This window comes from Pseudomonas oryzagri, from assembly GCF_020831405.1.
Taxonomy (GTDB): Bacteria; Pseudomonadota; Gammaproteobacteria; order Pseudomonadales; family Pseudomonadaceae; genus Geopseudomonas; species Geopseudomonas oryzagri.
Map to the genome: position 1 here is coordinate 1 of NZ_JAJHPU010000015.1, position 57,671 is coordinate 57,671.

Annotated in this window: 49 protein-coding genes, 2 tRNA genes and 1 pseudogene; 21 read left to right on the top strand and 31 right to left on the bottom strand. The window is 66.4% G+C overall.

From position 1 onward, the window contains the following. Positions 1-79 precede the first annotated feature (79 nt). The 4 genes from pssA to LMJ29_RS03360 form a co-directional block, all read right to left on the bottom strand. The gene (gene pssA, locus LMJ29_RS03345; protein WP_229604030.1) at positions 80-907 is read right to left on the bottom strand and encodes a CDP-diacylglycerol--serine O-phosphatidyltransferase; all 828 of its coding nucleotides are present in this window, start codon (positions 905-907) and stop codon (positions 80-82) included. A gap of 142 nt (positions 908-1,049) precedes the next feature. Continuing rightward, complete coding sequence (gene ilvC, locus LMJ29_RS03350; RefSeq protein WP_229604032.1) at positions 1,050-2,066, bottom strand: ketol-acid reductoisomerase; 1,017 nt, start codon at positions 2,064-2,066, stop codon at positions 1,050-1,052. A gap of 44 nt (positions 2,067-2,110) precedes the next feature. Continuing rightward, positions 2,111-2,602: an acetolactate synthase small subunit gene (gene ilvN, locus LMJ29_RS03355; protein WP_090351701.1), complete on the bottom strand. Its 492-nt coding sequence runs from the start codon at positions 2,600-2,602 to the stop codon at positions 2,111-2,113. Between the two features lie 2 nt (positions 2,603-2,604). Next, positions 2,605-4,329 carry an acetolactate synthase 3 large subunit gene (locus LMJ29_RS03360; protein WP_229604034.1) on the bottom strand — a complete coding sequence of 575 codons (1,725 nt, stop codon included), beginning with the start codon at positions 4,327-4,329 and terminating at the stop codon, positions 2,605-2,607. Positions 4,330-4,722: 393 nt separating this feature from the next. On the opposite strand from LMJ29_RS03360, the gene LMJ29_RS03365 reads away from it, so the two are divergent. Continuing rightward, entirely contained in the window at positions 4,723-5,163 is a 441-nt protein-coding gene (locus LMJ29_RS03365; protein ID WP_229604036.1) for a DUF4124 domain-containing protein, read from the top strand. 21 nt (positions 5,164-5,184) lie between these two features. On the opposite strand, the gene LMJ29_RS03370 is transcribed toward LMJ29_RS03365, so the two are convergent. From LMJ29_RS03370 to mrcB, 3 genes are all read right to left on the bottom strand, one after another. After that, a complete protein-coding gene (locus LMJ29_RS03370; protein ID WP_229604038.1) occupies positions 5,185-5,511 on the bottom strand; it encodes a YqcC family protein in 327 nt (108 codons plus the stop codon). Continuing rightward, positions 5,511-6,206 carry a tetratricopeptide repeat protein gene (locus tag LMJ29_RS03375; RefSeq protein WP_229604040.1) on the bottom strand — a complete coding sequence of 232 codons (696 nt, stop codon included), beginning with the start codon at positions 6,204-6,206 and terminating at the stop codon, positions 5,511-5,513. The genes LMJ29_RS03370 and LMJ29_RS03375 overlap by 1 nt, the downstream gene beginning before the upstream one ends. A gap of 252 nt (positions 6,207-6,458) precedes the next feature. Continuing rightward, entirely contained in the window at positions 6,459-8,804 is a 2,346-nt protein-coding gene (mrcB, locus tag LMJ29_RS03380) for a penicillin-binding protein 1B (RefSeq protein WP_229604042.1), read from the bottom strand. 116 nt (positions 8,805-8,920) lie between these two features. Here mrcB and LMJ29_RS03385 point away from each other — a divergent pair, with 116 nt between their 5' ends. The 3 genes from LMJ29_RS03385 (at position 8,921) to LMJ29_RS03395 (ending at position 11,728) form a co-directional block, all read left to right on the top strand. Beyond that, positions 8,921-10,462, top strand: a complete 1,542-nt coding sequence (locus LMJ29_RS03385) for a bifunctional aminoglycoside phosphotransferase/ATP-binding protein (RefSeq protein ID WP_229604044.1) — start codon at positions 8,921-8,923, stop codon at positions 10,460-10,462. 92 nt (positions 10,463-10,554) lie between these two features. Continuing rightward, a complete protein-coding gene (locus tag LMJ29_RS03390) occupies positions 10,555-10,827 on the top strand; it encodes a TfoX/Sxy family protein (protein WP_229604046.1) in 273 nt (90 codons plus the stop codon). Positions 10,828-10,930: 103 nt separating this feature from the next. Beyond that, a complete protein-coding gene (locus LMJ29_RS03395; protein WP_229604047.1) occupies positions 10,931-11,728 on the top strand; it encodes a Crp/Fnr family transcriptional regulator in 798 nt (265 codons plus the stop codon). A gap of 232 nt (positions 11,729-11,960) precedes the next feature. On the opposite strand, the gene LMJ29_RS03400 is transcribed toward LMJ29_RS03395, so the two are convergent. From LMJ29_RS03400 to LMJ29_RS03410, 3 genes are read right to left on the bottom strand one after another with little or no spacing between them, the layout of a single operon-like run. Next, positions 11,961-12,851 carry a ChaN family lipoprotein gene (locus tag LMJ29_RS03400; protein WP_229604049.1) on the bottom strand — a complete coding sequence of 297 codons (891 nt, stop codon included), beginning with the start codon at positions 12,849-12,851 and terminating at the stop codon, positions 11,961-11,963. Between the two features lie 12 nt (positions 12,852-12,863). Beyond that, a complete protein-coding gene (locus tag LMJ29_RS03405; RefSeq protein WP_229604051.1) occupies positions 12,864-13,631 on the bottom strand; it encodes a heme ABC transporter ATP-binding protein in 768 nt (255 codons plus the stop codon). Continuing rightward, entirely contained in the window at positions 13,631-14,668 is a 1,038-nt protein-coding gene (locus LMJ29_RS03410; protein WP_229604053.1) for a FecCD family ABC transporter permease, read from the bottom strand. Before LMJ29_RS03410 ends, LMJ29_RS03405 begins: the two co-directional genes overlap by 1 nt. Before the next feature lie 122 nt (positions 14,669-14,790). Here LMJ29_RS03410 and LMJ29_RS03415 point away from each other — a divergent pair, with 122 nt between their 5' ends. After that, positions 14,791-15,108 (top strand): Rieske (2Fe-2S) protein, encoded by a 318-nt coding sequence (locus LMJ29_RS03415; RefSeq protein WP_229604055.1) that lies wholly within the window; start codon positions 14,791-14,793, stop codon positions 15,106-15,108. Positions 15,109-15,130: 22 nt separating this feature from the next. Here LMJ29_RS03415 and sfsA read toward each other — a convergent pair whose 3' ends face one another. Further along, positions 15,131-15,838, bottom strand: coding sequence for a DNA/RNA nuclease SfsA (gene sfsA / locus LMJ29_RS03420; protein WP_229604057.1), 708 nt, complete (start codon positions 15,836-15,838; stop codon positions 15,131-15,133). Then, positions 15,828-17,009: a pyridoxal phosphate-dependent aminotransferase gene (locus LMJ29_RS03425; protein WP_229604059.1), complete on the bottom strand. Its 1,182-nt coding sequence runs from the start codon at positions 17,007-17,009 to the stop codon at positions 15,828-15,830. The genes sfsA and LMJ29_RS03425 overlap by 11 nt, the downstream gene beginning before the upstream one ends. Before the next feature lie 194 nt (positions 17,010-17,203). On the opposite strand from LMJ29_RS03425, the gene dksA reads away from it, so the two are divergent. The 15 genes from dksA (at position 17,204) to LMJ29_RS03500 (ending at position 36,678) form a co-directional block, all read left to right on the top strand. After that, on the top strand, positions 17,204-17,644 hold the full coding sequence (dksA, locus tag LMJ29_RS03430) for an RNA polymerase-binding protein DksA (RefSeq protein WP_229604061.1): 441 nt from the start codon (positions 17,204-17,206) through the stop codon (positions 17,642-17,644). 97 nt (positions 17,645-17,741) lie between these two features. Beyond that, positions 17,742-18,629, top strand: a complete 888-nt coding sequence (gene gluQRS, locus LMJ29_RS03435; protein ID WP_229604063.1) for a tRNA glutamyl-Q(34) synthetase GluQRS — start codon at positions 17,742-17,744, stop codon at positions 18,627-18,629. Positions 18,630-18,714: 85 nt separating this feature from the next. Then, positions 18,715-18,891: a hypothetical protein gene (locus tag LMJ29_RS03440; RefSeq protein ID WP_043244475.1), complete on the top strand. Its 177-nt coding sequence runs from the start codon at positions 18,715-18,717 to the stop codon at positions 18,889-18,891. Further along, positions 18,875-21,829 (top strand): sensor histidine kinase, encoded by a 2,955-nt coding sequence (locus tag LMJ29_RS03445; RefSeq protein WP_229604065.1) that lies wholly within the window; start codon positions 18,875-18,877, stop codon positions 21,827-21,829. Before LMJ29_RS03440 ends, LMJ29_RS03445 begins: the two co-directional genes overlap by 17 nt. Positions 21,830-21,984: 155 nt before the next feature. Continuing rightward, positions 21,985-23,388 carry a sigma-54-dependent transcriptional regulator gene (locus tag LMJ29_RS03450; RefSeq protein WP_229604067.1) on the top strand — a complete coding sequence of 468 codons (1,404 nt, stop codon included), beginning with the start codon at positions 21,985-21,987 and terminating at the stop codon, positions 23,386-23,388. 717 nt (positions 23,389-24,105) lie between these two features. Continuing rightward, positions 24,106-25,506: a polynucleotide adenylyltransferase PcnB gene (locus LMJ29_RS03455; RefSeq protein WP_229604069.1), complete on the top strand. Its 1,401-nt coding sequence runs from the start codon at positions 24,106-24,108 to the stop codon at positions 25,504-25,506. 6 nt (positions 25,507-25,512) lie between these two features. Then, positions 25,513-26,010: a 2-amino-4-hydroxy-6-hydroxymethyldihydropteridine diphosphokinase gene (gene folK / locus LMJ29_RS03460; RefSeq protein ID WP_229604071.1), complete on the top strand. Its 498-nt coding sequence runs from the start codon at positions 25,513-25,515 to the stop codon at positions 26,008-26,010. Between the two features lie 97 nt (positions 26,011-26,107). Next, positions 26,108-26,902, top strand: coding sequence for a 3-methyl-2-oxobutanoate hydroxymethyltransferase (panB, locus tag LMJ29_RS03465; protein ID WP_229604073.1), 795 nt, complete (start codon positions 26,108-26,110; stop codon positions 26,900-26,902). Beyond that, positions 26,899-27,759, top strand: a complete 861-nt coding sequence (gene panC / locus LMJ29_RS03470; RefSeq protein WP_229604075.1) for a pantoate--beta-alanine ligase — start codon at positions 26,899-26,901, stop codon at positions 27,757-27,759. The genes panB and panC overlap by 4 nt, the downstream gene beginning before the upstream one ends. Positions 27,760-27,772: 13 nt before the next feature. Then, positions 27,773-28,153 (top strand): aspartate 1-decarboxylase, encoded by a 381-nt coding sequence (gene panD, locus LMJ29_RS03475; RefSeq protein WP_229604077.1) that lies wholly within the window; start codon positions 27,773-27,775, stop codon positions 28,151-28,153. Positions 28,154-28,242: 89 nt separating this feature from the next. Next, positions 28,243-29,907, top strand: a complete 1,665-nt coding sequence (gene pgi / locus LMJ29_RS03480) for a glucose-6-phosphate isomerase (protein WP_229604079.1) — start codon at positions 28,243-28,245, stop codon at positions 29,905-29,907. A 98-nt stretch (positions 29,908-30,005) separates the two neighbouring features. Then, positions 30,006-31,943 carry an acetate--CoA ligase gene (gene acs, locus LMJ29_RS03485; protein WP_229604081.1) on the top strand — a complete coding sequence of 646 codons (1,938 nt, stop codon included), beginning with the start codon at positions 30,006-30,008 and terminating at the stop codon, positions 31,941-31,943. Positions 31,944-32,014: 71 nt separating this feature from the next. Beyond that, on the top strand, positions 32,015-33,031 hold the full coding sequence (locus tag LMJ29_RS03490; protein ID WP_229604083.1) for a class I SAM-dependent rRNA methyltransferase: 1,017 nt from the start codon (positions 32,015-32,017) through the stop codon (positions 33,029-33,031). Positions 33,032-33,155: 124 nt separating this feature from the next. Beyond that, positions 33,156-36,311, top strand: coding sequence for a DUF748 domain-containing protein (locus LMJ29_RS03495; RefSeq protein ID WP_229604085.1), 3,156 nt, complete (start codon positions 33,156-33,158; stop codon positions 36,309-36,311). A 70-nt stretch (positions 36,312-36,381) separates the two neighbouring features. Next, positions 36,382-36,678 (top strand): DUF2845 domain-containing protein, encoded by a 297-nt coding sequence (locus tag LMJ29_RS03500; protein ID WP_229604087.1) that lies wholly within the window; start codon positions 36,382-36,384, stop codon positions 36,676-36,678. A 74-nt stretch (positions 36,679-36,752) separates the two neighbouring features. Here LMJ29_RS03500 and pnp read toward each other — a convergent pair whose 3' ends face one another. From pnp to LMJ29_RS03575, 15 genes and pseudogenes are all read right to left on the bottom strand, one after another. Next, complete coding sequence (gene pnp / locus LMJ29_RS03505; RefSeq protein ID WP_229604089.1) at positions 36,753-38,858, bottom strand: polyribonucleotide nucleotidyltransferase; 2,106 nt, start codon at positions 38,856-38,858, stop codon at positions 36,753-36,755. A 187-nt stretch (positions 38,859-39,045) separates the two neighbouring features. Continuing rightward, entirely contained in the window at positions 39,046-39,315 is a 270-nt protein-coding gene (rpsO, locus tag LMJ29_RS03510; RefSeq protein ID WP_229604091.1) for a 30S ribosomal protein S15, read from the bottom strand. A gap of 96 nt (positions 39,316-39,411) precedes the next feature. Then, entirely contained in the window at positions 39,412-40,326 is a 915-nt protein-coding gene (truB, locus tag LMJ29_RS03515; protein WP_229604093.1) for a tRNA pseudouridine(55) synthase TruB, read from the bottom strand. Between the two features lie 3 nt (positions 40,327-40,329). Continuing rightward, positions 40,330-40,719 (bottom strand): 30S ribosome-binding factor RbfA, encoded by a 390-nt coding sequence (rbfA, locus tag LMJ29_RS03520; RefSeq protein ID WP_229604095.1) that lies wholly within the window; start codon positions 40,717-40,719, stop codon positions 40,330-40,332. 94 nt (positions 40,720-40,813) lie between these two features. Beyond that, a complete protein-coding gene (infB, locus tag LMJ29_RS03525; RefSeq protein WP_229604097.1) occupies positions 40,814-43,360 on the bottom strand; it encodes a translation initiation factor IF-2 in 2,547 nt (848 codons plus the stop codon). Between the two features lie 26 nt (positions 43,361-43,386). After that, the gene (gene nusA, locus LMJ29_RS03530) at positions 43,387-44,868 is read right to left on the bottom strand and encodes a transcription termination factor NusA (protein WP_229604099.1); all 1,482 of its coding nucleotides are present in this window, start codon (positions 44,866-44,868) and stop codon (positions 43,387-43,389) included. 48 nt (positions 44,869-44,916) lie between these two features. Further along, a complete protein-coding gene (gene rimP, locus LMJ29_RS03535; protein WP_229604101.1) occupies positions 44,917-45,375 on the bottom strand; it encodes a ribosome maturation factor RimP in 459 nt (152 codons plus the stop codon). Positions 45,376-45,505: 130 nt separating this feature from the next. Beyond that, a tRNA-Met gene (locus LMJ29_RS03540) sits at positions 45,506-45,582 on the bottom strand. Positions 45,583-45,671: 89 nt separating this feature from the next. Further along, a tRNA-Leu gene (locus LMJ29_RS03545) sits at positions 45,672-45,757 on the bottom strand. 21 nt (positions 45,758-45,778) lie between these two features. Continuing rightward, positions 45,779-46,162 carry a preprotein translocase subunit SecG gene (gene secG, locus LMJ29_RS03550; RefSeq protein WP_229604103.1) on the bottom strand — a complete coding sequence of 128 codons (384 nt, stop codon included), beginning with the start codon at positions 46,160-46,162 and terminating at the stop codon, positions 45,779-45,781. Between the two features lie 3 nt (positions 46,163-46,165). Next, a complete protein-coding gene (gene tpiA, locus LMJ29_RS03555; protein WP_229604105.1) occupies positions 46,166-46,921 on the bottom strand; it encodes a triose-phosphate isomerase in 756 nt (251 codons plus the stop codon). Between the two features lie 64 nt (positions 46,922-46,985). Continuing rightward, complete coding sequence (gene glmM, locus LMJ29_RS03560) at positions 46,986-48,323, bottom strand: phosphoglucosamine mutase (protein ID WP_229604107.1); 1,338 nt, start codon at positions 48,321-48,323, stop codon at positions 46,986-46,988. Positions 48,324-48,347: 24 nt separating this feature from the next. Then, a complete protein-coding gene (folP, locus tag LMJ29_RS03565) occupies positions 48,348-49,199 on the bottom strand; it encodes a dihydropteroate synthase (protein ID WP_229604109.1) in 852 nt (283 codons plus the stop codon). 7 nt (positions 49,200-49,206) lie between these two features. Beyond that, positions 49,207-51,120: an ATP-dependent zinc metalloprotease FtsH gene (ftsH, locus tag LMJ29_RS03570; protein ID WP_229604111.1), complete on the bottom strand. Its 1,914-nt coding sequence runs from the start codon at positions 51,118-51,120 to the stop codon at positions 49,207-49,209. Positions 51,121-51,275: 155 nt separating this feature from the next. Then, positions 51,276-51,914, bottom strand: a pseudogene (locus LMJ29_RS03575) (SAM-dependent methyltransferase). Positions 51,915-51,984: 70 nt separating this feature from the next. Between LMJ29_RS03575 and LMJ29_RS03580 the strand changes: the two are divergent. Next, positions 51,985-52,296 carry a YhbY family RNA-binding protein gene (locus tag LMJ29_RS03580; protein ID WP_229604113.1) on the top strand — a complete coding sequence of 104 codons (312 nt, stop codon included), beginning with the start codon at positions 51,985-51,987 and terminating at the stop codon, positions 52,294-52,296. A gap of 40 nt (positions 52,297-52,336) precedes the next feature. Here LMJ29_RS03580 and LMJ29_RS03585 read toward each other — a convergent pair whose 3' ends face one another. From LMJ29_RS03585 to carA, 4 genes are read right to left on the bottom strand one after another with little or no spacing between them, the layout of a single operon-like run. Next, a complete protein-coding gene (locus LMJ29_RS03585; RefSeq protein WP_229604371.1) occupies positions 52,337-52,732 on the bottom strand; it encodes a DUF4149 domain-containing protein in 396 nt (131 codons plus the stop codon). Positions 52,733-52,754: 22 nt separating this feature from the next. Next, positions 52,755-53,228: a transcription elongation factor GreA gene (gene greA / locus LMJ29_RS03590; RefSeq protein ID WP_229604115.1), complete on the bottom strand. Its 474-nt coding sequence runs from the start codon at positions 53,226-53,228 to the stop codon at positions 52,755-52,757. Next, positions 53,225-56,446 (bottom strand): carbamoyl-phosphate synthase large subunit, encoded by a 3,222-nt coding sequence (carB, locus tag LMJ29_RS03595; protein WP_229604117.1) that lies wholly within the window; start codon positions 56,444-56,446, stop codon positions 53,225-53,227. Before carB ends, greA begins: the two co-directional genes overlap by 4 nt. 36 nt (positions 56,447-56,482) lie before the next feature. Next, positions 56,483-57,619 (bottom strand): glutamine-hydrolyzing carbamoyl-phosphate synthase small subunit, encoded by a 1,137-nt coding sequence (gene carA, locus LMJ29_RS03600; protein ID WP_229604119.1) that lies wholly within the window; start codon positions 57,617-57,619, stop codon positions 56,483-56,485. Between the last annotated feature and the right edge of the window lie 52 nt (positions 57,620-57,671).

Sequence of the window (57,671 nt, forward strand, 5' to 3'; positions counted from 1 at the left end):
AAGGGCTTTTCAGCTCGTCGCCGGGAGTGGCGCGCATTATAGGGACTTGAATCGGCAGGTCAACACTTTTTTGCGAAATCTATTCCACCCGAGCCCGGCGCCGCACCTGCAGCAGCCGCTGTACCGGCCCGGAGGCCGCGTAGGCCAGGAAGATCAACAGCAAGATGCGCGGCGGGTCACTGAAGATAACGGCAAAGACCAGCACCACCACCAGGATCGCCACGAACGGAACCCGCCCCTTGAGATCGAGATCCTTGAAGCTGTGATATTTGATGTTGCTGACCATGAGGGCGCCTGCCGCCGCTACCAGCAGCGCAAACAGCAACACCACCAGCACCGGCATATCCACACCATCAACGCCAAAATCCTTGAGTGCCCATACCGTGCCCGCCACCACACCCGCCGCCGCCGGACTGGCCAGACCAATGAAGTAGCGCTTGTCCACCTTGCCAATCTGGGTATTGAAGCGAGCCAGACGCAATGCCGCGCAGGCCGCATAGATGAAGGCGACGGTGAGACCGACGTTACCCAACCCGGACAGTGCCCACTTGTAGGCCAACAGCGCCGGCGCCAGACCGAAGGCCACCATATCCGACAGCGAATCGTACTCAGCCCCGAAGGCGCTCTGCGTGTTGGTCAGGCGCGCCACCCGCCCATCCAGGCCATCCAGCAGCATGGCGACAAACACGGTGATGGCCGCCACCTCGAACTTGCCGTTCATGGAGCTGACGATCGAGAAGAAGCCGGCAAACAGATTGGCGGTAGTGAACAGATTGGGCAGCAGATAGACGCCGCGATGCCTGACCCGGCGCCCCTCGGCGTCCTGCCCCTCTTCGACATGCTCGTCGATCGGCAGCAGACTGTCGCCCTCGGGCGTCTTGTTCGGTTCCCCAGGTTGTTCGCTCATGGTACGCACCTTGATCGCTATGATATTTCGACTGACCGGAACCCTAACAGTTCGCACCGCAGACCGGCCACCCGCGGCTTTATACCAAAACGACGGACAGAAAAAACGCGGCCGTAGCCGCGTCTTTTCCTCATCGCAGACCTTAGTTCTTGGTCTTGTCGACGATCTTGTTGGCAGCGATCCACGGCATCATGGCGCGCAGCTTCTCACCGACCACTTCGATGCCATGGGCGGCATTGTTGCGGCGATAGGCAGTCATCGACGGATAGTTGGTCGCGCCTTCGCTGATGAACATCTTGGCGTATTCGCCGTTCTGGATGCGCTTCAGAGCATTGCGCATGGCAGCACGGGACTCGGCGTTGATCACTTCCGGACCGGTGACGTATTCGCCGTACTCGGCGTTGTTGGAGATCGAGTAGTTCATGTTGGCGATGCCGCCTTCGAACATGAGGTCGACGATCAGCTTCAGCTCGTGCAGGCACTCGAAGTAGGCCATTTCCGGCGCGTAACCGGCTTCGACCAGGGTTTCGAAACCGGCCTTGACCAGCTCAACGCAACCACCGCACAGCACGGCCTGCTCGCCGAACAGGTCGGTTTCGGTCTCGTCCTTGAAGGTGGTCTCGATGATGCCGGTACGGCCGCCGCCCACGCCGCTGGCGTAGGACAGGGCGACGTTCTTGGCATTGCCGGAGGCGTCCTGGTAGATGGCGACCAGATCCGGGATACCGCCGCCGCGCACGAACTCGGAGCGCACAGTGTGACCCGGAGCCTTCGGCGCGATCATGATCACGTCGAGATCGGCACGCGGCACGACTTGGTTGTAGTGGATGGAGAAGCCGTGAGCGAAGGCCAGGGTAGCGCCTTTCTTCAGGTTCGGCTCGATCTCGTCCTTGTACAGGCGGCCCTGGAATTCGTCCGGGGTCAGGATCATCACCAGGTCGGCGGCGGCAACGGCTTCGGCCACTTCGGAAACCTTCAGGCCGTGGGCCTGGGCCTTGGCGACGCTGGAGGAGCCGGCGCGCAGACCGACGGTCACATCGACGCCGGAGTCCTTCAGGTTGCAGGCATGGGCGTGGCCTTGGGAGCCGTAGCCGATGATGGCAACCTTCTTGCCCTGGATGATCGACAGATCGCAGTCTTTGTCGTAGTAAACGTGCATGGAAAACCCTCGGTTCAGTGCGGCCTGTCAGGCCTTGTTCAAAATCAGATGCTCAGCGTCTTGTCGCCGCGGGCGATGCCGGTGACGCCGCTACGGACCACCTCCAGGATCGACGCGGTGCCAATGGCCTGAATGAAGCTGTCGAGCTTGTCGCTGGTACCTGCCAGCTGCACGGTGTAGACGCTGCTGGTGACATCCACGATCTGGCCGCGGAAGATGTCGGCGGTGCGCTTGATCTCGGCGCGCTGGGCGCCGGTGGCCTTGACCTTGACCAGCATCAGCTCGCGCTCGATGTGCGCGCTTTCCGACAGGTTCACCAGCTTGACCACTTCGATCAGCTTGTTCAGGTTCTTGGTGATCTGCTCGATCACCTCGTCCTGACCGATGGTGGTCAGCGTCAGACGCGACAGGGTCGGGTCCTCGGTCGGCGCGACGGTCAGGCTCTCGATGTTGTAGTTGCGCTGGGAGAACAGGCCGACCACACGCGACAGCGCGCCAGGCTCGTTCTCCAGGAGCAGGGAAATGATGTGTCGCATGATCAGGTGCGCTCCGTCTTGCTCAGCCACATGTCGCGCATGGAGCCGTCACGAATCTGCATCGGGTATACGTGCTCAGCGGCATCCACCTGGATATCCAGGAACACCAGGCGATCCTTGAGCGCGAAGGCCTCCTCCATCTTCGGCTTGAGATCCTCGAGCCGAGTGATGCGCATGCCTACGTGACCGTAGGCCTCGACCAGCTTGACGAAGTCCGGCAGCGACTCCATGTAGGAGTGCGAGTGGCGGCCGCTGTAGACCATGTCCTGCCACTGCTTGACCATGCCCAGGGCCTGGTTGTTGAGGGTGACGATCTTCACCGGCAAGTCGTACTGCAGGCAGGTCGACAGCTCCTGAATGTTCATCTGGATACTGCCCTCGCCAGTCACGCAGGCGACGTCGACGTCCGGGAAGTTCAGCTTGGCGCCCATGGCCGCCGGCAGGCCGAAGCCCATGGTGCCGAGACCGCCGGAGTTGAGCCAGCGATTGGGCTTGTCGAACTTGTAGTACTGCGCCGCGAACATCTGGTGCTGACCGACGTCGGAGCTGACGAAGGCATCGCCACGCGTCACCTCGTAGAGCGTCTCGATCACGGTCTGCGGCTTGATGATGCTGCCGTCGCCCTTGTCGTAGGGGAAAAGACCGCGACTGCCACGCCACTCCTCGATCTGCTTCCACCAACTGGCCAGCGCCTCCTGGTTCGGCTTCTGGCCGATTTCCTTGAGAATCGCCACCATCTCGCTCAGCACGCTCTCCACCGGGCCGACGATCGGCACATCGGCCTTGATGGTCTTGGAGATCGAGGCCGGGTCGATGTCGATGTGGATGACCTTGGCATTCGGGCAGAATTTGGCCGGACCGTTGGTCACGCGATCATCGAAGCGCGCGCCCACAGCGAGAATCACGTCGGCGTGGTGCATGGTCAGGTTGGCGGTGTAGCTGCCGTGCATGCCGAGCATACCGATGAACTGGCGATCGCTACCCGGATAGCCGCCGAGGCCCATCAGAGTGTTGGTCACCGGCAGATTGAGCATGCGTGCGAGTTCGGTCAGTGGCGCAGCGGCGTCGCCCATGATCACGCCGCCACCGGAGTAGACCACCGGACGCTTGGCCGCGAGGAGCATCTCGGCCGCCTTGCGGATCTGCCCGGAATGACCGCGCACGGCCGGGCCGTAGGAGCGCAGCTTGACCTTTTTCGGGTAGACGTACTCGTACTTCTCGCCCGGATTGGTCATGTCCTTGGGAATATCCACCACGACAGGACCGGGACGCCCGGATTCGGCGATGTAGAAGGCCTTCTTCAGCACCTCGGGGATCTCCGAGGGATGCTTGATCATGAAGCTGTGCTTCACGATCGGCCGGGAGATACCGACCATGTCGGTTTCCTGGAAGGCATCGGTGCCGACCATGTTGCTCGGCACCTGGCCGGACAGCACGACCATGGGGATCGAGTCCATGTAGGCGGTGGCGATGCCGGTGATGGCATTGGTCGCGCCCGGGCCGGAGGTCACCAGGACCACGCCGGCCTTGCCGGTGGCACGGGCATAACCGTCGGCCATGTGCGTCGCCGCCTGCTCATGGCGGACAAGGATGTGCTCGATGGCCTTTTCCTTGAACAACGCATCGTAGACATGCAGAAGGGCACCACCCGGGTACCCGTAAATGTATTTCACGCCTTCGTCACGCAGGAAGCGGACGACCATTTCAGCGCCTGATAAAAGCTCCACGTTTCACCTCTAGAACGCCTGAGATACACCCTTGCAAGGGCGACCGAAATTCGGTTGTCTGCCAGGCAGAGCATGGGCGACGGTAGTCGCCGGCGACGTCAGCTGCTGACTTAGCAAGTATCGGGAGCTTCCCTGGTGTTACGGAAAACTCCCACCCCGGCGCGAGGTAACGCGTGACAGGGCCTGGCTTGGGCGGCGCGGGTGTGCACCTCATGGTCTGCCGAGCGGACCGCAGATGGGCGGACTCGCTACAGCGAATCGCAGATTGTTCGGGTAAGGCGCAGGCAAGTCAAGCCGAAGTTCACGGCCTCGCCTGTGACCCAGCGCAGACTGCCGGGGCCGTCCTTTTCGGTATAGTTGCCCGAGCCTTTCCTCTCACGACAAGGATCTCGCATGCGTCGCACACTTCTTCTTGCCAGTCTGCTGTTCGGCTGCGCGGGCGCAGCCTGCGCCGGCCAGATCTACAAGTGGGTCGATGCCCAAGGGATCACCCACTTCACCGCCCAGCCACCGCAGGCCACCACGGCCAGCGTCGTTCCACCGGCCAAGCAGCCGCCGGCAAGCAAGCCCGCGGAAACGCCGCCGAGTGTCGGCAGCACCGTCGACGACCCCAAACAGCAGGAAATCGACGCGCGCGTGCGCCAGGAAGTGGCAGAAAAGGAAAAGGAACTCGAAACCTACTGCACCACCCTGCGCACCAACCTGGCCCAGTTGCGCAACAACCGTCGCGTCCAGGTGAAGGAAGGTGACGGGGAAGCGCGCCGGCTGACTCAGGATGAACGCCAGGCCAAGATTGCCGAGACGGAAAAGGCTATCACCGAGAACTGCAAATAACCCGCAGGCTCTGCAGCCGCCTCAGGCGGCTGCGGTCAGCAGACGATCAACCTCGCCCAACAAGCCCAGCAGTCCATTTACGCGGGTATCACCTCCCCACGACATCTCGCCCATCGGTCGCAAGGCGCAGGCCGTAGGCAACGGCCCCGCCTGCTCGATGAGCACCTTCATGCGCGGCAACAGGATCCACTGCAACCATTCCTCGAACGCCAGGGTATCGACGCAGAAGGGTTCACGACTGGTCAGGCGCTCCGGTGCGGGCGCGCCGCTTGCCCACCAGCCGAGCAGACGCAGCTCGCGCTCGATCAGCAGCAGTTGCTCGGCCAGCTGCGGCAGGCGACCGTCCATCAGAGCGGCACCTTGGCGCGCTGGCGTGCCTGGGCGGCACCTGCCGCGTCGCCCTGGCGCTCGCGTGCCTGCGCGATCAGCTCCCACAGGCTGGCCTGCAGCGCCGGCCGGCCGCCGGCATAGGAAAGTCCGCGACGCGCCAACTGTTCGGCCTGCGCCGGATCACCCTGCGCCAGGCGTACCTCGGCCAGACGGTAAAGTACTTGCGGTTCGCGCGGAGCGATGCGTTGGGCGCGCTCGAGACTCGCCGAGGCGCCGGAGAGGTTGCCGCTGCGCTCCATCTGCTGCGCCGAGGTCAGCAGCGCCAGAACAGGCCCCTCAAGACGCTCGTCCGCTGCAAGGGTCACCGCGCCGGAGCCTGCCGGCGGTGCGCTGATCGTCGGGGCAACTGTGGACGAACCGCCAAGGCCGCCGCCCGTAGTCAGCGGCGCACTGGACGAAGCCCCCGGGAAGGTCTGGATCGGCGCATCCGCCACACCTTCCGGCACCATCACCACCACGCCCGAATCCTGCGCCTGCGGCTGCGCACGCGGCGCCGCTTGCGGAGCGGCCACCGCCGGGGCGCGCGCCTGAGAACCACCGGCGCTCACCGGCCGGCCAGCTTCCACCACCGGAACAGATCCGCGCTGCACGGGCGTCGCACACCCCGCCAGCAGCGACAACAATGCCAACGGCACCAACCACCCTTTGTTCACATCCAGTCTCCTTGCCGTGAGTGATGCATGACGAGCCGACCCGCAGTCGTCATCCAGTCGTTGGACAAGCCATCTGCCGGCAAAGTGCCGCCGGATGGCCTGCGTGGTTGTTTGATCAAGCCAGGTCGGACGCCCAAGGCCCAGACAAGGCCTCGCACCGAGTCATAGCGGCCATGGCGAAGACGGGCAACGCACTCTCCGAACCCGCTCGGCGAACGTTGACGACGCGAACCTACCGGACAAGGTCACCCGCTACTGATCCAGCCACCCGCGCACCCAGTCCATGACCTGCTGCGCCGGCTCCTGCAGTTGTTGCGACATGCCGCAGGGCACTCCGGCCACCGGTTCGCTGCCGCGAATATACGGCATCTGTACCGCCCCCGGGCAGCTCTGGTCGGAACCCTGGCCACTGTAGGGGTCGACCCAGGCGAGGGTAACGTTGTTGGGTGGCGTGGTATCCAGCGGCGCCGGCATGGCGCTGCGCATGAAGCTGGTCCACACCTGCAGCGCTCCGGTGGCACCGGTCAGCGGAGTCTTGCCATTGTCGTCGCGCCCCATCCACACGACCGCGAGCAGATCCTGACCGAAGCCGGCGAACCAGCTGTCGCGCGAGTCGTTGCTGGTGCCGGTCTTGCCGGCCACGGTCAGCGAGGCGGGCAGCTGGCTGTAGACCGAACGCGCAGTGCCCTCGCGCATCACCCGGCGCATGGCCTCCTGGACCAGATGGATGGCGCCCGGATCGAAGCGCTGCTGCACCTCGTAGGGGTAGCCCTTGAGCGGCTCGCCCGTGGCGGTCAGCACGCTGCGGATCCCGCGCAACGGCGTGTTGAAGCCGCCATTGGCGAGCGTCTGGTACATGGTCGCCACCTGCATCGGGCTCAGCGCACCGGCGCCCAGCAGCATCGACGGATAGGCCGGCCAGTCCTGCTCGACGCCCAGCCGCGCGACCGTCTTCAGCACATTGGGCACGCCCAGCTCCAACCCCAGCTTGGCGGTCGACAGGTTGTAGGAGTGCGCCAGCCCCTGGTAGAGGAAGATGGTGCCGTGCGCCTGGCGATCGTAGTTCTTCGGCTGCCAGACCTGGCCATCGGCGCCCTTGATCGAGAACGGCTCGTCGACCACCAGGCTGGTCAGGGTGTACTGGCTGGGCTTTTCCAGCGCGGTGAGATAGACCGCCGGCTTGACCAGCGAGCCGATCGGCCGCTGCGCATCGAGCGCGCGATTGAAACCGGCGAAGCGCGGCTGACGGCTGCCGAGCAGCGCCTGCACCTCGCCGGTCTGCGGGTTGGTCACCACCATCGCCGACTCGACCTCGTCGATGCCCTTGCGTCCGCCCAAGCGCTTGAGCGTCTCGGCCATGGCCTTCTCGGCCTTGGACTGGATGATGGGATCGAGACTGGTGAAGATGCGCAGCCCTTCCTCGGTCAGGTCCTCGTCGCGATAGTCCTGGCGCAGTTGGCGCTTGACCATGTCGAGGAACGCCGGATAGGTGGTATTGGCCAGGCTGCCGCGACTGCTGACTTCCAGCGGCGCCTTCTTGGCCTGCGCTACTTCCTCGGCACTGGCCACGCCCTGCTCGCCGAGCAGATCCAGCACCAGGTTGCGCCGTTCCAGCGCGCGCTCCGGATAACGCCGGGGATTGTAGTAGGACGGTCCCTTGACCATGCCCACCAGCAGGGCGACCTGATGCAGGCGCAACTCGGCCAGCGGTTGACCGAAGAAATACTGACTGGCCAGACCGAAACCATGGATCGCCCGCTGGCCGTCCTGGCCGAGGAACACCTCGTTGAGGTAGGCCTCGAGGATCTGTCGCTTGTCGTAATGCAGCTCCAGCAGCAGCGCCATCAGCGCCTCGTTGCCCTTGCGGGTCAGGCTGCGTTCGTTGCTGAGAAAGAAGTTCTTCACCAGCTGCTGGGTCAGGGTGCTGCCGCCCTGCACCAGGGCGCCGGAGGTGGTGTTGACCCACATGGCCCGGGCGATCGACTTGGGCGACACGCCGAAATGGCTATAGAAATCCCGATCCTCGACCGCGATCAGGGTGTCCAGCAGGAACGGCGGCACTTCGTCCAGCTGGATCAGGATGCGATCCTCGTTGTGCGCCGGATACAACCCACCGATCATCAGCGGCTCCAGGCGCGCCACGGCCAGCTCGCCGCCACCGGCCTGACTGAGGCCGGCCACCTGGTTGCCGGAGAAGCGCACCCGCAGCGTCTGGGCCGGCTCGGCACCTTCATAAAACTGGAACCCGCGGGTATGCAGCTCGACCTGACCGGCGCTCACCGCCAGCTCGCCGGGACGCTGGACCCGGTTGACCCGCCGGTAGCCGAGCGCCTGCAGCTCGGTGACGAAATCCTCGCGACTCAGCTTGAGGCCGGCGAACAACTCCAGCGGCCGCGCGTAGACCTTGGCCGGTACGGTCCAGCGCTGCCCGGAGAATTTCTCCTGGACCACGGCATCGAGATAGATCATCAGCGCAGCGAGCAGCACCAGGCCGGCCAGGCCGAGCTTGACCAGCCAGCCCAGCCAGGGACGGGGGGCTCGCGGAGGCTGACGACGGGACGAGGATGTACGACGGGAGGGGGTGCGGGATCGAGTCATGGGTCGGCATTATACGCATTTCGCGGGCGGCCGAATGAGGCTCCCGGCGGTTTGCACGACCGAACGCAGCCGCCATAATGGGCCTTTAGCCACATTTCCGACGAAAAGGACCGCCCGTGAGCCAGTCTCTGATCGAAGCCCTGCAGAACCCCGCCTTGTACCCGCACCCGGTGGAGGGTTTCGAGGTCATCGAGACGCATATCTCCTGGGTCCTGCTCACCGGCTCCTACGCCTACAAACTGAAGAAGCCGGTTGACTTCGGCTTCCTCGACTTCAGCACCCGCGAGTCCCGCGAACACTTCTGCCGCGAGGAGCTGCGCCTCAACCAGCGCACCGCCCCGCAGCTCTATCTCGAGGTTCTGGCGGTCACCGGCAGCCTCGACGCCCCGCAGCTCGGCGGCGACGGCCCGGTGCTCGACCACGTGCTGAAGATGCGCCAGTTTCCGCAGAGCGACCTGCTGTCCAACGTGCTGGCACGCGGCGAGCTGACTGCCGCGCACATCGACCAGCTCGCCGAGCAGATCGCCGACCTGCACGCCAAGGCCGGGCGCGTGCCCGCCGAACATCCCCTGGGCACGGCCGAGGCGGTGATGGCGCCGGTGCGGCAGAATTTCGAGCAAATCCGCCCGTACCTCGACGAGGCCGGCGACCTGAGCCAACTGCAGCATCTCGAAGCCTGGGCCGAAGACACCTTCGCCCGCCTGAAGCCTCTGCTCGACCAGCGCAAGACCGATGGTTTCATCCGCGAGTGCCACGGCGACATCCATCTGGCCAACGTCACCCTGCAGGAAGGTCGCCCGGTGCTATTCGACTGCATCGAGTTCAACGAGCCGTTCCGCCTGATCGACGTGATCAGCGACGCCGCCTTCCTGGCCATGGATCTCGAGGATCGCGGTCTGAAGTCGCTGTCCGGGCGCTTCATCAACACCTACCTGGAGCTGACGGGCGACTACCACGGCCTGACCCTGCTGCCGTTTTACAAGGCCTACCGTGCCATGGTCCGCGCCAAGATCAGCCTGTTCCGCCTGACCCCGGACCAGAATCCCGAGGAGCGGGCGGCCATTTTGCGCCAGTACCGCGCCTACGCCGGCCTGGCGGAAAGCTACAGCAGCGTGCCGACCCGCTTTCTCGCCATCACCCACGGCGTATCCGCGGTCGGCAAGAGTCACGTGGCCGAGCGGCTGGTCGAGGCCTTCGGCGCCATCCGCCTGCGTTCGGATGTCGAGCGCAAACGGCTATTTCCCGCTGCCGCCGAGGCCGAGCTGTACTCCAGCGAAGCCAGCCGGACCACCTATGCACGACTGCACGGGCTGGCTGACGTCATCCTGCAGGCCGGCTTCCCGGCAGTCCTGGACGCCACCTACCTCAAGCAGGACCAGCGCCAGGCGGCCCATGCCGTGGCCGAACGGCTTGGCGTGTCCTTCCTGATCCTCGACTGCCACGCCCCCCAGGAGGTGATCGCCACCTGGCTGGCCGAACGCCAGGCAGCGGGCAGCGATCCGTCCGACGCGACCCTGGAGGTCATCCAGGCCCAGGAGCGCAGCCGCGAGCCCCTGAGCGAAGCCGAGCTGGCGCACAGCGGGCGTATCGACACCGACGCAGTCGGCAGCCTCGACGAACTGGTCGAGCGTCTGCGCCGCCACCTGCCCGGCCTGTGAGCCGCCGCCCCGTCCGCGACTGACGGCGCTCGCGGCTTTGCCAGTGCCGTCTAGACTTCTCGCTAGACGGCCGGCCAGCCTGGGGTGGGGCGATGAACGATGAACTGCTGGAACTGAAGAACCTCGGCAAAACCTCGGCGCTGTGGCTGCATGCCGTCGGCATCCACAGCACCAACGAACTGCGCCGACGCGGCGCGGTGGCGGCCTATCGAGCGGTGCTCGCCCGCGGCTTCAACGCTTCCCGCGTCCTGCTCTATTCCATCGAGGGTGCGCTGCTCGACGTGCATTGGAGCGAATTGCCCCACGAACGCAAGGCCCACCTGCTCGATCAGCTCGCCGCCGGCGAGCCGCGCAACAAGAGCTAGCTCACAACTCCACCGCCATCAATTTACCTTCCCGAGACAAAACCTTTATTGTCTGTGGGCGCTTGGCGTCATTATTCGACCTGCTCCTCAAGGAATCGCGCCCATGTACCTCACCGGCGAGCACCCGGCTTATGCCGATCAACTGATCAACCACCTGCAGAGCCTCCCCGGACAACTTCTGGAGGGACTCGAGCCGAGCGGCCCGTCGCTGGAAATTGCCGAGCTGCGGGACGCTCTGGAAGAGCTGCCGACCAACCAGCTCTATCTCATCGAGAGCGGCCTGCTACAGGCCGAGTTCGACGAACGCGCAGTGTTCTTCCTCAGCGAAGGCGACCTGCTCGGCCTGCGCCAGGGCCTCGAATCCCCGGCCTGCCGTTACAGCTGCAGCGAACCGGTGCGCCTGCGCCCGTATGCGCGCAACGCAGTGTTCGCCCACATCCACGCCGAGCCACGGCGCCAGGAGCTGTTCACCCAGTACCTGGGCGGGCAGATCAGCCTGCTCGCCGACGCGCTGGCCCGCTTGCGTCAACCCGAGCTGCGCCCCAACACCGGCTATCAGCACTTCGCCGCGGGCGAGGAGTTGATCCACCAGGGCGACGAGGCGGACAACGTGTTCATCATCGTCGAGGGACACGCCGAGGCCTTCGTCGATGGCCAGCGGGTCGGTGACGTGCAGAAGGACGAAATCTTCGGTGCCATGGCGGTCTTCACCGGGGAAAAGCGCAGTGCCACCGTCATTGCCAGCGAGCCGTGCACGGTGATGACCATCCCCAAGGAACAATTCATCACCCTGATGCACAGTAATCCGCGCATCGCCCACAGCCTGATCGAAAGCCTGGCCCGGCGTATCCGCCTGCTCAACCAGGAAGTCACCCAGCAGCGCCTGGCCCTGCCTGCCTAAGCCCCGCGCATCTCCCCAAAAAAGGCGAGCGGACATCCTCCGCTCGCCTTTTTTGTTACCTATGCGACAAGGAAGCGCTTGACTCAAAAATGAGAAGCATTATTATTTACCCAGCTGGTCGCGAGACCGGCAGGTAAAACGGGAAAGGCGTCAGCCGATCTTCGGTTTATCTCCTCATCAGGCTAAATCACGGTTTCGACCCGGCGCTGCCGGGTCTTTTTTTGTCCGCGCGTCAGCGCTTACCGCCCTCGCGCAGCGCAGCGCAGTGGTCCTGTGCGGGTTGCCCGGGAGTGAACCAGACGTAATCGGCCTGGGCCGCCGTTACCGGCTGCCCCACTTCCGCCAGTTGCAATACCAGGATGCCCTCCCCCGCCCCCAGATCGCGCAGGTGCAGCGGCACGCCGAGGTCGCGACGCACGTGATAGCCGCCGGCCAGCAGGAGTGCCGGTGCCGGTGCCGCCAGCAGCCGCTCGGCCATGCGTCGATCACGCTGCTGCTGCACCGCCAGCATGGCCGGCAGCTGGTCTTCAGGCAGCAGATCGCAATGCGCCTCGCGTATCTGGGCGCGCAGCGCGACCTGCACCGCCGGCGCCGTGGACGCCTCGCCCGTCAGCGCCGGCGGCGCGCGATAGATCGATCCGATCTCACCGCGGCCGAGATTGGCCGCCAGCAAGGGTTCCGGCCGGGCCAGGGCGTGGCGGACCAGCGCGCCATACATCGTCCAGTCCCAGCCCTTCTGCCAGGCCAGCGCCGCCGGCAGATCGCTCGGCCACTCGCCGCGCCGCGCCGCCGGGTGCACGGCATCCACCCGCCCCTGCTGCTCGGGGTTGAGCATTTCCAGCAGCAGGGCGCCGGGTCGGCGTTCCGTCGCCAGGGCCTGCAGCAGCCACAGCTGCAGGGCATGGTGGTCCGGGTTGTCGTGCTGCTCGCCGATCAGCAGCCGCGGCGCCGGGGCCAGACGCGCCACCAGCTGCGCCGGGGTCAGTCGCTCGCCACTGTGCAGATCGACGATCGCGCCCAGATCGGCATGCCGGCGCCCTTCCGGGCCCTGCCAAGCGGGCAGGGGCGGCAGACTGTGGCAAGCGGCCAGCAGGGCCAGAGTGCAGAGCAGCAACAAACGCATCGGCCATTCTCCTCAGCGCACGATGATCAGTGGATGGCCCCGTTCGGGATGGCGCTGCACCAGCACCTCGAGACCGAAGACCGCCTTGAGCGGAGCCGCCCGCAGCACCGCCTCCGGGGTTCCCAGCGCCGCCGCGCGCGCGGCGCCGAGCAGCAGCAGGCGATCGCAGTAGCGCGCCGCCAGGTTGAGATCGTGCAGCACCGCCAACACCGCCACGCCATGCGCGGTCAGTTGGCACACCGCCTGCAGAATGGCGTGCTGGTGCGACGGGTCCAGCATCGCCGTCGGCTCGTCGAGCAACAGCACCTGGCCCGCAGCCCCCGGCCACAACTGTGCCAGCACCCGCGCCAGCTGCACCCGCTGGCGCTCGCCGCCGGACAGCGCCAGGTAGTTGCGGCCGGCCAGATGGGCGACATCCGCCGCCGCCAGCGCCGCGGCCACCACCTCGGTATCGTGGCGCAGCCCGGTGGCATGCGGCAGGCGGCCCATGGCCACCACCTCCTCGACGGCGAAGGGAAAGCTCAGCGTCGAACTCTGCGGCAGCACCGCCAACCGTCGCGCCCGCTCGCGCCCAGGCCAGGCGGCGAGGGAACGGCCGTCCAGCAGCACCTGGCCGGCGGCCGGCGACAGCTCGCCGCACAGCGCGCCGAGCAGACTACTCTTGCCGGCGCCGTTGGGACCGAGCACGCCCAGCAGTTCGCCGGGACGCAGCTCGAGGTCAATCCCCTCCAGCACGCGGCAGGCCCCACGCTGCACCGCCAACTGCTCTGCGCGCAGCATCACAGGCGCTCCCGACGCAGCAGGTAGAGGAAGAAGGGCGCGCCGAGCAGCGCGGTCAGGGTACCGATCGGCAGCTCCGCCGGCGCCAGCAGCAGACGCGCCGCCAGGTCGGCGAGCAGCAGCAGGGTGGCCCCGGCGAGAGCTGCCGCCGGCAGCAAGCGGCGATGGTCGGGGCCGGTGAGCAGGCGCACCAGGTGCGGCACCACCAGGCCGACGAAACCGATCATGCCCGCCGCCGCCACCGCCGCACCGACGCCGAGGGCGACGCACAACACCAGCTCGCGCTTCAGGCGCTCGACCTCGAAGCCTAGGTGGCGCGCCTCCGACTCGCCGAGCAGCAAGGCGTTCAGCGCCGTGGCACGTCGCGGCAACCACAGCGCCACGCCCAGGCACACCGGCAGCAGCGGCCACAGCCGCGCGTAGCTGGCGCCGTTGAGGCTGCCCAGGTTCCAGAAGGTCAGGCTGCGCAGGGTCGCGTCGTCGGCCAGGTAGCTGAACAATCCGATGGCCGCTCCGGCCAGGGCGCTCAGGGCGATGCCGGCCAACAGCATGGTGGCTACTCGCGTCTGCCCCTCGCGCCGGCCGAGGCGGTAGACCAGTGCGGTCACCGCGAGACCGCCGGCGAAGGCGCACACCGACAGCAGCCAGGGTGCCAGCCAGCCCGGCAGCCCGCCGAGTTGGCTGGCACCGACGATGGCCAGCGCCGCGCCCAGCGCGGCGCCGCTGGAGACGCCGATAAGGCCGGGATCGGCCAGAGGATTGCGGAACAGCCCCTGCATCGCCACCCCGGCCAGGCCCAGCACCGCACCCACGGCCAGACCGAGCAGCGCACGCGGCAGGCGCAGTTGACCGACGATCAGCTCCGCCTGCTCCAGTCCCTCCCCCGCCAGCGGCAAACCGGCGAGACGCAGCAGGGCGCGCAGGCTGTCGGCCAGCGACAGGCTGACCGGACCGAGCGCCAGCGCCAGGCAGAAGGCCAGCGCCAGGGCGAGTCCCAGCAGGGGCAGCAGCAGGGAGCCACGGATCGGAGGGTTCATCGGGGCGGGATCGGCTTCGAGCAGGAACGATGCGGCAGCATAACAGGCCGGCGCGGCGCACCGTGCGACTTGGCAGGCGCCGCGCGCACTGCGGATAATGCCGGCGAGACGGAGGCGATCCCATGCAACGACTGTGCAGCAGCGACGACCTGGCCGAAGGCGACAGCCGCGGTTTTACCCTGGCGGGCAGCGCGCTGCTGCTGGTGCGCCGCGAAGGGCGGGTATACGCCTACCGCAACCGTTGCCCGCACCGCGGCATTCCCCTGGAGTGGCAGCCCGACCAGTTCCTCGACGTCAGCGGCAGCCTGATCCAGTGCGCCACCCACGGCGCGCTGTTCGTCATCGAGTCCGGCGAGTGCGTCGCCGGCCCCTGCGCCGGACAAAGCCTCGCGGCGCTGCCCTGCCGCGAGCAGGACGGCGCCATCTGGGTCGACGGCTGAGCCCTGCCCGGGTCGCCGGCACCTACAGGCACACCTCCAACCGGCGCACCAGACGCATCCCCAGCGGCGACGATTCGGCGCCATAGGCGAGCACCTCCACGCCGGCCGCGACCGCCGCCTGCAAGGCCGCCGCATAGTGCGGGTCGATCTCCTGCGCCGGGCGCACCGCCTCGATCCCGGAAAGATTGACGCAGTACAACTGCACCGCGCGCACGCCCTGGCGCGCCAGAGCGGCCAGCTCGCGCAGGTGCTTGCTGCCACGCTCGGTGCGCGCATCCGGAAAGGCCGCCACCGACGTATCGGCAAAGCCCAGGGTGACGCTCTTCACCTCGACGAAGGCGCCGCCGCCGGGGTAGTCGAGATGAAAATCGGCACGACTGTTCTCCTCGCCGTAGCGTACCTCGCGACGCAGGTCGGCGAAGCCGGCCAGCTCGGCGATGACGCCGTCATGCAGCGCTTCCTCGACCAGGGCGTTGGCCCGCGCGGTGTTGACGCAGGCCAGCCGGCCCTGCGGCGTCTCGCTCAGCTCCCAGGTCCCCGGCAGCTTGCGCCTGGGGTCGTTCGAGCGACTGAACCAAAGCCGCCCGCCCTCGACCATGCAGTTGCGCATCGAGCCAGTGTTCGGGCAGTGGATGGTCAGCGTCTCGCCGGACAGCGTCTCGATGTCGGCGAAGAAACGCTGATAGCGACGCAGCAGACGTCCCTCCTCCAGCGGCGGATCAAAGCGCATCGGGCCTCCAGCTCTTCAGGCCGCGGGCGATGCGCGCCACCGCCTCCTCCAGGCGCGGCAGGCTTTGCGTGTAGGCGAAGCGCACATGGCGGTCGGCCTGGTGGCGGCCGAAGTCCAGCCCGGGCGTGAAGGCGACGTGCTCGGTCTCCAAGAAGTGCCGGCAGAAGGCCTGGGCGTCACCGCCAAAGGCGGAAATGTCGGCGTACAGGTAGAACGCGCCCTGTGGCTCCACGACGATGCGAAAGCCCAGCGCGCGCAGGGCCGGCAGCAGGTAGTCGCGGCGGCGGGCGAACTCGGCGCGGCGCGCCTCGAGGATCGCCAGGGTGCCCTCCTCGAAGCAGGCCAGCGCGGCGTGCTGGGCCAGGGTCGGCGCGCTGATGTAGAGGTTCTGCGCCAGCTTTTCCAGCTCCGGCACCGCCGCCTGCGGCGCCACCAGCCAGCCGAGGCGCCAGCCGGTCATGCCGAAATACTTGGAGAAGCTGTTGAGCACGAAGGCCTCGTTGTCCACTTCCAGCACGCTGGGCGCCTCCAGGTCGTAGGTCAGGCCGTGGTAGATCTCGTCGACCAGCAGGTGGCCGCCGCGCGCCCGCAGCGTCGCCGACAGCGCCGCCAGTTCGTCGCGGCTCAGCACCGTGCCGGTGGGATTGGCCGGCGAGGCGAGCAGCGCACCTACGCTGTCGGCATTCCAGTGCCGGTCGATCAGTTCGGGAGTGAGCTGGTAGCGCGACTCCGGGCCCACCGGCACCAGTTGCGCGTCGCCTTCGACCAGGCGCAGGAAATGGCGGTTGCATGGGTAGCCGGGATCGGCGAGCAACCAGTGCTTGCCGGGATCGACCAGCAGGGCCGCGGCCAGCAGCAGCGCGCCGCTGCCGCCGGGGGTGATCAGGATGCGCTCGGGGTCTATGCTGAGCCCATGGCGGGTGGCATAGAAGCCGGCCAGCGCCTCGCGCAGGGCCGGCAGACCGCGCGCCGCGGTGTAGCGGGTATGCCCGGCGGCCAATGCCGCCTGGCCGGCGCGCACGATGGGTTCGGCGGTGGTGAAGTCCGGCTCGCCGATCTCCAGGTGGATGACGTCGTGGCCGGCGGCCTGCAGCTCGTGGGCCCGCGCCAGCAGGGCCATGACGTGGAAGGGTTCGATGGCGCGGCTGCGCGCGCTGAATGAGGGAGCCATGCGGCCCTCCGTGATTGGGCAAAAAGCGATTCTAGCCAACTGCAACACGACGGTGCAGAGAGCGTGACCCCCGGGGTGGCGTCCTCCCCGGGATTCTGGTAGGTTCGCCCGCTTGCAACCGCAGGCCCGGCTAGAATGCCGCTGATGGATACAACCTGCGCACGGGATTAGCGAACGTGAGAGGCGGACATATCATGCCGACCAAGACCCAAGACAAAAGCAACCAGATCCGCAGCTTCGAGCCCTACCAGGAGACCCCCGGCGAGGAATACATGGGCGACCAGATGCGCGCCCACTTCGTCGGCATTCTCAACGGCTGGAAGAAGCAGCTGATGGAGGAAGTCGACCGCACCGTGCACCATATGCAGGACGAGGCCGCCAACTTCCCCGATCCGGCCGACCGCGCCAGCCAGGAAGAAGAGTTCAGCCTGGAACTGCGCACCCGCGACCGCGAGCGCAAGCTGATCAAGAAGATCGACGAAACCCTGCAGTTGATCGAAGACAACGACTACGGCTGGTGCGAGTCCTGCGGCGTCGAGATCGGCATCCGCCGCCTCGAGGCACGACCGACCGCCACCCTGTGCATCGACTGCAAGACCCTCGCGGAAATCAAGGAAAAGCAGCTGGGTTCCTGACCCGCAACGGGGCGCCACGGCGCCCCGCGCTGTTTCTGGCCCCGCCGGCAGCTGCCGGCGCGGACCCTCGCCCGCCTCTCCTGCCGCACGCCCGCCGATGAGCCCCGTTACCGCCTACACCGGCCGCTTCGCCCCCACCCCCAGCGGCTACCTGCACTTCGGCTCGCTGGTCGCCGCCCTCGCCTCCTACCTCGACGCCCGCGCCGCCGGCGGCCGCTGGCTGCTGCGCATGGAGGACCTCGACCCGCCGCGCGAGGTGCCCGGCGCGCAGGACGCCATCCTGCGTACCCTGGAGACCTACGGCTTTGTATGGGACGGCGTAGTGGAACGGCAGAGCGACCGGCACGCCGCCTACGCCGCCGCGGTGGACGACCTGCTGGCGCGCGGCCTGGCCTACCCGTGCAACTGCTCGCGCAAACAGCTCGAGGGTCAGGCGATCTATCCCGGCACCTGCCGCGACGCCGGCCGGCCACTGGCCGATGCCGCCATCCGCCTGCGCGTGCCGGATGCCGAATACCGTTTCCTCGACCGCGTACAGGGCGAGTTCGCCCAGAACCTCGCCCGCGAGGTCGGCGACTTCGTCATCCGCCGCCGCGACGGCTTGTTCGCCTACCAGTTGGCGGTGGTGCTCGACGACGCCTGGCAAGGGATCACCGACGTCGTGCGCGGCGCCGACCTGCTCGACTCGACGCCGCGCCAGCTGTACCTGCAGGAGCTGCTCGGCCTGCCCCGGCCGCGCTATCTGCACATCCCGCTGCTGCTGCAGCCGGACGGTCACAAGCTCGGCAAGTCGTACCGCTCGCCGCCACTGCCGGCCGACCAGGCGCCGGCGCTGCTCGCCCGCGCCCTGCGCGCCCTCGGCCAGCGGCCGCCGGACGAACTCGCCGACGGCGACGCCGCCGCGGTGCTGGCCTGGGGCGTGCGCCACTGGAACGTCGCCGCCATTGCGCGGCAAACCACCCTGGCCGAAGCCGCCGTGCGCTGAACGGCGCACCATGACTGTGTTACCGCGTGCTTCTGCTTCGCCCCCGCCTCCGCTACCATCCGGCCATCCAATCACGAGGTCTCCCATGTACATCTACCGGCTGGTCCTGCTCTTGGTGGTGGGGATCTATCTGTTCTCCCCGGCCATCATGGACTGGTGGATCGACCCCAATGGCGCCTGGTACCGGCCGTACCTGCTCTGGCTGATCCTGATCGTCGTGGCCTTCATCCTGCAGAGCCAGCGCGATGCCGACGAGCTTTAACCTCACCCACCTGCTGCTGATCAGCGCCGCCTACCTGCTGGTGCTGTTCGGCATCGCCTGGCTGACCGAGCGCGGCGCGGTGCCGCGCGCCCTGGTGCGCCACCCGTTGGTCTACATCCTGTCGCTGGGCGTATACGCCAGCGCCTGGGCGTTCTACGGCGCGGTCGGCCTCGCCTACCAGTACGGCTACGGCTTCCTGGCCATCTACCTCGGCCTGTCCGGCGCCTTCCTGCTCGCCCCGGTGCTGCTCTACCCGATCCTGCGCCTGACCCGCACCTACCAGCTGTCCTCGCTGGCCGACCTGTTCGCCTTCCGCTTCCGCAGCACCTGGGCCGGCACCCTGACCACGCTGTTCATGCTGGTCGCCGTGCTGCCGCTGCTGGCCCTGCAGATCCAGGCGGTCGCCGACAGCGTCACGCTGATCACCGGTGAGCCGACCCGCGAGCGGGTGGCCCTGGGTTTCTGCGCCCTGCTCACCCTGTTCACCATCCTGTTCGGCTCGCGGCGCATCGCCACCCGCGAGCGTCACGAGGGACTGGTGGTGGCCATCGCCTTCGAGTCGCTGGTCAAGTTGTGCGCCATGAGCGCCGTCGGCCTGTACGCCCTGTACCACGTGTTCAACGGGCCGGCCGGCCTCGAGCAGTGGCTGCTGCAGAACCAGACCGCCCTCACCACCCTGCACACGCCGCTGCAGGAAGGGCCGTGGCGCACCCTGCTGCTGGTGTTCTTCGCCGCCGCCATCGTCATGCCGCACATGTACCACATGGCCTTCACCGAGAACCTCAACCCGCGCGCGCTGGCCACCGCCAGCTGGGGCCTGCCGCTGTTCCTGCTGCTGATGAGCCTGGCGGTGCCGCCGATCCTGTGGGGCGGCCTCAAGCTCGGCGTCGCCACCAGCCCGGAATACTTCACCCTCGGCATCGGCCTCGACGTCGGCAACCCCTGGCTGGTGCTCGCCGCCTACATCGGCGGCCTGTCCGCCGCCAGCGGTCTGGTGATCGTGGTCACCCTGGCGCTGTCGGGCATGGCGCTCAACCACCTGGTGCTGCCGCTCTACCAGCCGCCGGCCGAGGGCAACATCTACCGCTGGCTGAAGTGGACTCGCCGCGCGCTGATCGCCGCGATCATCGCCGCCAGCTACGGCTTCTATCTGCTGATCGTCTCCGACCAGGAACTGTCGCACCTGGGCACCGTGTCCTTCGTCGCCACCCTGCAGTTCCTGCCCGGCGCGCTGTCGGTGCTGTACTGGCCGACAGCCAACCGTCGCGGCTTCATCGGCGGTCTGCTGGCCGGCGCCACGGTGTGGATCCTCACCATGCTGCTGCCGCTGATCGGCGAGGTGCCGGGCTTCTACCTGCCGCTGCTCAACCTGGTCTACGTGCTCGACGACACCAGCTGGCACTTGGCGGGGATCGCCTCGCTGGCGGTCAACGTGCTGGTGTTCACCCTGGTGTCGCTGTTCACCGAAGCCAGCAGCGAGGAGCAGAGCGCCGCGGAGGCCTGCGCGGTGGACAACGTGCGCCGCCCGCAGCGCCGCGAACTGGTCGCCGCCTCGCCGCAGGAGTTCGCCAGCGAACTGGCCAAGCCCCTCGGCGCGCGCACCGCCCAGCGCGAGGTGGAACAGGCGCTGCGCGACCTCGGCCTGCCCTTCGACGAACAACGCCCCTACGCCCTGCGTCGTCTGCGCGATCGCCTCGAGGCCAACCTGTCCGGGCTGATGGGACCGAGCGTGGCCCAGGACATCGTCGAGACCTTCCTGCCCTACAAGGCGGCCGACGAGACCTACCTCACCGAGGACATCCACTTCATCGAAAGCCGCCTGGAGGACTACCAGTCGCGCCTCACCGGGCTGGCCGCCGAGCTCGATGCCCTGCGCCGCTACCACCGGCAGACCCTGCAGGAACTGCCGATGGGCGTCTGCTCGCTGGCCCAGGACCAGGAAATCATCAAGTGGAACCGCGCCATGGAGGAGCTGACCGGCATCGAGGCGCGCCGCGTGGTCGGCTCGCGCATGACCACCCTGCCCGAGCCGTGGCGCGAGCTGCTGACCAGCTTCATCGACGCCCCCGACGAACACCTGCACAAACAGCGCCTGGCCCTCGACGGCCAGACCCGCTGGTTCAACCTGCACAAGGCCGCCATCGACGAACCGCTGGCGCCCGGCAACAGCGGCCTGGTGCTGCTGGTCGAGGACCTCACCGAGACCCAGTTGCTGGAGGATCGCCTGGTCCACTCCGAGCGTCTGGCCTCGATCGGTCGCCTGGCCGCCGGCGTGGCCCACGAGATCGGCAATCCGGTCACCGGCATCGCCTGCCTGGCGCAGAACCTCCACGAAGAGCGCGCGGGCGACCCCGAGATCGCCGAGACCACCGAGCAGATCGTCGAGCAGACCAAGCGCATCACCCGCATCGTCCAGTCGCTGATGAGCTTCGCCCACGCCGGCGGCCGCCAGCACAACAACGAGCCGGTGTGCCTGGCCGACGTGGCGCGCGAGGCCATCGGTCTGCTGTCGCTCAACCGCGACTACGACGTGCACTACTTCAACCTGTGCGACCCGCAGCACTGGGTCGAGGGCGACGCCCAACGTCTCGCCCAGGTCCTGATCAACCTGCTATCCAACGCCCGCGACGCCTCGCCGTCCGGCGGCGCCATCCGCGTGCGCAGCGAGGCCGGCGAGCACACCGTCGACCTGCTGGTCGAGGACGAGGGACCGGGGATTCCCCAGTCGATCGTCGAGCGCCTGTTCGAACCCTTCTTCACCACCAAAGACCCCGGCAAAGGGACCGGCCTGGGCCTCGCACTGGTCTATTCGATCATCGAGGAGCATTATGGACAGATAACCATCGACAGCCCGGCGGACCCGGAACTGCAGCGCGGTACGCGCTTCCGGATCACCCTGCCGCGCTTTGGCGGCCCCATGGCTGCCGACACCCCGTGAAGCCGATGGACACTGCAACCGTACTGCCACGGCGCCATCCGGCGCCCGCACAGCCGGCCCGACGCCCGCTCCGGGCGTATCCGCAAAGCCGTCCACAGAGACCGGCGCAGACAGTTTCCAGACGCCTCCGAGTACGTCGCGAGAGCTGAACAGACATGGCACATATCCTCATCGTCGAAGACGAAACCATCATCCGCTCGGCACTGCGTCGCCTGCTGGAGCGCAACCAGTACCAGGTCAGCGAGGCCGGCTCGGTACAGGAAGCGCGCGAGCGCTACAGCATCCCCGGCTTCGACCTGGTGATCAGCGACCTGCGCCTGCCCGGCGCTCCGGGCACCGAGCTGATCGGCCTGGCCGAAGGCACTCCGGTGCTGATCATGACCAGCTACGCCAGCCTGCGCTCGGCGGTCGACTCGATGAAGCTCGGCGCCATCGACTACATCGCCAAGCCGTTCGACCACGACGAGATGCTCCAGGCCGTGGCGCGCATCCTGCGCGAGCGCCAGGCCCGCGCCGCGGCACCGGCCAGCGCGAAGAGCGAAGCCGCCCCCGCCGCAGCCGCCACCACCAGCGGCGAGATCGGCATCATCGGCCAGTGCGCGGCGATGCAGGATCTCTACGGCAAAATCCGCAAGGTGGCGCCGACCGACTCCACCGTGCTGATCCAGGGCGAATCCGGCACTGGCAAGGAGCTGGTGGCGCGCGCCCTGCACAACCTGTCCAGGCGCGCCAAGGCGCCGCTGATCTCGGTGAACTGCGCGGCCATTCCGGAAACCCTGATCGAGTCCGAGCTGTTCGGCCACGAGAAGGGCGCTTTCACCGGCGCCACGGCCGGACGCACCGGCCTGGTCGAGGCGGCCGACGGCGGTACCCTGTTCCTCGACGAGATCGGCGAGCTGCCGCTGGAAGCCCAGGCGCGCCTGCTGCGCGTGCTGCAGGAGGGCGAGATCCGCCGGGTCGGCTCGGTGCAATCGCAGAAGGTCGATGTGCGTCTGATCGCCGCCACCCACCGCGACCTGAAGAGCCTGGCCAAGAACGGCCAGTTCCGCGAGGACCTCTACTACCGCCTGCACGTCATCTCGTTGCGCCTGCCGGCGCTGCGCGAGCGCGAGGACGACGTGCTGGAGATCGCCAAGGTTTTCCTGGCGCGGCAATGTGCGCGCATGGGCCGCGAACCGCTGCAGTTCTCCGCCGAGGCGCTGCAGGCGATCCGCCACTACAGCTGGCCGGGCAACGTGCGCGAACTGGAGAACGCCGTGGAGCGCGCGGTGATCCTCTGCGAGGGCGCGACCATCCCCCTCGACCTGCTCGGCATCGACGTCGAGCTGGAGCTGCCCGAGGACTTCGCCGCGGAGCTCCCGCCGCTGCCGGCCGGCAGCGAGCCGGCGGAGAACCTGTCGCTGGAGGACTACTTCCAGCACTTCGTGCTCGAACACCAGGACCACATGACCGAGACCGAACTGGCCCGCAAGCTCGGCATCAGCCGCAAGTGCCTGTGGGAACGCCGCCAGCGCCTGGGCATTCCGCGGCGCAAGTCGGGGGCCTCGGCCGACAGCTGAGCGCCTGTCCAGGATCGCAAGCCATGGTCAGGCCAGGCGAAGCCGATCTTGTCGTAGACTGATCGATGCACAGCGCATCGAGAACAGCCTCCGCGGTGTTACCCCACCACCGGCGCGTAACAACAGCCGGGTTCCCCGGTAACGGGAACCCGGCTTTTTTCTGCCTTGCCGTCACCCATTAAAAATCATAAATGATTGATTTTAAATGATTTATTAAAACTGGCACGCCACGTGCTTTATTATTCGCATAACAAAAACAAGAACGCAGAACCGCCACAATAAAAACAACACGCAACGACTCCAACACGACAAAAACAACAGGGTGGAGGCGCAGCAAACTGATTCTTTTGGAGAGGAGCGGCGCAACGAGGGCTTTCCCTCGCCCGGACCGAGAACAATAAAACTGCCTTCAGGCAGCGCCCGTCCAGGTTAGCGACCCGATCAGCGTCCAAAGCAATCCGTTTGTTCTTCGGTCCCGTCCTGGGGCTACCACCGGACTCAACGTCCGGGCGGGCGACCAAAAACAACAACACGCCCGTCATACCAACAAGAACAAAGCACGACCAGACCTGAAGGGGGAGCCTCGGCTCCCCCTTGTGCTTCCCGGCCTGCCAGCCCCCGCCTCCGCCCCACCGTTCACCATCCCTGCCGGCCAGTGCTAGAATCCGCTTCCAATGCCAGGCATCGCCTGTTCCCGCCACCGGTAACCAGTCACCCATGCTGAAGAAGCTGTTCCAGACCCTGCGCTCTCCCTTGCGCCGCCCCCGGACCATCCGCACCACGCCGGAAGTGCTCGGCAACCAGCAGCACCCGTTGCGTCACGAGCAGATCAGCCGCAACGCCGTCGGTGTGGTCGAGCGCCTGCAGAAGGCCGGCTACAAGGCCTATCTGGTCGGCGGCTGCGTGCGCGACCTGCTGCTGGGCATCGAGCCCAAGGATTTCGACGTGGCCACCAGCGCCACTCCCGAACAGGTGCGCGCCGAGTTCCGCAACGCGCGGGTGATCGGCCGTCGCTTCAAGCTGGTGCACGTGCACTTCGGTCGCGAGATCATCGAGGTCGCCACCTTCCGCGCCAATCACCCGCAGGGCGAGGACGACGAGGACAGCAGCCAGGCCGCACGCCACGAGAGCGGTCGCATCCTGCGCGACAACGTTTACGGCAGCCAGGAAGACGACGCCCAGCGCCGCGACTTCACCATCAACGCGCTGTACTACGACCCGCACAGCGAGCACATCCTCGACTACGCCCACGGCGTGCACGACATCCGCAACCGTCTGGTGCGTCTGATCGGCGTGCCCGAGCAGCGCTACCTCGAGGACCCGGTGCGCATGCTGCGCGCGGTGCGCTTCGCCGCCAAGCTCGACTTCGCGATCGACAAGCACAGCGCCGAGCCGATCCGCCGTCTGGCGCCGCTGCTCAACGACATTCCCTCCGCCCGCCTGTTCGACGAGGTGCTCAAGCTGTTCCTCTCCGGCCAGGGCGTGCGGACCTTCGAACTGCTCTGCGAGTATGACCTGTTCGCCCCGCTGTTCCCGGCCAGTGCTGCCGCCCTCAAGGCGGACCCGGAGTACGCCGGCCGGCTGATGCGTCAGGCGCTGGCCAACACCGACGAGCGCATCCGCCTCGGCAAGCCGGTCACCCCGGCCTTCCTGTTCGCCGCGCTGCTCTGGCCCGCCCTGCCCGCCCGCGCCGCAACGCTGCAGGCGCGCGGCATGCCGGCCATTCCCGCACTGCAGGAGGCCGCCCACGAGGTGATCAGCGAACAGTGCCGGCGCACCGCCATTCCCAAGCGTTTCACCCTGCCGCTGCGGGAGATCTGGGACATGCAGGAGCGCCTGCCGCGCCGTCAGGGCAAGCGTGCCGACCTGCTGCTGGAAAACCCGCGCTTCCGCGCCGGCTACGATTTCCTGCTGCTGCGCGAGAGCGCCGGCGAGCAGACCGGCGACCTGGGCGACTGGTGGACGCACTACCAGGACGCCAGCGACAGCGAGCGGCGCGGCATGATCCGCGCCCTCAGCGAAGGCGAGGGGCGTGACAAGGACAAGGCACCGCGCAAGCGCCGGCGCAGCCCGCGCAAGCGGCGCAGCGATGCGCCCGCCGGCCAGTCGCAGGAGTAACCGCCGATGGCGCGCGTCTATATCGGCCTTGGCAGCAACCTCGCCGAGCCCCGCCGGCAGCTCGAGGCGGCCCTCGCCGCCCTCGCGCGCCTGCCGCATTGCCGGCTGGTCGCGGTGTCCTCGCTGTACGCCAGCGACCCGCTCGGCCCGCCGGACCAGCCGCGCTACGTCAACGCCGCGGCAGCCCTGGACTGCGAACTCGCCCCGCTGGAGCTGCTCGACGCCCTTCAGGCCATCGAGCTCGAGCAGGGTCGCGAACGCAAGGCCGAGCGTTGGGGTCCGCGCACCCTCGACCTGGATATCCTGCTGTTCGGCGACCTGCAACTGGACGAGGAGCGCCTGACCGTGCCGCACTACCATATGCACGCACGCGCCTTCGTCCTCTACCCGCTGGCCGAGATCGCTCCCGACCTGCGCCTGCCCGACGGCCAGGCGCTGCAGACGCTGCTGGACTGCTGTCCGTTCGTCGGGCTGGAACGTCTCGAGCAGACCGACAGCCGATAGCGGCGGAAAATGGCGCCGATTGACTTCACCGCCCCCCATCGGGACTATAGGCACCGTTTGCCCGCGCCCTCTTGCGGTGCACCATGAGGATTCCTTGATGCCTGATGTCACCCTCACCACGCTGCAGGGTCTCAAGCAGAATGGCGAGAAGATCGTCATGCTGACCTGTTACGACGCCACCTTCGCCACCGCTGCCTGCGCGGCCGGCGTCGAGGTGCTGCTGATCGGCGATTCGCTCGGCAACGTCCTGCAGGGCCACGACAGCACCCTGCCGGTCAGCGTCGCCGACATGGCCTACCACACCGCCTGCGTCAAGCGCGGCAACCACGGCGCCCTGATCCTCACCGACCTGCCGTTCATGAGCTACGCCACCCTCGAGCAGGCCCTGGACAGCAGCGCCGTGCTGATGCGCGCCGGCGCGCACATGGTCAAGCTGGAAGGGGGTGCCTGGCTCGCCGAAACCGTGCGGCGCCTGGCCGAGAACGGCATTCCAACCTGCGTGCACCTCGGTCTCACCCCGCAGTCGGTCAACCTGTTCGGCGGCTACAAGGTGCAGGGCCGCGACGAAGCGCGCGCCCGCGAGATGCGCGAAGCCGCCATCGCCCTCGAACAAGCCGGCGCCGCCATGCTGCTGCTCGAATGCGTGCCCAGCGCGCTGGCCGCCGAGATCAGCCGCTCGGTGCGCATCCCGGTGATCGGCATCGGCGCCGGCGTGGACACCGACGGCCAGGTGCTGGTGTTGCACGACATGCTCGGCCTCAACAACCGTCCGCCGAAATTCGTGAAAAACTTCATGGTCGGCCAGACCAGCATCCCGGATGCTCTGGCCGCCTACACCCAGGCCGTCAAGAACGGCCAATTCCCTGCCCCCGAACACGGTTTCTCCGCATGATCACCGTCAAGACCGTTCGCGAACTGCGCGCCGCCGTGGCCCGCGCGCGTAGCGAAGGCAAGCGCATCGGCCTGGTGCCGACCATGGGCAACCTGCATGCCGGCCACGCCGCCCTGGTGGCCAAGGCCGCGCAACGCGCCGACTTCGTGGTGGCCAGCGTCTTCGTCAACCCGCTGCAGTTCGGCGCCGGCGAGGATCTCGACAAGTACCCGCGCACCCTCACCGCCGACCAGGAAACCCTGCTGGCGGCCGGCTGCAACCTGCTGTTCGCCCCCGGTGCCGAGGAGATGTATCCCGACGGCATGACCGGGCAAACCATCGTCAGCGTGCCGGGCGTCTCCGCCGGCCTGTGCGGCGCCAGCCGCCCCGGCCACTTCGATGGCGTGGCCACGGTGGTGACCAAGCTGTTCCACATGGTGCAGCCCGACCTGGCGATCTTCGGCGAGAAGGACTTCCAGCAACTGGCGGTGATCCGCAAGCTGGTGCGCGACCTCAATCTGCCGATCCAGATCATCGGCGAACCGACCGTACGCGCCGCCGACGGCCTGGCGCTGTCCTCGCGCAACGGCTACCTCGACGAGGCGCAACGCGCCAGCGCCCCGAAGCTGTACCAGACCCTCAACCAGGTGGCCCAGGCGCTGCGCGCCGGCACTGCCGAGCACTCGGACCTGCTGGCGGCAGCCAACGCCCGCCTGCAGGAGGCCGGGTTCGTGCCGGACTACCTGGAAATCCGCAATCCGCTCACCCTGCAGCCGGCCACCGGTGCCGACCGCCAGTTGGTGATTCTGGCCGCCGCCCGCCTGGGCACCACCCGGCTGATCGACAACCTGCTCGTGGATCTCGACGCCACGGCCTGATGAGGTACCCGCCATGCATTCCATCATGCTCAAAGCCAAGCTGCACCGGGCCGAAGTGACCCACGCCGTGCTGGATTACGAAGGTTCCTGCGCCATCGACGGCGAATGGCTGGACCTGGCCGGCATCCGCGAGTACGAGCAGATCCAGATCTACAACGTCGACAATGGCGAGCGCTTCACCACCTACGCGATTCGCGCCGAGGAAGGCTCGAAGATGATTTCGGTGAACGGTGCCGCGGCGCACAAGGCCGGCGTCGGCCATCGCGTGATCATCTGCACCTACGCCCAGTACAGCGAAGCCGAACTGGCCCTGCACAAGCCCCACATGCTGTATTTCCAGCCGGGCAACGAGCTCAGCCACACCAGCCACGCGATTCCCGTACAGGTCGCCTGATTCTCCGCTGCACCGTCACCAAGCCCGGTCCCGTACCGGGCTTGGTGCATCTCCTACCTTCAGATTCCGACATTCCCCCGAGTCAGCCGATGGAACACTATCTCAAGCCGCTGGATGCCACCCAACAGCCCGCCTGGCAAGCCCTGCGCGCGCAACGCGAGCGCATGCAGCAGTTCAGCCTGCGCGCCGCCTTCGCCGCCGATCCACAGCGCTTCCAGCGCTACTCGCTGAGCCAGGCCGGCCTGTTCCTCGACTACTCGAAGAACCTGATCGACGCCGGCAGCCTGTCCGCGCTGATCGAGCTGGCCCGGCAGATGAAGCTGCAGCCGGCGATCGAGGCGCTGTTCGAAGGCCGTCCCGTGAACGCCTCCGAGCGCCGCCCGGCGCTGCATACCGCGCTGCGCCGTCCGGTCGGCGAGCGCGTTCTGGTCGACGGCGTCGACGTGATGCCCGAGGTGCATCGCGTGCTCGGCCAGATGACCGAACTGGTGCAGCGCATCCACAACGGCCTGTGGCGCGGCTACACCGAGATGCCGATCACCGACGTGGTCAACATCGGTATCGGCGGCTCCTTCCTCGGCCCGCAGCTGGTGTCCGAGGCGCTGCTGCCCTTCGCCCAGCGCGGCGTGCGCTGCCACTACCTGGCCAACGTCGACGGCAGCGAGTTCCACGAAGTGACCGCCGGACTGCGCGCGGAAACCACCCTGTTCATCGTCTCCTCCAAGTCCTTCGGCACCCTGGAGACCCTGAAGAACGCCCAGGCCGCGCGGCGCTGGGTGCTCGCCCAGGGCTGCCGCGAGGCCGACCTGCACCGCCACTTCATCGCCGTGTCCAGCAACCGCGAGGCGGCCGTGGCGTTCGGCATCGCCGCGGAGAACATCTTCCCGATGTGGGACTGGGTCGGCGGGCGCTACTCGCTGTGGTCGGCGATCGGCCTGCCGATCGCCCTGGCCATCGGCATGGGCAACTTCAAGGAGCTGCTGGCCGGCGCCTACGCCATGGACCAGCACTTCCAGAGCGCGCCCTTCGAGCAGAACATGCCGGTGCTGCTGGCCCTGCTCGGCGTCTGGTACGGCGATTTCTGGGGCGCGCAGAGCCACGCGATCCTTCCCTACGATCACCACCTGCGCAATTTCAACCAGCACCTGCAGCAGCTGGACATGGAGTCCAACGGCAAGCGCGTGCGCCAGGACGGCAGCGCGGTCAGCTGCGGCACCGGCCCGGTGATCTGGGGCGGCGTCGGCTGCAACGGCCAGCACGCCTACCACCAGCTGCTGCACCAGGGCACCCTGCTGATCCCGGCCGACTTCATCGTGCCGGTGGTCAGCTACAACCCGGTCGCCGACCACCACCAGTGGCTGTACGCCAACTGCCTGTCGCAGAGCCAGGCGCTGATGTGCGGCAAGACCCTCGAGGAAGCCGAGGCCGAGCTGCGCGCCCAGGGCCTGGCCGAGGCCGAAGTGCAGCGCCTGGCGCCGCACAAGGTGATTCCCGGCAACCGGCCGAGCAACACCCTCGTTCTCGAGCGGGTCAGCCCGCGGCGCGTCGGCGCACTGGTCGCCCTCTACGAGCACAAGGTGTTCGCCCAGAGCGTGATCTGGGGCATCAACGCCTTCGACCAATGGGGCGTCGAGCTGGGCAAGGAGCTGGGCAAGAACCTCTACGGCCGCCTCACCGGCGAGGACGCCAGCCCGGCCGCGGACAGCTCGACCCAGGGCCTGATCGACTACTTCCGCGCCCGCCACCGCGGCTGAGGCGCCCACGGCCCGCCCGCACGGCGGGCCGTCCTTGCAAGGCTGATGGTCCGGGTCCACGCTGAAGGGCATCGCGGACTGACGCGCAGGGCCTTGCCATGTTCGATATTCGTGTCCACCCGGTCGCCCCCGCCGCCTACCGGCATGCCTGGCTGCACGCCGAGGATTACCAGCGGCTCTATCGCCAATCGATCGAGCAACCCGAGCAGTTCTGGGCCGAGCAGGCCCAGCGCTTCCTCGACTGGTTCAAGCCCTGGCGCAGCGTGCACCACGGCGACTTCCGCAAGGGCCAGGTCAGCTGGTTCCGCGGCGGCCAGCTGAACGCCGCCTACAACTGCCTGGACCGTCACCTGGCCACGCGCGGCGAGCAGACGGCGATCATCTGGGAGGGCGACGACCCCGGCCAGTCCCGCTATCTCAGCTACCGCGAACTGCACGAGCAGGTCTGCCGGCTGGCCAATGCCCTCAAGCTGCTCGGCGTCCACAAGGGCGACCGGGTGTGCATCTACCTGCCGATGATCCCGGCGGCGGCCTGCGCCATGCTCGCCTGCGCGCGCATCGGTGCGGTGCACTCGGTGGTGTTCGGCGGCTTTTCGCCCGACGCCCTGCGCGACCGCATCCTCGACTCCGACTGCCGGCTGGTGATCACCGCCGACGAGGGTGTGCGCGGTGGCAAGCACGTCCCGCTCAAGGCCAACGTCGATCGCGCGCTGCGGGACTGCCCGAACGTGGCCAACGTGATCGTGGTCGCCCACAGCCACGCCGGCATCGACTGGCTGGCCGGCCGCGACCACTGGTACCACGAGCTGCTCGGCCAGGTCGACGCCGATTGCCCGGCCGAACCGATGGACGCCGAGGATCCGCTGTTCATCCTCTATACCTCGGGCTCGACCGGCAAACCCAAGGGGGTGCTGCACTCCACCGGCGGCTACCTGCTGGCCGCCGCCATGACCCACAGGTACGTGTTCGACTACCGCGACGGCGAGGTTTTCTGGTGCACCGCCGACGTCGGCTGGGTCACCGGCCACAGCTACGGCGTCTATGGCCCGCTGGCCAACGGCGCCATCACCCTGATGTACGAGGGCGTGCCCGCCTATCCGGACGCCTCGCGGCCTTGGCAAGTGATCGACAAGCACAAAGTGAACATCTTCTACACCGCGCCCACCGCCCTGCGCGCGCTGATGCGCGAAGGCGACGCACCGGTGCAATGCACCTCGCGGGAGAGCCTGCGCCTGCTCGGCTCGGTGGGTGAGCCGATCAACCCGGAAGCCTGGGAGTGGTACTACCACGTGGTCGGCGATAGCCGCTGCCCGATCGTCGATACCTGGTGGCAGACGGAGACCGGCACCATCATGATCGCCCCGCTGCCCGGCGCCACCACGCTCAAGCCCGGTTCGGCGACCCGGCCGTTCTTCGGTGTGCAGCCGGTGCTGCTTGACGACCGCGGCCGCGAGATCGAGGGGCCGGGCAGCGGTTTGCTGGCCATCAAGGGCAGTTGGCCGAGTCAGATCCGCACCGTGTACGGCGACCACCAGCGGCTGATCGACACCTACTTCAAGCCCTACCCCGGCTACTACTTCACCGGCGACGGCGCGCGCCGCGACGAGGACGGCGACTACTGGATCACCGGGCGGGTCGACGACGTGCTCAACGTCTCCGGCCACCGCCTGGGCAGCGCCGAGGTGGAGAGCGCCCTGGTGCTGCACGACGCGGTGGCCGAGGCGGCGGTGGTCGGCTATCCGCACGATATCAAGGGCCAGGGCGTGTACGCCTTCGTCACCCTGATGAGCGACACCCAGCCGAGCGAGCCGCTGCGCCAGGAGCTGAGCGAGCTGGTGGCCCATGAGATCGGCGGGTTTGCCCGCCCCGACCTGATCCAGTGGGCGCCCGGGCTGCCGAAGACCCGCTCGGGCAAGATCATGCGGCGCATCCTGCGCAAGATCGCCTGCAACGAACTGGACAACCTCGGCGACACCTCGACCCTCGCCGATCCCTCGGTGGTCGACCAGCTGGTCGCCGGCCGGCTGATGCCGTAAGCGAAGGCGCGGGACGGGCGCACACGGGGCCGGGCTGGTAAACTGCCGCCCCCTTGAGCCGGAGACGCGTCATGTCCGCCTTGAACCAGGCGCTGCGCGCCGCCCTCGAGCGCCGCCAGGCGCTGCTCGCCGACCTGCACGCGCAGGGTACCGACTGCTATCGACTGCTCCACGGCAGCCAGGAAGGCGTGCCGGGCCTGACCATCGACCGCTACGGCCCGCAGCTGCTGGTGCAGAGTTTCCACCAGCCGCTGCAGCGCGAAGTCCTGCTCGACGCCTTCGCCACCTGCCAGGATGCACTCGGCACTTCCCTGCTGCCAGTGTACAACGACCGCTCGCAGGCCAATTCGCGCATCGACCGCAGCGACCCCGTCTACCAGGCCGCCCCCGAGGCGCTGGCCGATCTGCTCGGCCACGAATGGGGGCTGAACTACCGGGTGCGCGCCCGCCACCCTGGCCAGGACCCGCTGCTGTTCCTCGACCTGCGCAACGCCCGCGGCTGGGTGAAGCGGCACAGCGCCGGCAAGTCGGTGCTCAATCTCTTCGCCTACACCTGCGGGGTCGGCCTGTGCGCCGCAGCCGGCGGCGCGCGTCAGGTGACCAATCTCGACTTCGCCGAAGGCAACCTGGCGGTCGGCCGCGAGAACGGCGCGCTCAATCCGGATCTCCCGGCAATGCGCTTCATCCAGTCCGACTACTTTCCGGCCATCCGCCAGCTCGCCGGCCTGCCGGTGGCGCATCGCCGCGGCCAGCGTCTGCCCGGCTACCCGCGCCTGGCGGAGGAGCGCTTCGACCTGGTGTTCCTCGACCCGCCGGCCTGGGCCCGCAGCGCCTTCGGCACCGTCGACCTGCTGCGCGACTACCAGAGCCTGCTCAAGCCGGCGCTGCTGGCCACCGCCGAGGGCGGCACTCTGGTGTGCTGCAACAATCTGGCGAAGGTCGAGCTGGCCGACTGGCGCGAACAGGTGCTGCGCTGCGCCAGCAAGAATGGGCGTCCGGTACGTGAGGTCGAAGTGCTGACGCCCGCCGCCGACTTCCCTTCGTTCGATGATCGGCCGCCGCTGAAGACGCTGATCCTGCGCCTCTAAGCCGGCGACGCAAAGTTCGCGGGCAGCTCCCGCGAGCTACGCGAATGGCGGCGGCCGCCACAATTGGAACCGGCGCCGCATGCCATACTCCAAGGCATCTTCTGCCTGGATGAAGCGCGTGGTTATGCCCAAAGGATTGAAGCGTGGCCTGGTGGCCCTGGTCGTCGTTCCCCTGCTGTATGCACTGGTCGGCTTCCTGCTGGTGCCATGGGCGGGGCTGAAGATCGCCAACCAGAAGCTGGCCGAGTACGCCACCGTACCCGCCCGCCTGGAGCGCATCGAGTTCAATCCGTTCAGCCTCGAGCTGAGCCTGCACGGCCTGCGTCTCGGCGAGACGGGAGCCGAGCAACTGGCCTTCGCCCGGCTGTACGCCAACCTGCAGGTCGACAGCCTGTGGCAGGGGGCACTGCACCTGCACGAGCTGCAGCTGGAGCGGCCGCACGTCGAACTGCTGTTCGCCGCCGACCGCCCGTTCAACCTGCTGCAGCTGTTCCGGCTGCCGACCGCTACCGAGGAGCCGACGCCGCCCGGCGAGCCGTTCCCGCTGTATGTCGACCGCTTCGTCTTGAGCGGCGGCAGCCTGCACCTGCTCGACCAGCGTCCGCAACCGCCGGTCGAGCTGCGTTACGAGCAGCTCGACCTCGAGCTGCTGCGCTTCGGCACCCGCACCGTGGACAATGGCGAACTGCGCCTGCAGGCACACGGTTCGAGCGGCGCCCGCCTCGACCTGCAGGGCCGCCTGGGTCTGCAGCCGTTGCGTGCCGAAGGCCGGCTGAGCGTCGCCGAGATCGGCCTGAGCACCTGGTGGCCCTATGTGCGCCGCCTGTTGGCGCTAGAGCTGCCGCAAGGCGTCGCCAGCCTGGCCGGCGACTTCCAGCTCAAGCTCGAGGAAGGGCTGCATCTCGAACTGAGCAATAGCCAGGTGCAGTTGAGCGGCGTGCAGCTGCGCCAGCCCGACGGCCAGCCGCTGCTCGAGGTGGACGAGCTGGCGCTCGCCGCCGGGCAACTGAGCCTGAGCCCCGGACCGCAGCTCCAGCTGGCCAACGGCCAGGCGCACCTCACGGCGCTGCAGCTGCATCGACCGGGCACCCCGCCGGTGCTCAAGCTGGCCAGCCTGGAGATCGCCGATACCTCCCTGGATCTGGTCGCCCGCCAGGTGGCGATCGGCCAGCTGCGCAGCCAGGGCCTGGAGGCTTGGGCGGCACGCGAGGCCGACGGTCGCCTCGACTGGCAGACTCTGCTGGAGCGCCAGCTGGCGAGCCTGCAGGTGCCACCGCCCGCGCCCCAGCCGGCTGCTGATACCGCCCCCGCCGCCAGCGCGCCGGCGTCCACGAGCGCAGCGCCCAGCAGCACCGTGCCCTCTGGCGGGAGCGATACCGCGAGCGCCGCACCCGCTTCCCCCCTGACAACGGGCGATATGCCGGCGGACGGCGCAGCCCCGCCGCGTGCTGACGGCCCCTGGCAGGTTCGCCTCAAGGACATTCAGCTGCGCGACTGGCGCGCCCATCTCGAGGACCGCGTAGCGCAGCCGGCGGTGCCGCTGGAGGTAGGTCCGCTGAACCTCGATCTGCAGGACGTCAGCAGCACTGGCGAGCAGCCATTCCGCCTCAAGCTGGCCAGCGGCATCGGCGCCCGCGGCCGTCTCGAGGCCAGCGGCCAGGTGCGCCTGCAGCCGTTGTCCAGCCAGCTGCAGGTACAGGCACGCGAACTCGATCTGCGTCTGGCGCAGGCCTACCTGAGCCCGTTCGTTCGTCTGGAGTTGCGCAGCGGCACTCTGGGCGCCGACCTCGCCGTCGATCTGCAGGGAGTCGCGCCGCTGGCGCTGCGCCTCGCCGGCAGCGCCGAAGTGAACCAGCTGCATACCCTGGACACCCTCAAGGGGCGCGACTTCGTCAGGTGGCAGACGCTCAACCTCGATGGCCTGGAGTACCGTCACGGCGAGCAGTTGCGCATCGATCGGGTTCGCCTGCTACAGCCCTACGCCCGCTTCATTATCAACGAGGACCTCAGCACCAACGTCAAGGAGCTGTTGATCCCCCAGCCGCCCGCCCCCGCTCCGGCGCAGCCGGGCAAGCCACTGCACCTGCTGATCGGTGGCGTCGAGATCAAGGACGGCTCGGCCAACTTCGCCGACTTCTCGCTGACTCCCGACTTCGCCACCGCCATCCAGCAGCTCAATGGCCGCATCGGCACGCTCGACAACCAGGCGAACCAGTCGGCCAGCGTGGATATCCGCGGCAAGGTCGATCGCTATGCCCCGGTGAGCATCAAGGGCCGCCTGACGCCCTTCTCGCCGCTGGAGCAGATGGATATCGCCACCCGCTTCCGGCGCGTCGAGCTGACCACCCTGACCCCCTACGCCGGCAAGTTCGCCGGCTACAAGATCCGCAAGGGCCGGCTCAACCTCGATCTGCACTACCGTATCAACAAGGGCCGCCTGGATGCCGACAACCGGGTCCTGCTGGAGGACCTGCAGCTCGGCGAGCGCGTCGACAGTCCCAGCGCCACCGACCTGCCGGTGCGCCTGGCGGTGGCGCTGCTCAAGGACACCGAGGGCAATATCGACATCGCCCTGCCGGTACAGGGCGACCTCAACAATCCCGAGTTCAGCGTGGTACCGATCGTCTGGCAGACCCTGCGCAACCTGGCCCTGCGCGCGGTGCAGTCGCCCTTCAAGCTCATCGCCGGACTGGCCGAGGGCAGCGATGAGCAGCTCGACAGCGTGCCCTTCGCGGCCGGCTCCAGCGAGCTGAGTGCAGCGGCACAGGCCAACCTCGGCAAGCTGGCCAAGGCCCTGCAAAATCGCACGGAGCTGCGGCTGGAGGTGGAAGGCATGAGCGTGGCGGCGCTCGATGGTTCGCCGCTGGCCGAGCGGCGCCTGGAGCGCGAATATCAGGACACCTGGTACCGCATGCTGCAGCGGCGCGGCGACGCGGTACCTGCCGAAGCCAGTCAGCTGCAGGTTCCGGAAGACATGAAGGCCGTCCTGCTCGAGGGCATCTATCGCTCCCGCCTCAAGCAGCAGCCGCCCGCCGAGTGGCGCGAGCTGAAGAAGCCCGAACGCGCCGCGCGCCTGCGCCAGGCCGTGCTCGATTCCTGGACCGCCAGCCCCCTGTTGCAACGCCAGCTGGCCCAGGACCGCGCCCGGGCGATCAAGGCCTGGCTGGTCGAACAGGGCGGCCTGAACGACGAGCGCGTCTACCTGCTCGAAGTCGGCAGCGCCGAGAGCACGGCCGAAGGCGGCGTGGTCAGCGTTCCCCTGCACCTGGACAGCGCGTAAGCTGCTGTCCGCGATGTCCAATCTGCATGCGCCGGTGTCCGACGCACCGAGCTCCGGGAGGTTCTTTTTCGTGTCCAGGTTTTTGTGTCTGGCCCTGCTGCTGGCCGCCACTCCGCTGTATGCGGGCAGCCTGCGCTGCCAGAGCCAGCTGGTCGCCACCGGCGATCGGGCCGACGAGGTGCTGCACAAGTGCGGCGAGCCGGCCACCCGCGACCATATCGGCATGCGCGAGCGTACCGACGCCTACGGTCGCTTCGAGCTGGTGCCGGTCGAAGAGTGGAGTTACGGTCCGCGCAATGGCATGTACTACTTCCTGCGCTTCGAGGGCAATCGCCTGGTCGAGGTCGACAGCCAGCGCCGGCGCTGATCCGGGCCACGCCGATCCAGAAAGCAGAAAAGGCCCCACGGGGCCTTTTCTGTTGCAGCAGGTCTGTCGAAGGATCAGACGCCGGAAGCTTCCGCCGCCGCCACGTCCTTGATCGACAGCTTGATGCGGCCGCGGTTGTCCACGTCCAGCACCAGCACCTTCACTTCCTCGCCTTCCTTGAGCACGTCGGTGACCTTCTCGATGCGCTTGTCGCTGATCTGCGAGATGTGCACCAGACCGTCCTTGCCCGGCAGGATGTTGACGAAGGCGCCGAAGTCGACGATGCGCTCCACGCGGCCGACGTAGATCTTGCCGACTTCGGCCTCGGCGGTGATGCCCAGCACGCGCTGACGGGCAGCCTCGGCGGCCTCCTTGGTTTCGCCGTAGATCTTCACGCTGCCGTCGTCCTCGATGTCGATCGAGGCCTTGGTCTCTTCGCAGATACTGCGGATGGTGGCGCCACCCTTGCCGATCACGTCGCGGATCTTGTCCGAGTCGATCTTCATCTGGATCATGGTCGGCGCGTTTTCCGACAGCTCGGCGCGCGGCTTGGCGATCACCTGGTTCATCTGGCCGAGGATGTTCAGACGCGCTTCCAGAGCCTGGTTCAGCGCGATCTCCATGATCTCTTCGGTGATGCCCTGGATCTTGATGTCCATCTGCAGGGCGGTCACGCCCTTGTCGGTACCGGCCACCTTGAAGTCCATGTCGCCGAGGTGGTCCTCGTCACCGAGGATGTCGGTCAGCACGGCGAACTTGTCGCCTTCCTTGACCAGACCCATGGCGATACCGGCCACCGGCGCCTTGACCGGCACGCCGGCGTCCATCAGCGCCAGGGAAGCGCCGCAGACGGAAGCCATCGAGCTGGAGCCGTTGGATTCGGTGATTTCCGACACCACACGGATGGTGTAGGGGAAGTCGGTCTGGCTCGGCAGCATGGCGGCGACGCCACGGCGGGCCAGACGGCCGTGACCGATCTCGCGACGGCCCGGGCTGCCCATGCGGCCGCACTCGCCCACCGAGAACGGCGGGAAGTTGTAGTGCAGCATGAAGGCGTCCTTGCGCTCGCCTTCCAGGGTGTCCAGCAGCTGGGCATCACGGGCGGTGCCGAGGGTGGCGACCACCAGGGCCTGGGTTTCGCCGCGGGTGAACAGCGCCGAGCCATGGGTCTTGCCCAGCACGCCGACTTCGATGGCCAGCGGGCGCACGGTGCGGGTGTCGCGACCGTCGATACGCGGCTTGCCGTTGACGATGTTCTCGCGCACGGTGCGGTATTCGAGCAGGCCGAACACGTCCTTGACCTCGCCGGCCGGGAACTGGCCTTCGCCTTCGCCAGCGAACTTGGCGACCACCTGATCGCGCAGGGCGTCGAGGGCGGCGTAGCGCTGCTGCTTGACGGTGATGGTGTAGGCGTTCGAGATCGCCTCGCCGAACTCGGCCTTGATCGCGTCGATCAGGGCGGTGTTGGCCTGCGGTGCCTGCCAGTCCCAGCGCGGCTTGGCGGCTTCCGCGGCGAATTCCTTGATGGCGCGGATGGCGCTCTGGAATTCCTCGTGGGCGAACAGCACGGCGCCCAGCATCTGGTCTTCGGTCAGCTCTTCGGCTTCCGACTCGACCATCAGCACGGCGTCTTCGGTACCGGCCACGACCATGTCCAGACGCGAGCTCTGCAGCTGCTCGTAGGACGGGTTGAGGATGTAACCCACTTCGTCGTGGTAGCCGACACGGGCAGCGCCGATCGGGCCGTCGAAGGGGATGCCGGATACGGCCAGCGCGGCGGAGGTGCCGATCATCGCGGCGATGTCCGGATCGGACTTCTTGGTGGTGGAAACGACGGTGCAGACGACCTGCACTTCGTTCATGAAACCTTCGGGGAACAGCGGGCGGATCGGGCGGTCGATCAGGCGCGAGGTCAGGGTTTCCTTCTCGCTCGGACGGCCTTCACGCTTGAAGAAGCCACCCGGGATGCGGCCGGCGGCGTAGGTCTTTTCCTGATAGTGCACGGACAGCGGGAAGAAGCCCTTGCCCGGGTCGGCCTGCTTGGCACCGACCACGGTGACCAGCACGCTGACGCCATCCATGTTGACCAGCACGGCGCCGGAGGCTTGACGGGCGATGCGCCCGGTCTCGAGGGTGACGGTCGACTGACCGAACTGGAACTGCTTGATAACCGGATTCACGGTATTTTCCTTCTCTATGTTGCCTTGGGGAAATCGGGGAAGCGGCGGGAATCGGACCCTGACCACTTCGCAGGTCATGTACGGAAGGCCGCCGCGCGGCGGGCTTTCGTACAGGACCTCGGAAAGCCTGGAGCAGGCAGCCCGCGGGGGCGGACGTGCCAGCTCCAGGCCTCCAGAGAGCTACGTCTTAGCGACGCAGGCCCAGACGCGCGATCAGGGCGCTGTAACGAGTGGTGTCCTTACCCTTCAGGTAGTCCAGCAGCTTGCGGCGCTGGTTGACCATGCGGATCAGACCACGACGGCTGTGGTGGTCCTTGGCATTGGCCTTGAAGTGGTCCTGCAGCTTGTTGATGTTGGCGGTCAGCAGGGCAACCTGCACTTCCGGAGAACCGGTATCGCCTTCAGCTTGCTTGTAATCGTTAACGATCTGGGCTTTCTCTTGAACGCTCAGTGCCATGATGGACTTTCCTCTGAGGTAACAGGCCGGGGAAGTTCCCCGTTTTCATGAGTGGAGGAGTGACCGTGCCTGCTGACAGCCATCCTCGTCCGGTCCTCAGGACCGAATCAGTCGACGCGGCGCAATGCGCCCGTCGTCGGTCACCTCACCGATACCGATGAAACGACCTTCGTGATCGCGTACCCGCAGCATGCCGAACTTCGGCGCCTCGGGAGCCCGCACCGGCTGGCCGTGCAGCCAGTAGTAGGCGCTGTGCTCCGACAGCTGCGCCACCGGCCAGTCTTCCAGGCCACAATCCACCGGCAACAGGAAGCGGTCGAGCGCTTCGGCACCGCCCTGTTCGTGGGCGGCGATCAGCTCGTCGAGAGTGATCGCCTGCTCCAGGCGGAACGGGCCGGCCTGGGTGCGGCGCAGTTCGGCGACGTGCGCCCCGCAGCCCAGCGCCTGGCCGAGATCCTCGACCAGGCTGCGAATATAGGTGCCCTTGCTGCAGCTCACCGACAGATCGGCGAACGGCGGCTCGAAGCGGGTCAGCTCGAGCCGGTCAATAGTAACAGAACGCGCCTCGCGCTCCACCACCTCGCCGGCACGTGCCAGCTTGTACAGCGGCTGGCCATCCTTCTTCAGTGCCGAGTACATCGGCGGCACCTGCTGGATCTGGCCGCGGAAGCGCGGCAACAGGGCCTCCAGCTGCTCGCGGTCGAAATTCACCTCGCGCCGCTCGAGCACCTCGCCCTCGGCATCGCCGGTGGTGGTGGTGACGCCCAGATGCATCACCGTGGCATAACCCTTCTCGGCGTCGAGCAGGTACTGGGAGAACTTGGTCGCCTCGCCGAAGCACAGCGGCAGCACGCCGGTGGCGAGCGGATCGAGACTGCCGGTGTGACCGGCCTTCTCGGCGTTGAGCAGCCAGCGCACCTTCTGCAGCGCCGCGTTGGAGCTGAAGCCATGCGGCTTGTCGAGAATCAGGATGCCGCTGACCGCACGGCGAATGCGTTTCACCTGGGCCACGCCTTACTCCTTGTCCGCGTCCTGATGCTGGCGATCCTCGGCCACGGCGCGCTCGATCAGCGCCGACAGCTGGGCGCCACGACGCACGCTCTCGTCGTAGAGGAAATGCAGCTGCGGGATGGTACGCAGCTTGATCGCGCGACCGAGCAGCATGCGCAGATAGCCGGCGGCATCCTTGAGGATTTCCTGGTTGAGGGCGATCTTCTGTTCATCGTCGTCCTGCCCCATGATGGTGAAGTACACCTTGGCATGCGACAGGTCGCGGCTGACGTCGATACCGGTCAGGGTCACCAGGCCCAGGCGCGGATCCTTGATCTCGCGCTGGATCAGCTGCGCCAGTTCGCGCTGCATCTGGTCACCGATCCGCTGGGTGCGGCTGTATTCTTTGGCCATGACTGTAATCCGTAAAAACACTGAAGCCGAAACGCACAAGCCGGAAGCATCCCACAGGAGCTTCCGGCTTGACGCTTGCAGCACTCGCTGACGCTTAGAGGCTGCGCGCTACCTGGACCTTCTCGAAGACTTCGATCTTGTCGCCGACGCGAACGTCGTTGTAGCTCTTCACGCCGATACCGCACTCCATGCCGTTACGCACTTCGGAGACGTCGTCCTTGAAGCGGCGCAGAGATTCCAGCTCGCCTTCGAAGACCACCACGTCGTCGCGCAGCACGCGGATCGGACGGTTGCGATGGACGTGCCCCTCGATGACCATGCAGCCGGCGATGGCGCCGAACTTGGGCGAGCGGAACACGTCACGCACCTCGGCGATGCCGAGAATGTTCTCGCGCACGTCGCTGCCGAGCATGCCGGTGAGCGCCTTCTTGACGTCTTCGATGATGTCATAGATGACGTTGTAGTAGCGCAGGTCCAGACCTTCCTGCTCGACGATCTTGCGCGCACCGGCGTCGGCACGCACGTTGAAGCCGAAGATCACCGCGCTGGAGGCCAGCGCCAGGTTGGCGTCGCTCTCGGTGATACCACCGACACCGCCACCGACCACACGCACCTGGACTTCCTCGTTGCCCAGGCCTTCCAGCGAGCCCTGCAGGGCCTCCAGAGAACCGCGCACGTCGGTCTTGAGGACGACGTTGAGGGTCTTCTTCTCTTCCTGGCCCATGGTTTCGAAGATGTTTTCCAGCTTGCCGGCGTGGGCACGGGCCAGCTTGACCTCGCGGAACTTGCCCTGACGGAACAAGGCGACTTCGCGGGCCTTCTTCTCGTCGGCAACCACGGTCAGCTCGTCACCGGCATCCGGCGTGCCATCGAGACCGAGAATCTCCACCGGAATCGACGGACCGGCTTCCTTGATCGGCTTGCCGTTCTCGTCGAGCATGGCCCGCACTCGGCCATAGTTGACGCCGACCAGCACCATGTCGCCCTGACGCAAGGTACCGTCCTGCACCAGCACGGTGGCCACCGGGCCACGGCCCTTGTCCAGGCGCGACTCGACCACCACGCCACGGCCCGGGGCCGACGGGGTCGCGGTCAGCTCAAGCACCTCAGCCTGCAGCAGCACGGCTTCCAGCAGTTCGTCGATACCGGTACCGACCTTGGCCGATACGTGCACGAACGGGGCATCGCCACCCCACTCTTCCGGAATCACATCCAGCGCGGCCAGGCCGTTCTTGATGTTGTCCGGGTTGGCATCCGGCTTGTCGATCTTGTTCACCGCGACCACGATCGGCACGCCGGCCGCTTTCGCGTGCTGTACGGCTTCCTGGGTCTGCGGCATCACGCCGTCGTCGGCCGCCACCACCAGGATGACCACGTCGGTGGCCTGGGCACCGCGGGCACGCATCTGGGTGAACGCGGCGTGGCCGGGGGTGTCGAGGAAGGTGATCATGCCGCGATCGGTTTCCACGTGGTAGGCACCGATGTGCTGGGTGATGCCACCCGCCTCGCCGGTCGCCACCTTGGTGCGGCGGATGTAGTCGAGCAGCGAGGTCTTGCCGTGGTCGACGTGACCCATGACGGTGACCACCGGCGCGCGCGACTCGGCCTCACCCTCGAACTTGAGGGACTCGGCCAGCTGCTCTTCCAGGGCGTTCTCGCTGACCAGCTTGACCTTGTGGCCCATCTCTTCGGCCACCAGTTGGGCGGTCTCCTGATCGAGCACCTGGTTGATGGTCACCGGAGAGCCCATCTTGAACATGAACTTGACCACCTCGGCGCCCTTGACCGACATCTGCGCGGCCAGCTCGGACACGGTGATGGTCTCGCCAATGGTGACTTCGCGCACGATCGGCCCGGTCGGGCTCTGGAAGCCATGCTGGTTGCGCTTCTTCAGCTTGCCCTTGCCACCGCGACCACCGCGACGGCCAAAGCCTTCCTCTTCCTCGCCACCGCTGCGCGCTGCGCCGCGCGGCGCCGGAGCCTTTTCCTTCAGCGACGGGCGATGTTGAGCGTGCTTGCGGTCGCGGCGCTCGTCATCCTCGCTGCGCTTGGGCGCGGCGGCGCGGCGCGCCTCTTCCTTGGCGCGTTCGGCAGCAGCCGGCTTGGCCGCCTCGACCTGCGCGGCGGCAGCCGCTTCGGCAGCGGCCTGACGAGCGGCAACCGCCCGCAGGCGAGCCTCTTCGGCATCGTCGACGCGGCGCGACTCCGGGCGGGCCTGCGGCTGAGCCTGGACCTGGGCCTGGGCCTTCTGGCGGGCGCTCTCGGCAGCAGCAGCCGCTTCGGCCGCCGCGCGCTCCTCGGCGACACGCTTGTCTTCCTGCTCGCGCTTGGGCTCGACCGCCGCCTCGGCCGCTTCCGGCTTGACGAAGGTCTTCTTCTTGCGCACCTCGACACTGATGGTCTTGCTGCCAGCCACCCGCAGGGTGCTGGTGGTCTTGCGCTTCAGGGTGATCTTGCTGGGCTCTTCCAACTTTTCACCGTGGCTGCTCTTCAGGTGCGCGAGCAGTTTCTGTTTCTCTTCGTCGGTCACTACTTGCTCGGCGCGGCTGTGCGGCAGACCTGCCTCACGCATTTGCTGCAGCAGGCGCTCTACCGGTGTGTCGACCACCTGGGCCAGTTCTTTCACCGTGACTTGCGTCATGCACTTCTCTCCTCGGGCCGCGCCACTTACTCGAACCAATGGGCTCGGGCGGCCATGATCAGCTTGCCGGCACGCTCTTCAGTCATGCCGTCGATCTCGAGCAGGTCGTCAATCGACTGCTCTGCCAAGTCTTCGCGGGTCGGCACGCCACGCAGCGCCAGCTCCACGGCCAGCTCCTTGGTCATGCCTTCCAGTTCCAGCAGGTCATCCGCCGGATGAATATCCGCGAGCTTCTCTTCGGTGGCGATCGCATTGGTCAGCAGGCGATCCTTGGCACGGGAGCGCAGTTCGCTGACGATTTCTTCATCGAAGCCCTCGATGCTGAGCATCTCCTCCATGGGCACGTAGGCGATCTCTTCCAGGGTGGTGAAGCCTTCCTCGACCAGTACCTCGGCCAGCTCCTCGTCCACCCCCAGCTCGTCCACGAACAGGCGCACGATGTCGCCGGTCTCGGCCTGCTGCTTGGCCTGGATGTCGGCCTCGGTCATCACGTTCAGGGTCCAACCGGTGAGCTGGCTGGCCAGGCGCACGTTCTGCCCGCTGCGGCCGATCGCCTGGGCGAGGTTGTCCTCGGCCACGGCGATATCCATCGTGTGGGTATCTTCGTCGACGATGATCGCCGCCACCTCGGCCGGAGCCATGGCATTGATCACGAACTGCGCGGGATTGTCGTCCCACAGCACGATGTCGACGCGCTCGCCGCCCAGCTCGCCGGACACGGCCTGCACGCGCGAACCGCGCATGCCGATGCAGGCGCCCTGGGGGTCGATACGCTTGTCCTTGGAACGCACGGCGATCTTGGCGCGCGAGCCCGGGTCACGGGCGGCAGCCATGATTTCGATCAGCCCCTCGGCGATCTCCGGCACCTCGATGCGGAACAGCTCGACGATCATTTCCGGCGCGGTGCGCGACAGGATCAGCTGCGGACCGCGGTTCTCGCTGCGGATTTCCTTCAGCAGGGCGCGCACACGGGTGCCGACGCGGAAGGACTCGCGCGGAATGATGTGCTCGCGGGCCAGCAGCGCCTCGGCATTGTTGCCGAGGTCGACAATGACGCTGTCGCGCGAGGCCTTCTTGACGGTACCGGAGATGATCTCGCCGACCCGCTCGCGGTAGGCATCGACCACCTGGGCGCGCTCGGCTTCGCGCACCTTCTGCACGATGACCTGCTTGGCGGTCTGTGCGGCGATGCGGCCGAATTCGATGGACTCGATCTTTTCCTCGATCACATCGCCGATCTTGGCGCCTTCCTGCTTCTCCTGCGCCTCGGCCAGGGTCAGTTCGGCCGCCGGATTTTCCAGGGTGTCTTCGTCGACCACCGTCCAGCAGCGGAAGCTTTCATAATTGCCATTGTGACGGTTGATCGACACACGTACGTCGACCTCGTCCTCGTAACGCTTTTTGGTGGCAGTGGCCAGGGCCAGCTCCAGCGCTTCGAAAATCACGCTGGGCGGCACTCCTTTTTCATTGGAAACCGACTCTACTACCAGCAGTACTTCTTTGCTCATCGTACGCCTCGCCTTTCGCAATCCATTGGGATCCGCCGGATCCGCGCCTCAATCAAAACTGGGAATGATGTTGGCCTTGTCGATCGACTCGATCGGCAGCAGGTACTCGTGATTATCCACCTGGACCACCACGTCCTGCTCTTCCACGCCATGCAACACGCCTTGGAAATTGCGTCGCCCCTCATAGGGCGAGCGCAGCCTGATCTTCACCTGCGCGCCGACATGGGCAGCGAACTGCTCGAGGGTGAACAAGGGGCGATCCATTCCCGGTGAAGAAACCTCTAGGGTGTATTCGCCGCTGATCGGATCCTCGACGTCCAGCACGCCACTGATCTGGCGACTGACCTTCTCGCAGTCATCGATCAGGATGCCGTTCGCATGATCGATGTAGACCCGCAGCAGCGAATGCCGCCCCTGGGAAATGAATTCGACGCCCCAGCATTGGTAGCCGAGCGCCTCGACCACCGGGGCCAGCAAGGCCTGCAACTGTTCTAGCTTGCTCGACACCTGATCGCCTCCGCATGCTGTGCAAACAAAAAATGGGCGAAGCGCCCATCCCGTAGGTAACCACTCTTCAAGAGTGGTACAAACTGTCCAACTAGCAAAAAGCCCCTGAAAAGGGGCCTTTTGTCTTAACTGGTTGCGGGGGCAGGATTTGAACCTACGACCTTCGGGTTATGAGCCCGACGAGCTACCAGACTGCTCCACCCCGCGTCAAAGAAGACGAACTATACAGCAGACGACCCTATGGGTCAACCGAACTCCAGAAACAACAAGACCCGCAATTGCGGGTCTGTTGTGTTTGGTACCGAGGAGGGGACTCGAACCCCTACAGCCTATGGCCACTACCACCTCAAGGTAGCGTGTCTACCAATTCCACCACCTCGGCAAACTCTTTATCGCGAAGTACTTATTGCTGCGGCTTTTGCACTTCGCTCGCCGGAACATCAGAAGATGTCGGCTTTTGCTCTTCAAGCACCGGCACATCGTCTGCGGCGGGCTTGCTTGGAACTTCTAGTACTGCCGGATCCGGCAAACCAGCTTGATTAAGCATATCAGCTTTATCTTTGGCAAAAAAGGCCAAACCCAAACTAGTTGCAAAAAAAACGGCAGCAAGTATAGCAGTAAAACGACTCAGGAAAGTAGCAGAACCCTGACTACCAAACACGGTAGCCGAGGCGCCGGCACCAAAAGATGCACCAGCATCAGCACCTTTGCCCTGCTGGACCAGCACCAGACCCACCAGGCCCAGAGCAACCAGCAGATGAACCACGATCACCACTGTCTCGAGCATCTTTCAGCATCCCGCGGCGCGACAGATCGCACCGAATTCATCCGCATTGAGAGAGGCACCACCCACCAGCCCCCCATCGATATCCGGCATGCCAAACAACTCGGCCGCCCCGGCAGCCTTGACGCTGCCGCCATACAGAATCCTCACACCCGCGGCGACCGACGGATCAGCTGCCGCCAGCTGCGCACGAATGGCTGCGTGCACTTGCTGCGCCTGCTCAGGCGTAGCGGTCAACCCCGTACCGATGGCCCATACAGGCTCGTAAGCAACTACCGCGCGCGCAAATGCGCTCACACCTACAGCCTCGAGAACAACGCCAATCTGGCGCGACACCACCTCGAGGGTGCGATCGGCCTCGCGCTCCTCACGCGTCTCACCAACACAAAGCATCGGCACCAGACCGCAAGACTGCGCGGCAGCAAACTTACGCGCCACCACCGCATCCTCCTCACCCAGCAACAGCCGGCGCTCGGAGTGACCAACCAACACATAGCGACACCCGGCATCAGCCAACTGCACCGCCGCGATCTCGCCGGTCAGCGCGCCCTGCAGCGGCTCGACAGCACAATCCTGCGCGCCGACCACCACACCGCGGCCTTCCAGCCCGGCAACGGCCTGAGCCAGATACAGCGCGGGCGGCATCACCACCACATCGATTCCGGCTGGCAGGGCCTGCCTGCGCAACCCCTTGATCAGCTCTGCGACGCTGGCAAGCGTGCCATGCATCTTCCAGTTACCAGCGACCAGCGGGCGGCGCATGCGAACCTCGTCGTCCAAAGTGGGCGCAGATGTTACTTGAGCAACGAGAAACAAGCAAGCGAAATCAAGCACATACCTCTTTCACCAGGGCAGCCAGGTCCTCCGCATGGCGACGCACCAAGGCCTCCTCGTCACCTTCGACCATGACCCGCACCAGCGGCTCGGTACCCGATTTGCGCAGCAACACGCGCCCGCGCCCGGCCAGAGCCTCGGTTACCCGCGCGCAGGCCTGCTGCACCTGGGGATGGGAGACCGGATCGATATCGCCGCCGAAGCGTACGTTGATCAGTACCTGCGGACACTTGGTGAGCGCCGCCCGCGCCTCTACCAGTGTCTGCCCCCGGCGGCGCAGAGCCAGCAACACCTGCAGCGCTGCAATGATGGCGTCGCCCGTGGTGGTGTGTTGGGTACAGACGATGTGCCCGGAATTTTCCCCGCCGAGCGGCCATTCACGCTCCTGCATCTCGGCCATTACATAGCGGTCGCCGACCTTGGCCCGCGCGAATGGGATGCCACGCGCCTTGAGCGCCAGCTCGAGGCCGAGATTGCTCATCAGGGTGCCGACCACCCCACCATTCATCCGCTGACGCTCCTGCATGTCGGTGGCGACGATGTACAGCAGCTCGTCGCCATCCACCACATTGCCCGCCTGATCGACCATCAGCACCCGATCGCCATCGCCATCGAAAGCGATGCCCAGGTCGGCTCCCCGCTCGACCACCGCCTCTTGCAGCGCCCCCATATGGATGGAGCCGACACCCGCATTGATATTCAGGCCGTCTGGCTGCACGCCGATCACCGAAACATCGGCACCCAGCTCGCGGAACACGCTTGGCGCGACCTTGTAGGTGGCACCGTGGGCACAGTCGAGTACCAGCTTGAGGCCGGCGAAATCCGTGCTGGTCGGCACACTGCTCTTGCAGAACTCGATGTAGCGGCCGGCAGCATCGCTGATCCGCGAGGCCTTGCCCAACTGGGCGGACTCGACGACTCCCATCGGCGCATCGAGCAGTTCTTCGATCATCAGCTCGACCTCGTCCGGCAGCTTAGTGCCTTTGCCGGAGAAGAACTTGATACCGTTGTCATCATGGGGATTGTGCGAGGCACTGATCACGATGCCGGCGTCGGCATGGAAGGTGCGGGTGAGATAGGCGACCGCCGGGGTCGGCATCGGCCCGAGCAGCATCACGTCAGCACCGGCCGCGATCAACCCGGCTTGCAGCGCCGACTCGAACATATAGCCGGAAATGCGCGTGTCCTTGCCGATCAGCACCTTGCAGTGCCCCTGGCGGCGGAACGCCATGCCGGCGGCCCAACCCAGCTTGAGCATGAACTCCGGAGTAATAGGGAACTCGCCCACGCGGCCGCGAATACCGTCGGTCCCGAAATATTTTCTAGCCATCCTGTGTTCCTGCCTCTGCTCTTGTCAGTCCGACCATTCCACGGCAGCAATCATGCGGACCACATCCACGGTCTCCGCCACATCGTGCACCCGCACGATCTGGGCGCGCTTGGTCACGGCCAAGGCGGCCAGGGCGAGACTGCCGGATAGGCGCTCGCCCACCGGCCGGTCCAGCACCTTGCCGATCATGCTCTTGCGCGATACCCCGACCAACAGCGGCCGACCCAACTCATGCAGCCGCCCCAACTGCTGGAACAAGCGCAGATTATGCTCCAGGGTCTTGGCAAAGCCGAAGCCGGGATCCAGCACGATGCGTTCGGCGGGAATGCCGGCCGCCGCACAAGCGGCCATGCGCTCGACCAGGAAATCATGCACCTCGGCGTAGATATCCGGGTAGCGCGGATCGTCCTGCATGGTGCCCGGCTCGCCCCGCATGTGCATCAGACACACCGGCAGACCGCTGGCGGCAGCCGCTTCGAGCGCCCCGGGACGCTGCAGCGAACGCACGTCGTTGATCAGCCCGGCTCCAAGGCGCGCCGTCTCGGCCATCACGGCCGCAGTGGAAGTGTCGACCGAGACGATCACGTCCAGCTCGCGGGCGATCGCCTCGACCGCCGGGCAGACGCGCTCCAACTCCTCCTGCTCGGAAACCGGGGGAGCGCCTGGGCGGGTCGACTCGCCGCCGATGTCGATCAGCGTGGCGCCGGCACGGACCATCTCCTCCGCATGACGCAAGGCGGCCTCCAGCCGATCGAAGCGGCCGCCGTCGGAGAAGGAGTCGGGGGTAACGTTGAGAATGCCCATCACCTGTGGACGGGACAAATCAAGAAACCGGCTGCCACAGGGCAGCCGGTCGAGGAAGGGTCGCTTGCTCATCGGTAAATCAGTGCTCTCCAGCCGGCCCGCCGATCGGCTTGTCGGCGCGCGGGCCAATCTCGGTCTGCGGCCTGGCACTGCCAGAGGAGCCGCTGCCCGAGTCGTTCCAGCCCTTGGGCTGCCGAGGCTCGCGACCATCCATGATATCGGCGACCTGTTCGGCATCGATGGTCTCGTACTTCATAAGCGCCTCGGCCATGGCGTGCAGCTTGTCGAGGTTGTCGCGCAGCGCCTGCTCGGCCTGGGCGTAGTTGCCATCGATCACCGCACGCACCTCGTCATCGATCAGCCGCGCCGTTTCCGCAGAGACGCTGCTGCCGCGGCCTACCGAGCGACCGAGGAACACTTCCTCGTCGTCATCGGCGTAGGACAGGAAGCCGAGCTTGTCCGACATGCCCCACTGGGTGACCATGGTCCGCGCGATGCGGGTGGCCTGGCCGATGTCGCCGGTGGCGCCGTTGGTGACCTTCTCGTGACCGAAGATGATCTCCTCGGCGATCCGGCCGCCGAAGATCATCTTCAGCTTGTTGTGCAGCCAGATTCGGCTGTAGCCGTGGTGGTCGCGCTCCGGCAGGGAGATGGTTACCCCCAGCGCACGTCCGCGCGGAATGATGGTGACCTTGTGCACCGGATCGGACGGGAAAAGGCAGCCGAGAATGGCGTGACCCGACTCGTGGTAGGCGGTCATCAGCTTCTCGTCTTCGGTCATGACCATCGAGCGACGCTCGGCGCCCATCATGATCTTGTCCTTGGCCAGTTCGAACTCCTTCATTTCCACCAGGCGCTTGCCGTTGCGCGCGGCGAACAGCGAGGCCTCGTTGACCAGGTTGGCCAGGTCGGCGCCGGAGAAGCCGGGAGTACCGCGAGCGATCACCGCCGGCTCGACGTCGTCGCCCAGCGGCACCTTGCGCATGTGCACCTTGAGGATCTGCTCGCGACCGCGCACGTCCGGCAGGCCGACCACCACCTGGCGGTCGAAGCGGCCGGGACGCAGCAGCGCCGGGTCGAGCACATCGGGGCGGTTGGTGGCGGCGATGACGATGATGCCGTCGTTCATCTCGAAACCGTCCATCTCCACCAGCAGCTGGTTGAGGGTCTGCTCGCGCTCGTCATGACCACCGCCGAGGCCGGCACCGCGATGGCGACCGACGGCATCGATCTCGTCGATGAAGATGATGCAGGGTGCGTGCTTCTTGGCCTGCTCGAACATGTCGCGCACGCGCGAAGCGCCGACGCCGACGAACATTTCGACGAAGTCGGAGCCGGAAATGGTGAAGAACGGCACCTTGGCCTCGCCGGCTATCGCCTTGGCCAGCAGGGTCTTGCCGGTACCGGGCGGGCCGACCATCAGCACGCCGCGCGGGATGCGGCCGCCGAGGCGCTGGAACTTGCCCGGGTCGCGGAGGAATTCGACCAGTTCGCCGACTTCTTCCTTGGCCTCGTCACAGCCGGCGACGTCGGCCAGGGTGGTCTTCACCTGGTCTTCGGAGAGCAGGCGCGCCTTGGACTTGCCGAAGCTCATCGGGCCGCCGCGACCGCCGCCGCCGCCCTGCATCTGGCGCATGAAGAACATGAACACGGCGATGATCACCAGGATCGGGAAGCTGGCTACCAGCAGCTGGCTCCAGATGCTCTGCTGCTCGGGCTGCTTGCCCTCGATCACCACCTTGCTGTCGATCAGGTCGCCGATCAGGCCGTTGTCCTGAATCGCCGGACGGATGGTACGGAAAGGCTCGCCGTCGACACGACGGCCGGCAATGACGTAACCATCGACGGTCACGCGCTCGACCTTGCCGTCCTTGACCTCCTGGATGAACTCCGAATAGTTGAGCGTCTGCGGCTCGTTCGGCGTGGAGAAGTTGTTCATCACCGTCACCAGCACGGCTGCGATGATCAGCCACAAGATCAGGTTCTTTGCCATGTCGTTCAATTGCCTACCCTCTCTGACCGGCCCCGCCTGGAAACCGCTTCACATGACGGACGAATACGCACCATCATAACTTACTACAGCCGCCCGATTGCTGGCAGAGCGGGTTGTAACCTGGTTTGACCTCCACTGCATGCTTATGCTGCAGTCTAGGCACCGCGAAAGCTCCGGGCGAGCAGGTATTGCTTGCCCGAATGGTCGCGCGGCGAACTCGGCTTGCGCATCTCCATCTGGTCGAACAACTCGCGCGCCTGCCTGAGGTAAGCGTCGAAGCCCTCGTCCTGGACGATCTTGATCAGGAAATCGCTGCGCAGACGCTGCACCCGGACTGCCAGATCCCGCGCCAGCTAGCACAGGAACATGGCGCGCGGCTGATCGGCCGGCCGAGCGTAGTCCACTCATAATGGGGGCCATGTCGGAAATCACAAGGTCCGCCGGCTACTTGCCGATCGCCACGAGGATCTGCGCGTGCACCTCGCCGTCGGCAAATGCGTCCGGGATGAAGGTGACGTCGACGATGTTGCCCACAGGGAGAATGCCCGAGGCGATCAGCCGCCCCTTGTCGCCAAGCACCCGAAGGGCCACCTGGGTCCACCCACCCGACGCGGCGCCAAGGCCGACCACGGGCATGCCGGGGCGCATGAGGCAGTCCTTGCCTTGGATCTCCAGCAGCGTGCAGCTGGCGCGCGAGCGATAGCCTTTTTCTGCGCCATCCTCGGGCAGGGATTATCGAAACGCTCTTTTAGTCCACGCGAGCTGGTCCTGGAACGGGCTCCGGGGCACCTCATCTGGGCGGCATACCGACACTCGGGTAAACTAGCCGCCGCTTTTCACTGGATCGGACGCAAGGGTCAGATTATGCCGCTCACCAACGAGCAGAAGAAACAATACAAATCTATCGGCCACCACCTGAATCCGGTATTGATAGTCGCGGAGCAGGGTTTGACCGAAGGCGTGCAGGCCGAACTGGAGCGCGCACTGAACGATCACGAACTGATCAAGGTCAAGTTTGCCCTCGCCGAGCGCGACGACCGCCGCGCGCTGATCGACGAGCTGTGCCAGCAGGCACGCTGCGAACTGGTGCAGGTGATCGGCAAGATGGCGCTGGTCTACCGCAAGGCCGCCAAGCAGAACCGTCAGCTGTCCAATATCGTCCGCCACTCGTTCTGAGTGACGGCATGCGCGATGCCGCCAGGCATCGCGTGCCCTCTCACTGCTCGCCGGGCACCGGCTGCAGCACCAGCAACAGACCGCAGGTCGCCACCGCCAGGTAGCAGAACAGCTGCCAGCGCTCCCCCGTCAGTCCCACCCAAGGGCCGACGAAGAAAGCCGCCACCAGCAGCAGTACCGCCAGCAGCAGCTGCCCGCGGAAATCCGCCCAAAGCCCGCGCAAACCCTGCACCTGGGCCAGCACCAGCTTCTGCAGCAAGACGCAGAAGCCGGCGAAGCCGAGCAGCAGGGGAATCAGGACTGCGGAAATATCCTGCAGCAGAACCGGCGCCAAACCATACCTTTCCAGCGCCGGCAGCAGCACGAAGTAGAGCAGCCACAGTCCGCCGACCCAGAAGGTCTGTGCCAGACGCCAACTGATGGCGCCGGCACGCAGCGGCGGACGCGGCAGCGCACGCTCAGAGATGGCGCACCTCGACGATCTCGTACTCGACCTTGCCACCCGGGGTCTGCACGATCACCACGTCACCCTCCTCCTTGCCCACCAGGGCGCGGGCGATGGGCGAGCTGACCGAGATCTTGCCGGCGCGGATGTCGGCTTCGTCATCGCCGACGATCTGGTAGGTCACGGTCTCGTCGGTCTCGCAGTTGGCGATGTCCACGGTAGTGCCGAAGATCACCTTGCCAGTGCGCGGAATCGCGCTGACGTCGATGATCTGCGCGTTGGACAGCTTGGCCTCGATGTCGCGGATGCGCGCCTCGGCCAGGCCCTGCTGCTCGCGGGCGGCGTGGTATTCGGCGTTCTCCTTGAGATCGCCCAGCTCGCGCGCCTCGGCGATGGCCTGGCTGATCTTCGGCCGCTCGATCTTGAGCAGCTTCAGCTCTTCCTCCAGGGCGCGCGCGCCCTGGACGGTCATCGGGAACTTGCTCATGCCTGGATACCCGCATGCAGATCCTGCAGCCGGCGCACGGTCTTCTCGGGACCGAACTTGAGCGCCTCACAGATCGCCTGGCCACCGGCGATGGTGGTGGTGATGCAGATCTTGTGCTGCAGGGCGTTGCGACGAATGGAGAAGGAGTCGGCGATCGACTGACGGCCTTCGGTGGTGTTGATGATCAGGCTGACTTCGTCGTTCTTGATCATGTCGACCACGTGCGGGCGACCTTCGGTCACCTTGTTCACCCGACGCACCGGCAGGCCGGCGGCCTCGATGATACGGGCGGTGCCAGCGGTGGCCACCACCTCGAAGCCGAGCTCGACCAGATCGCGGGCGACCTGGGTCACGTAGGGCTTGTCGTCCTCGCGCACGCTGATGAAGGCAGTGCCGCCGGTGGGCAGCACTTCGCCGGCGCCCAGCTGGGCCTTGGCGAAGGCCTCGGCGAAGCTGTCGCCGACCCCCATCACCTCACCGGTGGACTTCATTTCCGGGCCGAGGATCGGGTCGACGCCCGGGAACTTGTTGAACGGGAACACCGCTTCCTTGACGCTGAAGTACGGCGGGATCACCTCGGTGGTGAAGCCGATGTCGGCGAGGGTCTTGCCAGCCATCACGCGGGCGGCCACCTTGGCCAGCGACTCGCCGATGCACTTGGAGACGAACGGCACGGTACGCGAGGCGCGCGGGTTGACCTCGATGACGTAGATATCCTCGCCCTGCACGGCCATCTGCACGTTCATCAGGCCGACCACGCCGAGCTCCAGGGCCATCTTCTTGACCTGGGCGCGGATCTCGTCCTGGATGTGCGCCGGCAGCGAGTACGGCGGCAGCGAACAGGCGGAGTCGCCCGAGTGCACGCCGGCCTGCTCGATGTGCTGCATGATCGCACCGATCACCACGGTCTGCCCGTCGCACACCGCGTCGATGTCCACCTCGATGGCGCAGTTGAGGAAGTGGTCGAGCAGCACCGGGCTGTCGTTGGACACCTTCACCGCTTCGCGCATGTAGCGCTTGAGTTCTTCTTCCTGGTAGACGATTTCCATCGCCCGGCCGCCCAGCACGTAGGACGGACGCACCACCAGCGGGTAGCCGATGACCTTGGAGTGGGCCAGGGCCTCCTCCTCGCTGCGCGCGGTGGCGTTGGCCGGCTGGCGCAGGCCGAGGCGCTGGACCATCTGCTGGAAGCGCTCGCGGTCTTCGGCGCGGTCGATGGCGTCGGGGGTCGTGCCGATGATCGACACGCCCGCCTCTTCCAGGGCGCGGCACAGCTTCAGCGGAGTCTGTCCGCCGTACTGGACGATCACACCCTTGGGCTGCTCGACGCGGACGATTTCCAGCACGTCCTCCAGGGTCACCGGCTCGAAGTACAGGCGGTCGGAGGTGTCGTAGTCGGTGGAGACGGTCTCCGGGTTGCAGTTGACCATGATGGTCTCGTAGCCGTCTTCGCGCATGGCGAGGGCAGCATGGACGCAGCAGTAGTCGAACTCGATACCCTGGCCGATACGGTTGGGACCGCCGCCGAGGATCATGATCTTGTCGCGGGTCGACGGATTGGCCTCGCACTCTTCCTCATAGGTCGAGTACATGTAGGCGGTGTCGGTGGCGAATTCGGCGGCGCAGGTGTCCACGCGCTTGTACACCGGCACGACCTTGAGCTTCTGACGATGGCTGCGCAGGTTCTTCTCGGTGATGCCGAGCAGTTTGGCCAGGCGCGCATCGGAGAAGCCCTTGCGCTTGAGCTTCCACATCAGGTCGCGGTCGATGCTGGACAGTCCGAGGGTCTTGACCCGCTCCTCGTCCTTGATCAGGTCCTCGATCTGCACCAGGAACCAGTGGTCGATCTTGGTCAGCGCGTAGATGTCGTCCATGCTCATGCCGGCGCGGAAGGCGTCGGCGACGTACCAGATACGCTCGGCACCCGGCACGGTGAGCTCGCGCTTGAGGATGCTCTCGGCGTCCGGATCGGCCGGATCGAGCTTGGGATCGAAGCCGGTGGCGCCGACTTCAAGGCCGCGCAGAGCCTTTTGCACCGACTCCTGGAAGGTGCGGCCGATGGCCATCACTTCACCGACCGACTTCATCTGGGTGGTCAGGCGGGCGTCGGCCTTGGGGAACTTCTCGAAGGCGAAGCGCGGCACCTTGGTGACCACGTAGTCGATCGACGGCTCGAAGGAGGCCGGGGTACGGCCGCCGGTGATGTCGTTGGACAGCTCGTCGAGGGTGTAGCCGACCGCCAGCTTGGCGGCGATCTTGGCGATCGGGAAGCCGGTGGCCTTGGAAGCCAGTGCCGAGGAACGCGACACGCGCGGGTTCATCTCGATCACCACCATGCGACCGTCCTTCGGATTGATGCCGAACTGGACGTTGGAGCCGCCGGTTTCCACGCCGATCTCGCGCAGCACCGCCAGGGAGGCGTTGCGCATGATCTGGTATTCCTTGTCGGTCAGGGTCTGCGCCGGAGCCACGGTGATCGAGTCGCCGGTGTGCACGCCCATCGGATCGAAGTTCTCGATCGAGCAAACGATGATGCAGTTGTCCTTCTTGTCGCGGACCACCTCCATCTCGTATTCCTTCCAGCCGATCAGCGACTCGTCGATCAGCAGTTCGCTGGTCGGCGACAGGTCGAGACCGCGGGTGCAAATTTCCTCGAACTCTTCACGGTTGTAGGCGATACCGCCGCCGGTGCCGCCCATGGTGAACGACGGACGGATGATGCAGGGGAAGCCGACCTTGTCGAGCACCTTGTAGGCTTCGTCCATGCTGTGGGCGATGCCGGAGCGCGGGCAGGCCAGGCCGATGTCGCGCATGGCCTTGTCGAAGCGCGAGCGGTCCTCGGCCTTGTCGATGGTGTCGGCGTTGGCACCGATCATCTCGACGCCGAACTTCTCCAGTACGCCGTGCTTCTCGAGATCGAGCGCGCAGTTCAGCGCGGTCTGGCCGCCCATGGTCGGCAGCAGGGCGTCGGGACGCTCCTTCTCGATGATCTTGGCAACGGTCTGCCATTTGATCGGCTCGATGTAGGTGGCGTCGGCCATGGCCGGGTCGGTCATGATGGTGGCCGGGTTGGAGTTCACCAGGATGACGCGGAAACCTTCCTCGCGCAGGGCCTTGCAAGCCTGGGCGCCGGAGTAGTCGAACTCGCACGCCTGGCCGATGACGATCGGGCCGGCACCGAGGATCAGGATGCTTTTGATATCTGTACGTTTAGGCATGTTTTCTCACACGAATCCGTTGATCTGTCGGCAGGCTTAGCGACGCTTGGCCATCTCGGCGATGAAGCGATCGAACAGCGGGGCCACGTCGTGCGGGCCCGGGCTGGCTTCCGGGTGGCCCTGGAAGCTGAAGGCGACCTTGTCGGTGCGCTCGATGCCTTGCAGAGTGCCGTCGAACAGCGATTTGTGGGTGGCGCGCAGGTTGGCCGGCAGGGTGGCCTCGTCCGCGCAGAAGCCGTGGTTCTGGCTGGTGATCATCACCACGCCGGTATCGAGGTCCTGCACCGGGTGGTTGGCACCGTGGTGGCCATGTCCCATCTTCATGGTCTTGGCGCCGGAAGCCAGGGCCAGCAGCTGGTGGCCGAGGCAGATGCCGAATACCGGAATCTCGGTCTCCAGCACGTCCTTGATGGCCTGGATGGCGTAGTCGCACGGCTCGGGGTCACCCGGGCCATTGGACAGGAACACGCCGTCCGGACTCATCGCCAGCACGCTGCTGGCCGGAGTCTGCGCGGGCACCACGGTCACGCGGCAGCCGCGCGCCACCAGCATGCGCAGGATGTTCAGCTTGACACCGAAGTCGTAGGCCACGACGTGGTAGGGCAGCTCGCTGGCCGGGATTTCCGGGTGGCTGTCGGTTTCCAGGTTCCACACGCTGGAGCGCCATTCGTAGGTTTCGCTGCAGCTGACCACCTTGGCGAGGTCCATGCCCTTGAGGCCGGGGAAGGCGCGAGCCAGTTCCAGGGCCTTCTCGTCGGTGGCGTCGGCGCCGACCAGGATGCAACCGTTCTGCGAACCCTTCTCGCGCAGCACGCGGGTCAGGCGACGGGTATCGATACCGGCGATGGCGACGGTGCCGTGCTCCTTCAGGTACTCCGGCAGCGACTGCTTGTTGCGCCAGCTGCTGGCCAGCAGCGGCAGATCGCGGATGATCAGGCCGGCGGCCCACACCTTGGTCGACTCGGCGTCTTCCGCAGTGGTGCCGGTGTTGCCGATGTGCGGGTAGGTCAGGGTGACGATCTGCTGGGCGTACGAAGGATCGGTGAGAATTTCCTGATAGCCGGTCATGGCGGTATTGAACACCACCTCACCAACGGCGTGACCGTCGGCGCCGATGGCTTCACCGCGGAAAATGCTGCCGTCGGCAAGCGCGAGTATGGCTGGCTTAGTCAAGAAGACCTCCCGTAAATAGAGCCGTTGCATGCAAAAATTCAGGCTGCAAAAA

Bases quoted from the DNA above. Each gene is read 5' to 3' on its own strand.
- pssA (WP_229604030.1), bottom strand. From the start codon at position 907: ATGAGCGAACAACCTGGGGAACCGAACAAGACGCCCGAGGGCGACAGT.
- LMJ29_RS03580 (WP_229604113.1), top strand. From the start codon at position 51,985: ATGCCGCTCACCAACGAGCAGAAGAAACAATACAAATCTATCGGCCAC.
- panB (WP_229604073.1), top strand. From the start codon at position 26,108: ATGCCTGATGTCACCCTCACCACGCTGCAGGGTCTCAAGCAGAATGGC.
- LMJ29_RS03410 (WP_229604053.1), bottom strand. From the start codon at position 14,668: ATGAACCCTCCGATCCGTGGCTCCCTGCTGCTGCCCCTGCTGGGACTC.
- ilvC (WP_229604032.1), bottom strand. From the start codon at position 2,066: ATGCACGTTTACTACGACAAAGACTGCGATCTGTCGATCATCCAGGGC.
- LMJ29_RS03395 (WP_229604047.1), top strand. From the start codon at position 10,931: ATGTACCTCACCGGCGAGCACCCGGCTTATGCCGATCAACTGATCAAC.
- folK (WP_229604071.1), top strand. From the start codon at position 25,513: ATGGCGCGCGTCTATATCGGCCTTGGCAGCAACCTCGCCGAGCCCCGC.
- infB (WP_229604097.1), bottom strand. From the start codon at position 43,360: ATGACGCAAGTCACGGTGAAAGAACTGGCCCAGGTGGTCGACACACCG.
- dksA (WP_229604061.1), top strand. From the start codon at position 17,204: ATGCCGACCAAGACCCAAGACAAAAGCAACCAGATCCGCAGCTTCGAG.
- ilvN (WP_090351701.1), bottom strand. From the start codon at position 2,602: ATGCGACACATCATTTCCCTGCTCCTGGAGAACGAGCCTGGCGCGCTG.
- mrcB (WP_229604042.1), bottom strand. From the start codon at position 8,804: ATGACTCGATCCCGCACCCCCTCCCGTCGTACATCCTCGTCCCGTCGT.
- LMJ29_RS03455 (WP_229604069.1), top strand. From the start codon at position 24,106: ATGCTGAAGAAGCTGTTCCAGACCCTGCGCTCTCCCTTGCGCCGCCCC.
- rbfA (WP_229604095.1), bottom strand. From the start codon at position 40,719: ATGGCCAAAGAATACAGCCGCACCCAGCGGATCGGTGACCAGATGCAG.
- carB (WP_229604117.1), bottom strand. From the start codon at position 56,446: ATGCCTAAACGTACAGATATCAAAAGCATCCTGATCCTCGGTGCCGGC.
- LMJ29_RS03440 (WP_043244475.1), top strand. From the start codon at position 18,715: ATGTACATCTACCGGCTGGTCCTGCTCTTGGTGGTGGGGATCTATCTG.
- sfsA (WP_229604057.1), bottom strand. From the start codon at position 15,838: ATGCGCTTTGATCCGCCGCTGGAGGAGGGACGTCTGCTGCGTCGCTAT.
- acs (WP_229604081.1), top strand. From the start codon at position 30,006: ATGTTCGATATTCGTGTCCACCCGGTCGCCCCCGCCGCCTACCGGCAT.
- glmM (WP_229604107.1), bottom strand. From the start codon at position 48,323: ATGGCTAGAAAATATTTCGGGACCGACGGTATTCGCGGCCGCGTGGGC.
- LMJ29_RS03390 (WP_229604046.1), top strand. From the start codon at position 10,555: ATGAACGATGAACTGCTGGAACTGAAGAACCTCGGCAAAACCTCGGCG.
- pgi (WP_229604079.1), top strand. From the start codon at position 28,243: ATGGAACACTATCTCAAGCCGCTGGATGCCACCCAACAGCCCGCCTGG.
- nusA (WP_229604099.1), bottom strand. From the start codon at position 44,868: ATGAGCAAAGAAGTACTGCTGGTAGTAGAGTCGGTTTCCAATGAAAAA.
- gluQRS (WP_229604063.1), top strand. From the start codon at position 17,742: ATGAGCCCCGTTACCGCCTACACCGGCCGCTTCGCCCCCACCCCCAGC.
- ftsH (WP_229604111.1), bottom strand. From the start codon at position 51,120: ATGGCAAAGAACCTGATCTTGTGGCTGATCATCGCAGCCGTGCTGGTG.
- LMJ29_RS03450 (WP_229604067.1), top strand. From the start codon at position 21,985: ATGGCACATATCCTCATCGTCGAAGACGAAACCATCATCCGCTCGGCA.
- LMJ29_RS03495 (WP_229604085.1), top strand. From the start codon at position 33,156: ATGCCCAAAGGATTGAAGCGTGGCCTGGTGGCCCTGGTCGTCGTTCCC.
- folP (WP_229604109.1), bottom strand. From the start codon at position 49,199: ATGAGCAAGCGACCCTTCCTCGACCGGCTGCCCTGTGGCAGCCGGTTT.
- LMJ29_RS03445 (WP_229604065.1), top strand. From the start codon at position 18,875: ATGCCGACGAGCTTTAACCTCACCCACCTGCTGCTGATCAGCGCCGCC.
- LMJ29_RS03425 (WP_229604059.1), bottom strand. From the start codon at position 17,009: ATGGCTCCCTCATTCAGCGCGCGCAGCCGCGCCATCGAACCCTTCCAC.
- secG (WP_229604103.1), bottom strand. From the start codon at position 46,162: ATGCTCGAGACAGTGGTGATCGTGGTTCATCTGCTGGTTGCTCTGGGC.
- panD (WP_229604077.1), top strand. From the start codon at position 27,773: ATGCATTCCATCATGCTCAAAGCCAAGCTGCACCGGGCCGAAGTGACC.
- LMJ29_RS03405 (WP_229604051.1), bottom strand. From the start codon at position 13,631: ATGCTGCGCGCAGAGCAGTTGGCGGTGCAGCGTGGGGCCTGCCGCGTG.
- panC (WP_229604075.1), top strand. From the start codon at position 26,899: ATGATCACCGTCAAGACCGTTCGCGAACTGCGCGCCGCCGTGGCCCGC.
- rpsO (WP_229604091.1), bottom strand. From the start codon at position 39,315: ATGGCACTGAGCGTTCAAGAGAAAGCCCAGATCGTTAACGATTACAAG.
- tpiA (WP_229604105.1), bottom strand. From the start codon at position 46,921: ATGCGCCGCCCGCTGGTCGCTGGTAACTGGAAGATGCATGGCACGCTT.
- LMJ29_RS03400 (WP_229604049.1), bottom strand. From the start codon at position 12,851: ATGCGTTTGTTGCTGCTCTGCACTCTGGCCCTGCTGGCCGCTTGCCAC.
- LMJ29_RS03415 (WP_229604055.1), top strand. From the start codon at position 14,791: ATGCAACGACTGTGCAGCAGCGACGACCTGGCCGAAGGCGACAGCCGC.
- LMJ29_RS03370 (WP_229604038.1), bottom strand. From the start codon at position 5,511: ATGGACGGTCGCCTGCCGCAGCTGGCCGAGCAACTGCTGCTGATCGAG.
- greA (WP_229604115.1), bottom strand. From the start codon at position 53,228: ATGAGCAAGTTCCCGATGACCGTCCAGGGCGCGCGCGCCCTGGAGGAA.
- LMJ29_RS03490 (WP_229604083.1), top strand. From the start codon at position 32,015: ATGTCCGCCTTGAACCAGGCGCTGCGCGCCGCCCTCGAGCGCCGCCAG.
- LMJ29_RS03365 (WP_229604036.1), top strand. From the start codon at position 4,723: ATGCGTCGCACACTTCTTCTTGCCAGTCTGCTGTTCGGCTGCGCGGGC.